The sequence below is a fragment of the Actinomadura sp. K4S16 genome (assembly GCF_008327685.1).
In the GTDB taxonomy this organism is placed as follows: domain Bacteria; phylum Actinomycetota; class Actinomycetes; order Streptosporangiales; family Streptosporangiaceae; genus Spirillospora.
In genome coordinates this window covers 55,863-111,507 of the sequence record NZ_BDDE01000018.1, presented here as the reverse complement: position 1 = coordinate 111,507, position 55,645 = coordinate 55,863, and the positions used below count along the sequence as shown (strand labels likewise).

The following is a 55,645-nucleotide window of genomic DNA, read 5'->3' as shown; positions in this document are numbered from 1 at the left end:
GGTCCGCGGCCTGGGTGGGGCTGGACGCGATGGAGGCCGCCGCGCTGCTCGGCACCGGTGTGCTGCTCGTCCGCCGCGATCCGCGCCACGGGCTGTGCGCCGCCGCCGCGGGGACGCTGCTGGCCGTCGACGCGTGGTTCGACGTGATGACCGCCACGCCCGGCGCGGAGCGGACGGCGGCGATCGCCTTGGCGGCGGGAGTGGAGCTGCCGCTGGCGGCCCTGTGCGCGGTCCTCGCGGCGCGGGCGTCCGCCTTCCGCGGGCCCGCGATCGACCACGAGATGAAGGACGGATGGCAAAGGGCTGTCGGGAGTACGCCAGACGGGTGAAACCAGACGAGCCGGACCTCTAGAGTGAATGCCACGTGGGGCCCTCTCGCGGGAGGGCCCTTTGCCCTGCCTGCACGATCAGAGGTCCCCCATCATGAACGACCACGAGGTGCACGAGGAGTGCCTGCGGCTCCTCCGGGACGGCCTCCCCGTCCCCGCTCCCGCCCGCTTCACCGAGGGCCAGGACTACCTTCCGCTCGGACTCGACAAGGACGGCGACATCGCCGTTGTCACGTTCCTTTACCAGTGGGCGGACCCCGCTTCCGCGTTCATCGAGGGCTGGACGTTCCATCGCCGCGACGGCGAGTGGATGGAGCTGGGCGGCGCGGGCGGCTCGGCCCCCGCCGAGCCGCTGGCCCGCCGCTCGTCCGGCGAGATGGGGCGCCACCTGCTCAAGTACGGGTCCGGCCGGACGGTGCGCAACGCCAACCGGCTGCTGCCGTGGGGCGCCAAGTGGGTCAACGAGGCGCGGCTGCGGGCCTCGGCCGAGGTCGCGCGGGTGCGGGTCGGCAAGCGGATCCTGGACGTCCCCGAGCACGGCCACGTCGTCGTGGTCTGGGGCGCCCGCCGCGGACCGGTCGTGGAGGCGCTCGCCGCCGACGACTCGGTGCTGGACGTCATGGACCTGGACCGTCCGTCCGTCCCGGCGGCTTCGCGGGCCTGATACTTGACCGTTCGTTCTTGAATCCCCTACCGTCGTCCGCATGGCACGGACGAAGGAGTTCGATCCGGACGCCGCGCTGCAGCGCGCGCTGGAACTGTTCTGGGAGCGCGGCTACGAGGCGACCTCCATGGCCGACCTCGTGGCCCATCTCGGCATCGCCCGGGCCAGCGTCTACGCGACGTTCGGCGGCAAGCGCGAGCTGTTCCTGAAGGCCCTCGAACGCTACCTCCGGGACACCGACCCGAAGATCGCCGAGGCGCTGTCGCAGCCCGGGCCGGTGCTGCCCGCGGTCCGGGAGCTGATCGAGCGCTACGCCGAGGAGTCGGCGCGCGGCCGGCCCCGGCGCGGCTGCCTCGTAGTGAACACGGCGGTCGAACTGGCCGCGCGCGACCCCGAGGCGGCGCGGCTCGTGGAGTCGAGCTGGACCTTCCTGGAGGCGTCGCTCACCACGGCGCTGACCCGCGCGCGGGCCCAGGGCGAGCTGCCCCCGGACCGGGACCCGCGCGCGCTGGCCCGGCTCCTGCTCGTCCTCTTCCAGGGCATGCGCGTCCTCGGCCGGGCCGCCCCCGACGACGACCGCCTGCGCGACGCGACCCGGCAGGCCGCGGCCCTCCTCGCCTGACCGCCCCTCGACGGCCGGCGCCGACCGGCACCGCCCCGCCTTCCGGCGGGGCTTCTTTCGGCCCTTATTCAAGACCGATCGATCCAATATTCAGGAGTGCAGACGATGCGATTCGACGGCAAGATCGTCCTCATCACCGGCGGCGCGCGCGGCATCGGCCGCGCCACCGCGCACGCCTTCGCCCGCGAGGGCGCGACCGTCGTCCTGGCCGGACGCGACGCGGCGGCGCTGGCCGAGGCCGTTAAGGAGATCGGCTCGGAGCGGGCCGACCACGTCGTCGCGGACGTGACCGACCCGGCCTCGGCCGCCGCGATGGTCGAGACGGTCGCGGGCCGCCACGGCGCCCTCCACGTCGCCGTCAACAACGCCGGGATCCTCGGCGCCGCCGGGCCCGTCGCCGACATCGACACCGCCGCCTGGGACGAGGTCCTGGCGGTGAACCTGACCGGCGTGTTCCTGTCGATGAAGCACGAGATCGCCCACATGCGCGCCCACGGCGGCGGAGCGGTCGTCAACGTCTCCTCCAACATCGGCGCGCACGGGCGCCGCCCCGGCCTCGCGGCTTACGCGGCGTCCAAGGCGGCGGTCAGCGTCCTCACCCGCACCGCGGCCCTCGACCACGTCGCCGACGGCGTCCGCGTCAACGCCGTCAGCCCGGGCGCCACGGACACCCCGATGTCGCTCCTGCCCGGCGAGACGCCCGCCGAGCGCGCGGAGCGGATGCGCGCCACGCCGTCCGGCCGCGTCGCCGACACCGCGGAGGTGGCCGAGACCATCCTGTGGCTGGCCTCGGACGCCGCGTCCCACGTGGTCGGCCACGACCTGGTCGTCGACGGAGGCGTCACCGCCTGAAGACGCTTTCCGGGCGGCTCACCGGGAATGCTCACTGCATGGCCCTCTCACCCGACCACGACTCCGGCCCTGAACGCTTCCGCCTCGCCGCCAGGGTCACCAGGAAGTACCTGATCGGGGCGCGGAGCCTGCACGACCACATCGCCTCGAAGCTGCTCGGGTCCGGCGCGTCCCGCGTCCTGGACATCGGCTGCGGGGAGGGCGCCCTCAGCGACGCCCTCCCCCACCCGCCGCCGTTCGGGCTCGTGGGGCTGGACGTGTCCGGCGAGCTCGTCTCCGCCCATCCGGCGCCGCGGGTGCGGGCCGACGCGCTGCGCCTGCCGTTCCGGGACGCGACGTTCGACGCCGCCGTCGCCGTGAACCTGCTCCCCCTGCTGGACGACCCGGAGCGGGCGCTCCGCGAGGCCCGCCGCGTCCTCGCCCCGGGCGGCCTCCTCCTGGCCACCGCGATCTGCCGGACGGACAGCCCCGAACTGGCGCCGGTGTGGCGCCCCGAGCCGACCCCGTTCGACGCCGAGGACGCCCCGACCCGCGTCGGCGAGGTCTTCGGCGAGGTCGAGGTGGAGCGCTGGGACGCCCCGCTGATCACCCTCCCCGACCAGGCCGCCGTCCGCGACTACCTGATCGCCCGCCAGGTCCCCCGCCCCCAGGCCACCGAGGCCGCCACCCACCTGAACACCCCACTCCCGGTCACGAAGCGCGGCTCCCTGGTCCTGGCCCGCCGCTGAACAGGCCTCGCAGCCCCACCGCAACCCCGCAACAACCTGAATGGCTGCGATCGCGTCCGAAGGCAGATTCGAGCGAAGCAAGAATCTGATCGCGCAGCGAGCCGCCAAGGCGAGCCGGAGCGATGCCAGCGATCGCCCGCGTTTTTCGACGATGGAGGGCCTTCAAGGCCCGAAGGAGGAGAAAAATGCAATGAACTAGAGCCAGCCCAAGTCTTTGGCGGTGCGGGCGGCGGTGTGGCGGTTGTCGGCGCCGAGTTTGGTGACGGCGGCGGACAGGTAGTTGCGGACGGTGCCCTCGGACAGGCCGAGGGTGCGGGCGATGCGGGAGACGGGGGCGCCGTCGGCGGCGGCGCGGAGGGTGTCGAGCTCGCGCGGGGTGAGGGGGCACTCCTCGGCGGCGAGGGCGTCGGCGGCGAGCTGGGGGTCGATGTAGCGGGCGCCCTCCGCGACCTGCCGGATGACCTGGGCGAGCCGGCGGCCCGGCGTGTCCTTGCCGAGGAAGCCGCGGACGCCGGCGGCCATCGCGCGGCGCAGGTTGCCGGGGCGGCCGTGCGCGGTCACGATCACCAGGCGGCAGCCGGGCAGCTCGCGGGACAGGCGCTCGGCGGCGGCGAGGCCGTCGAGGCCCGGCATGTCGATGTCGAGGACGGCGACGTCCGGTTTCAGGGCGAGCGCGCGCTCCACGGCCTCGTCGCCGCGCCCCACGTCGGCGGCGACCTCGATGCCGTCCTCGGTCTCCAGGAGCAGGACGAGCGCCTCCCTGATCAGGAGGTGGTCGTCGGCCAGCAGCACGCGGATCATGCGTCTCCCTTCGCGGGGACGGCGGCCGTCACCCGGAACGTCCCGTCGCCCGCGGGGCCCGCCCGGAAGACGCCGCCGGCGGCGGCGATCCGCTCGGCGAGCCCGGCCAGGCCGCTGCCGGCGTCCCCGGCGGCGCGGCGCGCGGCGCCGTCGTTGACGATCTCCAGCCGGACGCCGTCGCGGCCGGACCGGACGGTGATCTCGCACCAGGTGGCGCTGGAGTGCCGCAGGACGTTGGTGGCGGCCTCGCGGGCGACCCAGCCGAGCGGTTCGTGGACGTGGGCGGGCAGGTCCGGCGACACCTCGGGGCGCTCGCAGCGGATCCCGGCGGCGCGCAGCACGGCGGACATGCCGTCCAGCTCGGTGCGCAGGGACGTGGCGCGGTAGCCGCGGACGACCTCGCGCACGTCCCGCACCGCGTCCCGCGCCATCGTCTGGATCTCGGTGAGCTCCTTGCGGACGCGGCCGTCGTCGCGTTCGAGGAACCGTTCGGCGACCTCGGCGCGCAGCGCGACGGCCTGGAGGCTGTGGCCGAGGACGTCGTGCAGGTCGCGGGCGAAGCGGAGGCGCTCCTCCCCCACCGCGGACCGGGCCAGTTCCGCGCGCGCCTCCCTGAGCTCCTGCACCACGTGGAACAGCCAGACCGTGACGTACCCGGAGAAGGCACCGAGCGGCACGCCCGTCACCTCGTACAGGACGGTCAGCGCGGGGAGCCCGAGGAGGACGCCGTAGACGGGGGTCAGGACGGTCGCCGCCGCCGTCACGGCGATCGCCTCCCGCACCGGGAGGACGACGGCGATCAGCCCGGCCGGGACGAGGAGCGCGTTGCCCCAGCCCTGCCCGGTGCCGAGCAGCGGGGGCAGCGCCCAGCAGATCGCCGCGATCGCGGCGAGCCCGAGCCTGTGCGCGGGGGCGGTGCGGCGCATCAGGTTCTGCCAGAGGAGGCGGGCGTAGAGGGCGAAGGCGGCGCCGGCTCCGGCGAGGGCGAGGAGGAGGCGTCCGGCGTCCCGCCGGTCGACGGTCTCGTACCAGAGCGCCGGCAGGAGGAACCCCGCGAGCGTCAGCACCGTCATCCCCACGATGATCGCGGCGATGACGGTGGGGCGCGGGATCCTGGGCTGCACGCGCCCAGCGTATGCGGCCGTCAAGGGGCTGCGGGGGCTCAGGCCGCGCGGAGGCGGGCGGCGTCCCGCCCGGTGACCAGGCGGCCCTCGTCCAGGACGCCGACGCGGTCGGCGCGGCATGCCTCGTCCGGATCGCGGGTCGTGACCACCACCGCGACGCCGTCCGCGGCGAGCGCCCGCAGGACCGACCACACCTCGCGTGCCGCCGCGGTGTCGAGCCCGGCGGTGGGCTCGTCCAGGACGAGCACGTCCGACCGTCCGACCAGGGCCAGCGCCAGGTCGAGCAGGCGCCGCTGCCCCGCGGTCAGCCGCTCGAACGGCACGTCGGCGAGGCGGGTGAGCCGGGCCAGGCGCAGCGCCCGGTCGCGGGTGAGCGGGTCGAGGGTCCAGCGCCGCCAGGTGTCGACCACCTCGGCGACGGTCAGCCCGGGGAAGAGGCCGCCGTCGCGCCAGACGGCCCCGGCGCGGGCGGCGTCCCGGTCGGCGTAGGGGTCGGCGCCGCGGATCCGGACGGCGCCGCCGGTGGGGCGGCGCAGCCCCGCGAGGATCTCCAGAAGGGCCGTCTTGCCGGAGCCGTAGCGGCCCAGCAGCGCGTAGACCTCCCCCCGCGCCACGGTGAACGAGACGTTGCGGACGGCCTCGTTCAGGTCCAGGTCGCGTACCTCGATCACAGGTGCCTTCATGGCATCCATGCTGTCCGGCGGCCGGGCGGGCGTGCAGTCACGGACGTCAGGAAACGATCATGAAGATCGCAGGGATGACCCGTGACATATGTCAGGGGTCCACCGTGTCAGGGTTCGGCGATCGCCCACCCGGCGGGCGGGACGACGGCGCCGTCCGCGGTGAAGGCCGCGTCGCCGGCCGCGCACGTCCAGCCGGCGGCGGGCAGGCCGACCTTGGCGGGCTCTTCGCCCGTGTTGAGGACGACTCCCAGCCGCTCTTGGCCGTCCCCCACGGTGTAGGAGAAAGCCGTGTTGGTCAAGGTCTCCGCCGTGGTCTGCGCCCGGACGAGCCACGGGTGGCGCCGTCTCACGCCGATCAGGTCCTGGTAGAGGCGGTGGTGGACGTCGCCGTGACCGGGAACGTCGCCGGGATGCGGAGGGAACTCCGGGCGGATGGCGTCGTCCCCGCCTTCGCGCTCCTCCTTGACGCCTTCGAAGGCGAACTCGTCCCCCGCGTAGACGGACGGGACACCGCCGACGGTCATGAGGACCACGAGCGCGTGGGCTAGGTCGCGTCGGTCGGTCAGCCGCGTGGCGATGCGGGTCACGTCGTGGTTGCCGAGGAAGGTCTGCGGGGCGAAGGTGGCCAGCATTCCGTTGTGGCGGTCGAGGGCGTGCGCCAGTTCGAAGAAGTTCCGGTCGTTCAGTGAGCTCCAGATGGCCTTCCACAGCTCGTACTGGGTGACGGAGTCGAATCCGCTCTGCCGCACGAGGCTCGCGTAGTCGCCGTGGATGACCTCGCCGACGAACCAGGCGTCGGGGAAGCGCGCGCGCACGCGGTCTGTGACCGTATGCCAGAACTCCGGCGGAACGGCGTAGGCGGCGTCGAGGCGCCATCCGTCTATGCCGCGCTCCAGCCAGTGGGTCATGACCTCGGTGACGTAATCGGCGACCTCGGGTTCGGCGTGGTTCAGGGTCACGAGGCGGTCGTGCCCCTCGAACGTGCGCAGGTCGTCGTGGAACCACTTCCTGTACGGGGAGGCGTCGCCCTTGGCGGCGACATCGGCGAACGGCCCGAACCCGCGCCCGACGTGGTTGAAGACGCCGTCGAGCAGCACGCGCACTCCCTTCCGGGCCGCGTCGTCGATCAGGCGCCGCAGATCGTCCTCGCCGCCGAGCCGGGGATCGACCCGGAAGTGGTCGACGGTGTCGTAGCCGTGCGTCTCGGACGCGAACACTGGGCCGAGCGCGAGCCCGTTGCAGCCGAGCCCGACCAGATGGTCGAGCCAGTCGCCGATCCGCCCCAGCCGCGGTTCCGGGGCGGTCGCGGCCGCGCGTTCGGCACCGACGAAGCCGAGGGGGTAGGCGTGCCACCAGATGACATGATCGGGCCAGCGCATGCGCGTCTCCCTACCCGCTATCGCCTGCAAAAGTCCGGTGGGGCCTCGGCTCTGGGCGCCGGTTACGCGCGCACGAGGGTATCCGGGGTCAGCTCGTCCGGGCGCTTGATGCCGGACAGCGCCATGGTCAGTTCCAGTTCGGCCTGGAGGCAGCGCAGCACGTGCTGGACGCCGGCCTGGCCGCCCAGCGCCAGCCCGTACGCGTACGGGCGCGCCACCAGGACGGCCTTGGCGCCGAGGGCGAGCGCCTTGGCGATGTCCGCTCCGGTCCGGATCCCGCTGTCGAACAGGACCGTGGCCTGGTCGCGGACCGCGTCGACCACGCCGGGGAGCGCGTCCAGCGAGGCGACGGCGCCGTCCACCTGGCGCCCGCCGTGGTTGGAGACGATGACGGCGTCCATGCCGGCGTCCACGGCCTGGCGGGCGTCGTCGGGGTGCTGGATGCCCTTGAGCGCGATGGGACCGTCCCAGTGCTCGCGCAGGAAGACCAGGTCGTCCCAGGTCAGGGAGGGATTTCCGAAGTTGGCGACCCAGTGCAGGATCGCCATGTCGCGGTTGGCCTCCGTCACCGGCCCGCCGACGGCCTTCTGGAAGACCGGGTCGCTGAAGTAGTTCGCGACACCGATCCCGCGCAGGAACGGCAGGTACGCCTGGTCGAGGTCGCGCGGACGCCACGCCAGCGTGAAGGTGTCGAGGGTGACGACGAGGGCGGTGTAGCCGGCCGCCTTCGCCCGCTCCAGGAAGCTGACGGCGAGCTCCCGGTCCTTCGGCCAGTACAGCTGGTACCAGCGCGGCCCGTCCCCGTTCGCCTCCGCCACCTCCTCGATGCTGTAGGAGGCGGCGGTGCTCAGCACCATCGGCAGGCCCTCCGCCGCGGCCGCCCGCGCGACCGCCAGTTCGCCGTCCGGATGGAAGATCGACTGCACGCCGATGGGGCCGAGCAGGACCGGCGACGGCATCGGGGTGCCGAGCACGGTCACCGACAGGTCGCGCTCGGCGACGTCCCGCAGCATGCGCGGGACGATCCGCCACCGGTCGAACGCGGCCCGGTTCGCCCGCGCGGTCGCCTCGCTGCCCGCCGACCCGGCCACATAGCCGAACGCCCGCGCCGACAGCGACCGCTCGGCGAGGCCCTCCAGCCTCGTCAGGTCCGTGGGCAGCGCCGGCAGGACGTCCCCGAGCCCCTGCAGATAGATCGAGTTCTGGAAGTCGGCCAGCCCGCTCAACGAAACCTCCACCTGCTCGACGGACCTCCGCGCCGTGGGACTTCCGGGCGGGAGAACCGAAACGGTCCGTGCTCAATCTGCCAGGTCCGCGGAGGTGACGAAACGGGATCGATCCGCCGAGTTGCCCGGAACACCCGGTGGGGTGGGCGAAAGATGTCCCCGGGACCGGCCACAATGTGGGGCATGGCACGACGCGGATCCCAAGCCCCTCCTCCTCCGCCGGACTTCGAGGAGAACATCGTCGACGTCGACGTCTCCGACGAGATGCGCGGCAGCTTCCTCGAGTACGCCTACTCGGTGATCTACCAGCGGGCGCTTCCCGACGCGCGCGACGGGATGAAGCCCGTCCAGCGCCGGATCCTGTACTCGATGAACGAGATGGGGCTGCGCCCCGACCGCGGGCACGTCAAGTGCGCCCGCGTCGTCGGCGAGGTCATGGGCAAGCTGCACCCGCACGGCGACAGCGCCATCTACGACGCGATGGTGCGGATGGCGCAGCCCTGGGCGATGCGGATGCCGCTCGTGGACGGGCACGGCAACTTCGGCTCGCTCGGCGGCGACGACCTGCCCGCCGCCATGCGGTACACCGAGGCGCGGATGTCCCGCGAGGCGATGCTGATGGTCGCCTCGATCGACGAGGACACCGTCGACTTCCGCCCCAACTACGACGGGCAGGAGCAGGAGCCGGAGGTGCTGCCCGCCGCGTTCCCGAACCTGCTGGTCAACGGCGCGTCCGGCATCGCGGTCGGGATGGCCACGAACATGGCGCCGCACAACCTCGGCGAGGTCGTCGCCGCGGCCCGGCACCTGATCGACCACCCGGACGCCACGCTCGAGGAGCTGATGCGCTTCGTCCCCGGGCCCGACCTGCCCACCGGCGGCAAGATCGTCGGCCTGGACGGCATCCGCGACGCCTACGACCGCGGCCGGGGGACGTTCCGCACCCGCGCCACGGTCTCCATCGAGAACGTCACGCCGCGCCGCAAGGGCATCATCGTCAGCGAGCTGCCCTACGCCGTCGGCCCCGAGCGCGTGAAGGCCAAGATCAAGGAACTGGTCAACGCCAAGAAGATCCAGGGGATCGCCGACCTGAAGGACCTCACCGACCGCACCGTCGGGCTCCGCCTGGTCATCGAGATCAAGAACGGTTTCAACCCCGAGGCCGTCCTCGCCGACCTCTACCGGCTGACGCCGATGGAGGAGACGTTCGGCATCAACAACGTCGCCCTGGTCGACGGCCAGCCCCGTACGCTCGGCCTGCGCGACCTGCTCCAGGTCTACATCGACCACCGCATCGACGTCGTCCGCAGGCGCTCGCTCTTCCGGCGCAAGAAGCGCGAGGACCGCCTCCACCTCGTGGACGGCCTGCTCGTCGCCCTGCTGAACATCGACGAGGTCATCCAGGTCATCCGGCAGAGCGACGACGCCGCCCAGGCCAAGCAGCGCCTCATGCAGATCTTCGAGCTGTCGGAGATCCAGGCGCAGTACATCCTCGACACCCCGCTGCGCCGCCTCACCCGCTTCGACCGCCTGGAGCTGGAGAAGGAGAAGGAGCAGCTCGCCAAGGAGATCGCCAAGCTGACCGCCATCCTCGAGTCGGAGCGGAAGCTGCGCGGCGTCGTCTCCAAGGAGATGGGCGAGGTCGTCAAGGAGTTCGCCACCCCGCGCCGCACCATCCTGCTGGAGTCCTCGGGCCACACCGCCGCGGAGGCCGTGCCCCTTGAGGTGGCCGACGACCCGTGCACGGTGCTGCTCTCCACCACCGGCCTCCTGGCCCGCACGCACGACGCGTCGCCCCTGCCCGACAGCGGGCCCCGCGCCGCGCACGACGTCCTGACCTCGGTCGTGCCCGCCACGGCCCGCGGCCAGATCGGCGCGGTGACGTCCCTGGGCCGGATGATCCGCATCGACGTCCTCGACCTGCCGACGCTGCCGCCGTCCGCGACGCCGCCGTCCCTGGCGGGCGGGGCGCCGATCACCGAGTACGTCGATCTGGAGCCGGACGAGACGATCGTGGGCATCGCGTCCGTCGGCGAGGAGGGCGGCGGCCTTGCGCTGGGCACCGCCCAGGGCGTGGTCAAACGGGTGGTCCCCGACTTCCCCGCCAACCGCGACGAGTTCGAGGTCATCGGCCTCAAGGACGGCGACCGGGTGATCGGCGCCGTGCAGCTGCTGAGCGAAGAGCAGCACCTCGTCTTCATCACCACCGACGCCCAGCTCCTGCACTTCCCGGCGTCCCTCGTCCGTCCGCAGGGCCGGGCCGCCGGCGGCATGGCGGGCATCAAGCTCGGCGCGGGTGCGAGCGTCCTGTGGTTCGGCGCCCTCGACCCGGCCCGCGAGGCCCGCGTCATCACGATCTCGGGTTCGTCCTCGGCGCTGCCCGGCACCCAGACCGGCGCGATCAAGCTGGCCGACTTCGCCGACTTCCCGGCCAAGGGCCGCGCGACCGGCGGCGTCCGCGCCCACCGCTTCCTCAAGGGCGAGGACGTGCTGATCCAGGCGTGGGCGGCCCCGACACCGCTCCGCGCGGCGGCCGCCAACGGGAAGCCGGCGATGCTCAACGTCGCGCTGGGCCGCCGCGACGGCTCCGGCGAGAAGCTCGACAAGCCGCTGACCGCGATCAGCGGCCCGCTGGGCCCGCCGCCTCCCGAGGAGGACACCCCCGAAGAGTGACGCGAGAGGCCCCGGGCGGTCGCCCGGGGCCTCTGCGTTCCGCCGTCCGCCGTGCTGGCGGAAGGGACCGGCGGAAGGTCGGGACGTCAGTCGGCGCAGATCGCGAAGGCGCTGATGCCGACGTCGTTGAAGCCGGTCTGGCGGCCGAGCACGATCCACCCGCGGGCGTCGTCGGTCGGGAACGAGCCGACGAGGATGGCGCCGTTGCCGCGCGCCTCCCCGCCGCCGCCGAGGACGTGCTTGCCGGGCGGGCACCAGACGACACGGCGCTGGAAGTTGGGGACGTTGGCGTTCGCCAGGGTCACGAGCTGGTAGCCCGGCGGAACGGCGGCGGCCCGGTGCGCGGCCGGCCGAGAGGGGGACTGGGCGCTCTGGGCGCTGGCCACGCCGGCCGTGGCGAGGCCGGTCGCTGCGGCGGTCGCGGCCAGGGCCAGAGCGGTGGTCTTGATCGACGGCATTGCGCTCTCCTTCGACGGTGGTTCCCGCACCGCCGGCGCCCGATCGCCCCCGGAGACGCGGGGGGTGCTCGGGACGAGAGTGGCGGGGGAAACCGGTGAGGGGTTGAACACAACGAGTGTTCAACAAGTCACGCTCGGCTTCTAGAGCCTCGTCCACCTCATGTGATTACGGAGAGTGCACAATCTGGATTGCGGAAACGCGCCGCCCGCTCCACAGCGGCTCTCACCTGCAGTAGTTGGTTCATTACAGAGTGCACCTGTCCGAATGCGGCCAGTCACCCGTGCAGCCCCGCCCGGCCCGGCTTCGGACGTCAGGCCCCGAATGCGCCGGACCAGCAGCGAGACCTTGGCCCAACTCCGCCCACCCCAGAGCGAGATCAAACTCACGAAGCGGGGCACGCCCCGCGCGACTAAGCCCTCGGCGTCCCGATCTCGGTACTGGAACCCGCCTCGGGCGGCTGGGCCCTCATCGTCCTCGGCGCTCTGGCCCTGGCGGCGGCGCACCGTTCCGGCGCGGCGCACCGCGACGGCGTCCCCGCGCGTCCGCTCGCGGGTCCGAGGCCGTAGAGACCCGGTAGCGGCCGAGTCCACCGACCGCGGTGCCGGCGCCTGCGCGGACGTCCGCGGGGAAGGCCGCTCGGCGGGGCCGGTCAGGTCTCGATGTCGTCGGGGCCCCAGTGGGCCTCCATACGGATGATCTTGCCTTCGGCGTTGAAGGTCATGACGTCGATGGCGCGGATGCGCATGCCGGGGACGTCGACGGTGAAGGCCATGGCGGCGCGGTCGCCGTGGGAGCCGCGGATGGGCGCTTCGAGGGCGAGCTTGGCGCCGCTGGCGACGGCGTTGGTGTAGAACTCCTCGATGGCGGCGCGGCCGGCCATCGGGGGGTGGCCGACCGGGTCCTCGATGACGGCGTCGTCGGCGTAGAGGCCGCAAACGGTCGCGGCGTCGGCCGCGTTGAAGGCGTCGACGTAGGTCTGGAGCGCCTGCTTCATGTGGTCCTGGGAGGGCATGGGGGCAGCCTAGCAAGCGATCGCTTGGTTGTCGGTGGACCAGAATGGGGTCATGGCTATCGCATCGTTCATGGTCCCGCTCGGTTCCCCAGTACCCGCGTTCCGGCTCCCCTCCGTCGAGGGCGGGGTCGTCTCGGACGGCGACTTCCCCAATGCGGCGGCCCTCCTGGTGGTCTTCCTGTCCAACCACTGCCCCTACGTCAGGCGGATCGAGAACGGGATAGGCGCCCTCACCGCCGAGTACGCGGACAAGGGGCTGGCCACCGTCGCCGTGTGCAGCAACGACGTCTCGAACTATCCCGACGACGGCGCCGATCACCTGCGGGAGCAGGCGAAGAGGGCCGGGTTCCGGTTCCCCTACCTGATGGACGAGTCGCAGGAGACCGCCAAGTCGTTCAAGGCCGCATGCACGCCCGACTTCTTCCTCTACGACCGGGAGCGCGCGCTTGCCTACCGGGGCGAGTTCGACGGGGCGAGACCGCGCAACGACGTCGAGGCCGACGGGGCCTCGCTCAGGGCCGCACTGGACCTGGTTCTGGCCGGGAAGGACGTCCCCGAGCCGCACACGCCCAGCCTCGGCTGCGGCATCAAGTGGAAGCCCGGCAACGAACCCGTGTAATTACGCGGGGTGTAACCACACCGCCCGAATCACACCGTTTGAATCACACCGCAGGAGTTACGCCATCGTGGTCTGGCCCTCGCGGGGGCGCGGCGCAGGGGCACCCAGGCCGCGCTCGGCGCAGTCGGCCAGGGCTTCGAGGAGCTCGGCCGGGCCCTGGGAGGCGTCGTCGTAGTGCCAGAAGCGGATGATCTTCTCGCCCTCCGCGCCCGGGTTGAAGCGGCCGAGGGTGAAGCAGCCGGCGACGGCCATGCGGACGATGACGCGCTCGCTGTCGTCCAGCTGCCCCACGTAGGCGGCCGCGTCGATGAGGCCGATCGCGGCGCGGGCGTTGCGGCCGTCGTCGCAGGGATCGGGGCGGTTGATCCGCCATTGCGCGTACGGGCGCAGGTACTCCGCGATCATGCAGGTTCTGAGCACCGTCCCATGCTGGGGCCGCGCGAGCGTGCCGGAGCGGGCCTTGACCAGGCCCTTGCCGGACGCTGACCGAAGATCATCCGCTGAGGCCGTGCCGGAAGGCGTAGGTCACGGCCTGGGCCCGGTCCCGGAGGCCGGCCTTGGCGAACAGGTTGTTGATGTGCGTCTTGACGGTCGCCTCGGAGATGAACAGGTCGCCGGCGATCTCGGCGTTGGAGCGCCCCTGGGCGATGAGCGTGAGAACCTCCGCCTCGCGGCGGGTCAGGCCGTCCGGCAGCCGGCCGCCCGAGGCGCGGCGGGGGGCGTCCCCGACGGCCACGGCCTCGACCAGGCGGCGCTGGACGGCCGGGTCGAGCTGGGACCCTCCCTCGCGGACGGCTGCGACGGCGCGGGCGATCTCGTCGGCGCCGGCGTCCTTGGTGAGGTACCCGCGGGCCCCGGCGCGCAGCGCCGCGAAGATCGACTCGTCGTCGGCGTAGGTGGTGAGGACGACGATCCCGACCTCCGGGTGCGCCTCCTTGATGCGGCGGGTCGCCTCCACGCCGTCCATCCGCGGCATGCGCAGGTCCATGAGGACGACGTCGGGGCGCAGGTCGGCGACCAGCGCCACCGCCTGCTCGCCGTCGCCGCACGCCCCCGCGACCTCGATGCCGGGCAGCAGTTCCAGCAGCAGGACCAGTCCCTCGCGCACCACGGTCTGGTCGTCGACCACCAGGATCCTCGCCGTGTCGCTCACCGCTCGCACCTTCCGCTCAGGCCGGGACGCTGAGGGACACGCGGAATCCCCTGCCGTCCGGTCCGGTCACCAGCGTGCCATCGATCAACTCCGCACGCTCCCGCATCCCCACGAGGCCGTATCCGCCGCCGCCCAGTTCCTCGACGGTCTCCGTGCCGCCGGTGTCGGTCACTTCGAGTTCCACCTTGCCGGTGAGGTAGCGCAGGGCGACCCGTGCGCGCGCGCCGGGAGCGTGTTTGCGGACGTTGGTGAGCGCCTCCTGCGCGGTCCGGACGACCGCGAGCCCGGCCTGCGGCGGCAGTTCGCGCGGCACGCCCGTCACGTGCACGTCGCACGGGCGTCCGGTGCTGGCGTAGAACTCCTCGGCGAGCTCCTGGAGGACCTCTTTGGGCTCCGGTATCTCGCCGCGGAGCGTGGCCAGAGCGCGCCGGGTCTCCTCCAGGCCGGATCGGGCGAGGTTCCGCGCGCGCTCCACCCGGTCCAGGGCCTGGACGCGGTCGCCGTCCCGCGCGAGCAGCAGCCGCGCCCCCTCCAGATGGACGATCTGCGCCGACAGCGAGTGGGCCAGGATGTCGTGGATCTCCCGCGCGATGCGCGACCGCTCGGCGAGGACGGCGTTGGCCGCCTCGGCACGGCGGGTCGCCTCCTGCGCGGCCTTGCCCTGGCGGCTCGCCAGCGCGCCCAGGGTGATGCCCGCGACCGCCGCCATCAGACCGAGGTCCGCGCCGCTCGCGGCGTACGCCTGCCCCAGCCCGCCGATCGCGGCGACCGTCAGCGCGCCCACCGTGATGCCCCACGGCACCGGCAGCCACATCAGCAGCGCCCAGAGCCCGGCCATGGAGAAGAAGAACCCGTTGCCCGAGTCGGGAGCCAGCGCGTACAGCACCATCGCCGCCGCGATGGCCCCCAGCAGAAGGACGATGGCCAGGGACCGGTACCGTGCCCCGTACTCTCGTCCGAGCCAGATGCCGCTCCCCAGCAGGGCGAACATGATCACGTTGAGCACGACGACGGCCAGGCCGACGCCGTGCAGGGCAGGGGCGGGGTCGGCTCTGAGCAGCCCCCGGACGTAGGCGGTGAGGCCCCAGCTCAGCAGGATGCCGACGATCACCACACGGGCGGTACGGCCCCCCACGGTCTTCACGGCGTTCATGCCCCCTGACGGTAGGCACCCGGGCCCCCGCGCGGATCGGCGCCCGGCTGGACTTCGCGGTCTCCACCTCAGGATGGAGACCGCTCGCTCAGGTGTCGATGCGCTCCGCGTCGAGCTCGGTGGCCCCGGCGGTGATGAACGCGCGGCGCGGTGCGACCTCGCTGCCCATCAGCAGGTCGAACACCTTGCCCGCCTCCTCGGCGTCCTCGATGCGGACGCGCCGCAGCACCCGGTGGCGGGGGTCGAGCGTCGTCTCGGCCAGCTGGTCGGCGTCCATCTCACCGAGGCCCTTGTAGCGCTGGATCGGCTCCTTCCAGCGCTGGCCCTTGCGCTCCAGCTCGACGAGCCGCTGCCGCAGCTCGGCGTCGGAGTAGGTGTAGATGTACTTGTCCTGCCCCTTTCGGGGCTTGACCAGCTCGATGCGGTGCAGCGGCGGGACGGCGGAGAAGATCCGCCCGGCCTCCAGCATCGGCCGCATGTAGCGGTAGAAGAGGGTCAGCAGCAGCGTGCGGATGTGGGCGCCGTCGACGTCGGCGTCGGCGAGGATCACCACGCGGCCGTAGCGGGCGGCGTCGACGTCGAACGTCCGCCCCGAGCCGGCGCCGAGCACCTGGATGATCGCGGCGCACTCGGCGTTCTTCAGCATGTCGGCGACGGACGCCTTCTGCACGTTCAGGATCTTGCCGCGGATCGGCAGCAGCGCCTGGAACTCGGAGTCGCGGGCCAGCTTGGCGGTGCCGAGCGCCGAGTCGCCCTCGACGATGAACAGCTCGCTGCGGTCGTCGGCGGTGCGGCAGTCGACGAGCTTGGCCGGGAGGGCGGAGTTCTCCAGGGCGTTCTTGCGGCGCTGGTTGTCGCGCTGGGTGCGGGCGGCGATGCGGGTCTTGGCCGCGCCGGCGACCTTCTCCAGCACGGCGCGCAGCGGCTGCTTCTGGCCGCGCTGCGGGTTCTCGAAGATCGCGCGCAGCTCGCGCTGGACGACCTGGGAGACGATGCGCGTCGCCGCGGACGTGCCGAGGACCTCCTTGGTCTGGCCCTCGAACTGCGGCTCGGGCAGGCGGACCGTCACCACGGCGGTGAGGCCCTCCAGGACGTCCTCCTTGATGACGTCCTCGTCGCCGTTCTTCAGCAGCTTGGTCGCGCGGAGCTGCTCGTTGACGACCTTGAGCACGGCGCGGTCGAAGCCGCGCACGTGCGTGCCGCCCTTCGGGGTGGCGATCACGTTCACGAACGACTTGGTGATCGTGTCGTAGCCGGTGCCCCAGCGCAGCGCGATGTCGACCTCGAGGTCGCGCTCGACGTCGGTGGGCGTGAGGTGGCCCTGGTCGTCGAGGACGGGGACGGTCTCGGTGAAGTGGCCGCGCCCCTGGAGCCGCAGCACGTCGACGAGCGGGGCGTCCTTGGCGAGGTAGGAGCAGTACTCGCCGATGCCGCCGTCGAACCGGAACGTCTCGTCGACGACCTCCTCGCCGCGCTCGTCGCGGACGTCGATGGTCAGGCCCGGGATGAGGAACGCGGTCTGCCGCATCCGGTCGAGGACGAGGGACTGCTCGACCGTGGCGTCCTTCAGGAAGATCTGCATGTCGGGCCAGAAGCGGACACGGGTCCCCGTGGTCTTCTTGGCGACCTTGCGGGTCTGCCGGAGGCCGGACTTCTTCTTGAACCGGGCGTTCGGGCGGCCGTCGTCGGCGAACTCGCCGGGCAGGCCGCGCCGGAAGCTGATCGCGTGGGTGTGGCCGTCGCGGTCGACCTCGACGTCGAGCCGCGCGGACAGGGCGTTGACCACGGACGCGCCGACGCCGTGCAGGCCGCCGGACGCCGTGTAGGACACGCCGCCGAACTTGCCGCCCGCGTGCAGCCGCGTCATGACCAGCTCGACGCCGGGCAGGCCCGTCTTGGGCTCCAGGTCGACCGGGATGCCGCGGCCGTTGTCGCCCACCTCGAAGGAGCCGTCGGCGTGCATCGTCACGCTGATGTGCGTGCAGTAGCCCGCGAGGGCCTCGTCGACGCAGTTGTCGACGATCTCCCACAGGCAGTGCGCGAGGCCACGGCTGTCGGTCGACCCGACGTACATGCCGGGTCGCTTGCGCACGGCCTCCAGGCCCTCCAGCACCGACAGGTGCCGGGCGGAGTAGCCGTGCGGGTCTTCGGTTGTCGCTTCGGCGGTCGCGGCGGTCAACGTGCGTGTGCTCCTCGGGGGTAGGACGGTCGGCAGAAGGGTACCCCCGGACGCCGACAATCCACCGAAAGGCTCGCCGCCGCCGACGTTCCGCACGTCGTCGCGGCGGGGCCCGGACGGTCCGCCAGGCTACCCCTACTTCGACTATCAGACCCGAACGTCCACCTATAGGTGGGTGTGCGAGGGCCGGATTCCTCCCTACTGTCCTCGCATGGTGCACACGATCGAGGTCTCGGGCCTCCGCAAGCGCTACGGAGACGTCCAGGCCGTGGACGGGGTGACGTTCGCCGTCGAGGAGGGCGAGTTCTTCGGCATCCTCGGGCCGAACGGGGCGGGCAAGACCACCACACTGGAGATCATCGAGGGGCTGCGGCGGGCGGACGAGGGCGACCTCACCGTGCTCGGCCTGCCCCCGTGGCCGCGCAACTCCAAGCTGCTCCCCAGGATCGGCGTCCAGTTGCAGGCGTCGTCGTTCTTCGAGCGGCTGACCGCGCGCGAGCAGCTGCGGACGTTCGGCTCCCTCTACGGCGTCCCGGCGAAGAAGGCCGACGCGATGCTCGAACTGGTCGGCCTGGACGACAAGGCCGACACCCGCGTCGAGAAGCTCTCGGGCGGCCAGGCGCAGCGCCTGTCCATCGCGTGCGCGCTCGTGCACGACCCGGAGCTCGTGTTCCTGGACGAGCCCACCGCCGCGCTGGACCCGCAGGCGCGCCGCAACCTGTGGGACGTGCTCCGCTCGATCAACACCGACGGCCGCACCATCGTCCTGACCACGCACTACATGGACGAGGCGGAGATCCTCTGCGACCGCGTCGCCATCATGGACTCGGGCAGGATCCTGCGGCTCGGCCCGCCGGCGGTGCTGGTGCGCGGGCTGGCGGCCCCGGCCAGGATCAGCGTGGCCAGCGGAGTCCTCGCCGTCGAGGACGCGCGGCTCCTGCCGGGGGCGGACGAGGCCGACGACGACGGCGTCTCGCTGACCATCTCCACCCGCGACCCCTCCGCGGTGGTCGCCGCCATGGCGGCCAAGGACGCGCTCACCGGCGTCCAGATCCGCGGCGCCACCCTCGAGGACGTCTTTCTGGAGCTCACCGGACGGGAGTACAGGGCGTGAGCACGTTCGAGAGTTTCAAGAGCCTGTCCAGGGCGATGTTCCTGGGCTTCCGGCGCGACCGCACCGCGCTGTTCTTCACCGTGCTGTTCCCCCTGATGTTCCTGGTGGTCTTCGGCGGGATCTTCGGCCACCAGTCGACGTCCAAGGTGAAGGTCCTGGAGGTGGGGAAGGCGCCGGTCATCGACCAGGCGGTGGCGCAGGGGGCCGGCGAGCTCGGCAAGGTCATGAAGGTCGAGAAGGCCCCCGACCGCGCCGCCGCCCTCCGCAAGGTCGAGAAGGGCGACGCCGACGCCGTCGTGGAGCAGGCCGGGGGCGAACTGGTCGTCCACTACTCGGTGGCCGACCAGGTCAAGTCCGGGACGGTGCGCGGGCTGATGAACTCGATCGTCCAGTCGGCGAACCTCGCCGCGTCCGGCAAGCCGCCCGCCTACCGGGTGACCGACCGGCAGGTGGAGGACGACTCCCTCAAGGCCATCCAGTTCTTCACGCCGAGCCTCCTCGGCTGGGCGCTGGCGTCGGCGGGCGTCTTCGGGGCGTCCCAGACGCTCGTCACGTGGCGCACCAAGGGCATCCTGCGCCGCCTCCAGCTCTCCCCCGCGCCGATCCCCACCGTGTTCGCCGCGCGGGTGGCGGTCAGCCTCGCCGTGGCGCTCGTCCAGTTCGCGCTGTTCGTGCTCGTGGCGCAGCTGCCGATGTTCGGCCTGAAGCTCAGCGGGGCCTGGTGGATGGCGATCCCGATGGTGATCGCGGGCGTGCTCGCCTTCCTGTCGATCGGCATGGTGATCGGCGCGTGGGCCAAGACGCAGGAGACCGCGCAGGCGGTGACCCAGCTGATCGTGCTGCCGATGGCGTTCCTCGGCGGCTCGTTCTTCCCCCTGGACGCCTCCCCGGCCTGGATGAGGACGCTGTCCTACATCTTCCCGCTGCGCTATCTCAACGAGGGCATGCTCAATGTGATGGGCCGGGGGCTCGGGCCGGCCTCCGCACTGCCCCAGATCGCCGTTCTGCTGGGCGTCGCGGTCGTCGGTGCCTTGGTCGCGGTGCGGCTGTTCCGCTGGGATGCCGCCTAATGTGACCTCGGTCACTAATTGGGCCATTCTGCTGTGGGCGTACGAAGAACCAGGTTGGGAACGCCAGCGTCGGGTTAGATGTTGTCCTAAGTACCGACCCCGAGCATGAGGAAGGTGCCGTGACTGGAGCCCTTGCCCCAACCAAGCCGCTGACCGTCGCCGACCGATGCGACCGCTGCGGCGCTCAGGCCTACGTCCGTGCAGTCCTTGTAGGCGGCGGCGACCTTCTGTTCTGCGCCCACCACGGGCGCAAGTACGCAGAGGCCCTCCGCTCCAACGGGGCCGACATTCAGGACGAGACCGACCGGCTGAACGAAACCCCGGCCGTCGCTTCTGACGAGGAGCGGTAGCCCTCAAAATAGAGCGACCCTAGGCGGCGGCCACCGGAGACGGTGGCCGCCGTTCGCATTCCTCCCTCCGGCACATGCGGAGGACAATTGCGTTGAGTGCACGAGTGATTGCACATCGTAGCCATATAGGGACGGCGCGGTGATGCGCTTCGCCCTTCGACTTCTCACCTTGTGGTGACATTCCTCACGCGGTAGTGATAGGCGGCCGCACGCACGAACCCCTCCGCCTCGTACAGCGCCCTGGCGGGGGCGTTCCGCTCGACGACCACCAGATACGCCCGTTCGCATCCCTGCTCGCTCCCCCAGCCGAGAAGGGCCCGCAGGACGCGCCGGCCCAGACCCCGCCTGCGCGCTTCCGGCGCGACGGCCATGGCGTAGATGCCGAGCCACTCCCCCTGAGGGACGCCGCGCCCTACGGCGAGGCCGTCCGCGCATGCGTAGCCGGCGCTCACACCGGTCAGGATCTTCTCCGCCATCGGCAGCTGGTGGTCGTAGCGGCCGTCGACCGACCACCACAGATCGAGCCACTCAATGGACGGCGCGTCCGCGATGTCCACACCGTCCCGCTCGTAGGGGCCGCTCAACTCGGTCGCCATCGCGAGCGTCGGGTCGACCAGGTCGTATCCCCGCCCTTCGAGGACCCCGTCGAGCCCTGCGGGCCGCGCCTGGGCGTCCATCGAGAACACGGTCGGGAGCCCCAGCGCGGTGTAGAAGCCCTCCGCCCGCTCAATCGCTCGGTGCACGTCCCCGGGATCGTCCAAGGGCAGGACGGAGTTGGCCCGCTTGGTCACGCCGCCGGCGTGGCGCAGCAGCCAGCCGCCAATATCCTGGGCGGACGGCGCGGGCCACGCCTCGGCGACCAGTTCGCCCAACCGACTCTCCAGGGACCGCGCCATCTGTCACCGCTTTCGGGGGGAACGTGCACATCCTGCTGCCGCCGTCGGAGAAGAAGGCCACCGAGGGGGACGGCCCGCCCCTCGATCTCGCCTCGCTGAGCTTCCCGGAGCTGAACCCGACGCGCAAACGCGTTCTCGCGGCCCTGGCGAAGGCGTGCCGGCGGGCCGACGCCGCGGAGGTGCTCGGCCTTCCGCCCGGCCAGGCCGACGAGGCCGTCGCCCGCAACAAGGCCGTGCGCAAGGCGCCGACCCTGCCGGCGGCGCGGCTCTACACCGGCGTCCTCTACGACAACCTCGACCTGCCCGATCTGGACGCCGAGGCCGCCGCCCGGCAGATCATCGTGTTCTCGGGCCTGTGGGGCGCGCTGAGGCTCACCGACCGCGTCCCGCCCTACCGGCTCGCCATGGGGGTCTCGCTACCTCCTGCGGGAGGACTGGGGGCGTCGTGGCGCCCGGCGATGCGCAAGGCCCTCCGGCTCGGCGACGACCTGGTCGTGGACATGCGGTCCGGGCCGTACGCGTCGGCGTGGAAGGCGCCCGGACCGGCGGTCTCCGTACGGGTGTTCCGGGAGCGGCTCGTGGACGGCGTCGCCAAGCGGACCGTCGTCAGCCACATGGCCAAGGCCACCCGCGGGCGGATCGCCCATGACCTGATCAAGGCGGGCGCCTCTCCGCGCACCCCGGAGGAACTCGTGAAGGCCGTCGCCGGCCTCGGCCACACCGTCGAACTGAACGGCGCCGACCTCGACGTCGTCCTGCACGACTGACGACACGTCCTCGGCACGATTCCAAGCACGCGATAGGGCCCCGGCACTGCCGGGGCCCTATCGTCGACGGGTCTGTGTCGCGGCCGGTCAGTCCAGGTAGTCGCGCAGGACCTGGGAACGGGACGGGTGGCGCAGCTTCGACATGGTCTTGGACTCGATCTGCCGGATGCGCTCCCGGGTCACCCCGTACACCTTGCCGATCTCGTCCAGGGTCTTCGGCTGGCCGTCGGTGAGGCCGAACCGCATCGACACCACGCCCGCCTCGCGCTCGCTGAGCGTGTCGAGGACCGAGTGGAGCTGCTCCTGCAGCAGCGTGAAGCTGACCGCGTCGGCCGGGACGATGGCCTCGGAGTCCTCGATGAGGTCGCCGAACTCGCTGTCGCCGTCCTCACCGAGCGGCGTGTGCAGCGAGATGGGCTCGCGGCCGTACTTCTGGACCTCGACGACCTTCTCCGGGGTCATGTCGAGCTCCTTGGCCAGCTCCTCCGGGGTGGGCTCGCGGCCCAGGTCCTGGAGCATCTGCCGCTGCACGCGCGCCAGCTTGTTGATGACCTCGACCATGTGCACCGGGATGCGGATGGTGCGGGCCTGGTCGGCCATCGCGCGGGTGATCGCCTGCCGGATCCACCAGGTGGCGTACGTGGAGAACTTGTAGCCCTTGGTGTAGTCGAACTTCTCGACCGCGCGGATCAGGCCGAGGTTGCCCTCCTGGATCAGGTCCAGGAACAGCATGCCGCGCCCGGTGTAGCGCTTGGCCAGAGAGACCACCAGGCGGAGGTTGGCCTCCAGCAGGTGGTTCTTGGCGCGGCGGCCGTCCTCGGCGATCCACTCGAAGTCCTCGAGGTCCTCCTCGGACATCGAGGGACCGGAGGCGGCGAGGCGCTCCTCGGCGAACAGGCCGGCCTCGATCCGCTTGGCGAGCTCGACCTCCTGCTCGGCGTTCAGCAGCGGGACCTTGCCGATCTGCTTGAGGTAGTCCTTGACGGGGTCGGCGGTGGCGCCGGCGGCCGCGATCTGCTGCGCGGGCGCGTCCTCGTCGTCGTCGCCGAGGGTGAACCCCTCCTCCTCGGAGGGAGTGTCGCCCTTGCCTGCGGGAGCGGCCTTCGCCGCGGGCGCGGCGGGGGCGGGCTCCTCCTCGGTCTCGGGCTCCTCGACCTCGGCCGTGTCGTCCTCGACGAGTTCGACCTCGAGGTCGGTCAGGTCGGCGTCGAGATCGACGTCCACCTCGTCGTCGACCTCGGGCTCGTCGCCCTTGTCGGCGGGGGCGGCCTTGACGGGCTGGGCGGCGGCCTTCTTCGCCGGCGCGCCCTTCTTCGCCTTGGCGCCCTTGGCCGGCGCGGCCTTCTTCGGCGGCGCGGGCTTGGGAGCCGCCGGGCGCGGCGCGGCGACGGCCTCCTCCGGCGCGTCGTCGCCGACGACGGCCGTCACCGTGTCGGGCTGCTCCTTGGCGGCGGCGGCGGTCTTGGGCCTGCGTGCCGGCGGCGTCGCGCGTTTGCGCGGACGCTTGGGCGCCGCGGAGTCGGCAGCGCTCACCATGACGGTCACACCCTCCTTGCTGAGGCTCCGCAGAATGCTGGAGGCCTTCGACACGGGGATGTCGGCCTCCTCGAACGTACGTCGTACGTCGTCGGCTTCGAGGTAACCCTGGGACCGTCCACGCTCGATCAGTTGCGCGATGACGTGATCGTGCAGATCTGACGCTTTCGAGGTCGAGCTAGCAGGCGACACAAATACCTCTCGAACGAACGTGTGGCTTGGTTGACCCAAGTGCCCTGACGGGCTCGGCCTCACACTGGGTGGGACCACACACGGAGCGGACCTCCCGGTGCGGGACCGCAGCGTACCCGCTCTCTCTGGGTCAAGCATTCTGGCACTGCTGCGCATTCCGCCTTGGAGTCCTACCCGGTAACACTCCACCTTAGAGGGCGCGGGGCGGTCCTTCGAACGTGCCGGACCGTCTCGGCGCCGCCTTCGGCGGGGTTCACTCGGACTTGGGCGGGACGTGCAGGGCAAGCACGGTCACATCGTCTACCTGCTCATACCCGGCAAGCATCCGATCGACCAGGAAGTCGACGAGTCTCTCGGGATCTCCTACCACTTCAGGTGGGGCGTCCGCGGCCACGGCGACAAGCTCCTCCAGCCCGGCGTCCACCCCACGCCTACGGTTCTCCACAAGTCCATCGGAATAGAAGACCACAGTGTTGCCGGTCTCGATGGAAAAACTTGTCTGCTGTCGCTGGCTCGGCCAGCCGAGGGGCGTTCCGGGCTCCCTCGTGCTCACGCGCGCGGGCGTGTCGGGCGAGATCAGCAGGGCCGGCGGGTGGCCCGCGTTGCTGAGCTCCCCCTGCCCCGTCTCGGGGTCGATCACCGCGTAGACGACGGTGGTGAACTGCTCCTCGTCCTCGGTGGCGCTGAACAGCCGGTCGAGGCCGGCCAGGACGGCGGCGGGGCGCGGATCGTTCAGCGCGAGGGCGCGCAGGGCGTTGCGGACGCGGCCCATTCCGGCCGCGGCGAGCACTCCCTTGCCCATGACGTCGCCGCACGCCACGGCGAGCCGGTTGTCGGCGAGGCGGAAGACGTCGTACCAGTCGCCGCCCACCTGCACGTGGCGCGTCGCGGGGTTGTAGCGCGCGGCCAGCGCCATTCCCGGCAGCTGCGGCAGGTCGCTCGGCAGGAGGCTCCGCTGGAGCTCCTCGGCGGTCCGGTGCTCGCGCTCGAACAGCAGGGCCCGCTCCACGGCCAGCGCGCACTGGCCCGCGAGCGCCTCCAGGAAGACCCGCTCCTCCTCGGTGATCTCCCGGGGCCGGGTGAAGGAGAAGCGGAGCGCGCCGATCGGGGCGCCGGCCGCGAGCAGCGGCAGGCCCACCCAGGCGCGCTCCTCCGTGTGCTGGGCGAACAGGTCGCGCTCGCCGTGGCCCAGCTGCAGGCGCAGGCTGTCGGGATGCTCGGCCAGGAACGGCCGGCTCTCGCGCACCGCCACCGACATCACGGTCTGGTCGCTGACCTTGATCCCGTCGCGGGACGGCGGCGGCGTCTCGCTCTCCGCCCCCGGCTGGGACGGGGCCACGATGCTGAGCCGCAGCTTGTCGTCGTCCAGCAGCGCCACGGCGGAGTAGTCGGCGCCGATGGCGGACCGGCCGACCTCGGTGATGACCTGGACGACCTGGGAGACGGTCAGGGCCTCGGCGAGCATGGAGGTGGCCTGCTGGAGGCGCGCGGTGCGCAGCGCCGCCGCCGAAAGCTGCTCGGTCAGCCTGCCGCGCATCTCCTCGGCCTCGCGCTGGCCCGTGACGTCGGTGTTGGCGCCGACCCACTCGATCACCGCGTCGCCCTGCCAGATGGGCACGGCCCGGACGTCGAAGTGCCGGTAGGTGCCGCTCTTGGTGCGGATGCGGTAGTTGGTCTCGAAGACGCGGTTCTCCTCGACGCAGTCGCGCCAGTGCGCCTCGATGCGGGGACGGTCCTCGGGGTGCACGACCGACAGCCAGCCGCCGACCGCGTAGTCGTCCGGCGTCTGGCCGGTGATCGCGCGCCATTCGGGCGCGTCGTCGATCACGCCGCCGGCCGGTGCGGCGACCCACACCACCTGGGCGCTGGCCTCCACGAGCGAGCGGTAGCGCTGCTCCTTGCGGCGGATGACCTCCTCGGCCCTGCGCCGCTCGGTGACGTCCAGCGCGGTCAGGACGACGCCCGGCCGCTCGTCGCCGCCGCCCTTGGCGGGCAGCCACGTGCACGCCAGGATGCGCTCCTCGACGGCGGTGGCCACGCCGGACGGCTCGTCGGACGCCTCCTGCGGGCGGACCGGGACCACGACCTCGAGGCCGCTCACCGGGCGGTCCTCGGCGACCACCTTCCGAAGCGCCGACTCGAACGCCGCCGCCAGCGCCTCGGGCAGCGCCTCCGACGGCCGGCGCTGCTGGAGATCGCGCACGCGGACGCCCAGCAGCGACGCGAGCGCGTCGTTCGCCCGGCGGCACCTCAGATCACGGTCGAAGAACGCCAGCCCTTCGGGGGCTTCCTTCAGCAAGGTCGCGTACAGCGCGGCGTCGGACGCATCCATGGGCTGCCCCTCCACCCCTGAGACGCGGGGATGCGGAACGGACGTCTCGGTGCTCAAGGACAACACCTCCGCCCCAGAGGGTCCCGTACCGCGCGGCAATTATTCATCACTATGAGTGAATGGGAGCAGGTTAACGCTCCCGCCTCCATCACAACACCGGTAGGAGTCAGGTACTCATCATCCCGATGGTTCGCCGCGTACGGAACCCCTGCTGAACATCCTTGTCCCCTCGGCCCCGGACGAACTCGTCGGATTCGGACACCGTCCAGGAAGGGCCTGCGGGGCGGCCCGCTCAGGACGGCAAGAAGGAGATGTTACGGCGTTGATGCGTCACGGGGCGTCAACTCGCCCCGTTCGGCGAGTTCCGCCCTTCCGCCGACCCTGCTCGGCGGCCCTACTTGGAGGCCTTGGCCGCGGCCTTCATCTCCTGCTTGAAGGCCCGCACCTGGGCGAGGGACTCGGGTCCGGTGATGTCGGCCACGGACCGGTGCGACCCGTCCTCGCCGTACACGCCGGCGGCCTCGCGCCAGCCGTCCGGGCGGACGCCGTACTGCTTGCCCAGCAGGGCCAGAAAGATCTGCGCTTTCTGCTTGCCGAAACCCGGGAGGGCGTTCAGCCGCTTGTACAGCTCCTTGCCGCTGTCAACGCCCTTCCACACCTTCTCGGCGTCGCCGTCGTAATGGTCCACGAGGTACTGGCACAGCTGCTGGACGCGCTTGGCCATCGAACCGGGGTAGCGGTGGACGGCCGGTTTCTCCGCCAGGAGCGCCGCGAACCGCTCCGGGTCGTAGGCGGCGATCTCGTCTGCGTCCAGGGCGTCGGAGTCGAGCCGCTGCGAAATGGTGTACGGGCCTGAGAAAGCCCACTCCATCGGGATCTGCTGGTCGAGCAGCATGCCCACCAGCGCGGCCAGCGGGCTGCGTCCCAGCAGCTCGTCGGCCTCGGGACGCTGTGCGAGTTGAACCTTCGTGGCCATGGGCCCAGCTTAGAGCGCCGCCGCGCCCGTCCAGGGCGGTCCTGGAACCGTCTGCGCGGATCCGTTGGGGGCGCCCGGATCTGTCAGAAGTCTTACGGGGGCCGCCGAGCGGTGGCGGGCCCTGGCCGGTGGTGCTCGAATGGGGACGTGAGCGAGGAAGAGCGGACGGAAGGCAGTCCGGTGGGGCGGAGGGTCGTCCTGGGGATGCTCGGCCTCGGCGTGGCGGGGGTCGCCGTGGGGGCATCCGTCCAGGACAGGGTGAGCCGGACCCTGGCGCCGGTCGGGCCGATCGGGGACATCCTGCCGGCCGCCGGCGGATTCCGGTACTACTCGGTCACGTCCAGCGTGAAGCGGCAGAGCGCGGCGACGCATCGTGTGACCGTTTCGGGTCTTGTGGACAAGCCGCAATCGTTCGGGATGGCCGATCTGGCGCGGTTGCCGCAGACGGTGCTCGACAGGGACTTCCAGTGCGTGACGGGCTGGCGGGTACCGGACGTGCGGTGGGTCGGTGTGGCGCTCCCCGATCTGCTGGACGCGGTCGGAGTCTCTCCCAGGGCGAGGGCCGTGCGGTTCACGTCGTTCGACGGGGTCTACACCGAGTCGCTGACGCTGGAGCAGGCGCGCCGCCGGGACGTGCTGGTCGCGACCCAGATGGACGGCAAGCCCGTCACTCACGACCACGGCGGCCCCACACGGCTGTACGTGGCGCCCATGTACGGCTACAAGTCGCTGAAGTGGCTGGGCGGCATCGAGGTGACCGACCGGGTGAAGCCCGGCTACTGGGAGGAACTCGGGTACGACGTGGACGCCTGGGTCGGAAGGTCGAACGGACGCAGCGATGCGCCCACCTGAGCCGTCACCGGCGTGGATCGTCCGGTTCACCCGGGCCGAGCGGTCGATTCACCATGCCACCGCGCTGCTGATGCTGATCTGCCTGCTGACCGCCGGGCTGCTCTACCTGCCGCTGCTGTCCACGCTGGTGGGCCGCAGGGAGATGGTCAAGACGGTCCATGTCTGGTGCGGGTTCGCCCTGCCCGTGCCGATCGTGCTCGGTCTCGTGTCCCGGGCGTTCAGGGCCGACCTCCACCGGTTGAACAGGTTCGTGCCCGCGGACTGGCAGTGGCTCAGGCGCGGCGACCGCAGGGCCGTGCGGGGCGGGCGCGGGATCCTGCCGGTGGGCAAGTTCAACGCGGGCCAGAAGCTGAACGCGGCGTTCACGGCGGGCGCGATCCTCGTCATGCTCGGCACCGGCGAGATCATGACCTTCCCCGGGCCGTGGGGCGACCGGTGGCGTACGGGCTCCACCTTCGTCCACGACTGGCTCTTCCTGGCCGTCCTCGCGGTGACCGCCGGGCACCTGTGGGAGGCGCTGCGGGACCGCCAGGCCCTGACCGGGATGTTGACAGGGCGGGTGGACCCCGACTGGGCCGCACGGCACCACGTGGCCTGGGCCGACGCCGTGAGCGGCTCCCGAGGCGCCGGCGGGAGATCGTCCGCCGCCGGGCCGAGTGCGCAGGTGGAGGGGGAAGCGCCCGCTCCCCGCGGAACGCCCCATGATCCCCGCGGAACGCCCGGTGAACGGGATCCGGATTTTGCGAAACGACCCCCCGGCACGTCTTGACTCGCCCGGGACGCGCGCTGGAGTGTGGCATCGAGGCGGGGTTCTCGCCGAGGCTCCCGTGCCAGGGCCGGTTCGGTGCGTGCTCCGTCTCGCCGGCGGGGCCCCCCGCCGGCAACCCCGTGCGCGGAGGTGTGCGCTGATGCCTGCACTGGCCGATCACCGGAACGAGACACGTGACGCGCTCGCACGAAGGCTGTGCGACGAGTTCGCGTCCTTCCCCTCGGACGCGGTGCACCGGTGTGTAGCCGACGTCCAGGCGTGCATGGCCCATCTCGGCCTGGACGCCACGCCGGCCAGAGTCGAGCGGATGGCCCGGGAGCAGCTCACCGGGATCCTGAAGTCGCAGCCGCCCTCCGGGCGCGCGCCCGCCGGCGGCGCGGGCGGCGCCGACGGTTGACCGGCAGGTCGCCCATGCGGGCGGCGTGTGCGGCGGGTGGCGGCCCATTCCGGTCTTCGCCGGTGTCCCGGCCACCGTCCGCCCCGGATCTGAGACGCTAGAGGTGTGAGTCCCCGCAGCCGCAACCGCCCCTCGGGGGACCCGCCCCGGGACGGCCCGAAGCACCCGGACGAGGTCTCGGCGATTTTCGACGGCATGCTCCAGCACGCTCGCGAACTGCTGGCGGTGCGCAGCCCCCTGGACGCGGAGCTCATCATCAGCGAGATCCTCGGCTCCTGGTGGGGGCAGCGCGTCCCGGACGGCGACGTGGAGGAGGTCATCGGCGAGGCGCTGGTCGACCATGCGGCGGCCGCGGCCACGCCGGCCGCGCTGGCACTGCTCACCGGGATCGCCTACATGGGCACCCCGCGCCAGGCCGCCAAGGCGGAACGCGCGGCGCTGCAACTGATGGCCGACGGCGTCGCCAGACCCGGCTGGGCCGACCGTGTCGGGATGGTCGAGCCGGAGGCGTGCTTCGCCTCCAGGGACGTCTACGGCGACCAGGACTCCGTCATCTGCACCTACACCTACGGGGGCGCCGAGCGCCACGCCCTGATCATCCTGGTCGACCGCAACAGGGCCGGGGTGGTCCAGTCGCGCGGCGGCCCGTCCGCGCCCGCCGCGCGTGCGGGGCGGCCGCCGGCGAGCGGGATGGTCCGGGACGCGTGGGTCTCCTCGCGGGTCGACAGGCTTCTCGACCACTGCCGCCGCGAAGGCCGCGAGAACCCGCTGATGCGGTTCGAGGAGCTCGACCCGCGCGACACCAAGGCGTTGCTGCAAAGCGCCCTGGACCTCACCGACGAGACCGTCGATCCGCCGGTGAACGAGAGCTTCGGCTCCTACCACGCGTTCGTGCGCGCGCGGGTGGACATCCTCCCGCCGGGCGGCCGCCTGCCCCAGCCTCCGGTGTACGGGCGCGACAGGCGCGCCACGATCGCCACGCGGTTCCTCGCCTCGGACGAGGCGGCGGAGCTGTCGGACCTCGCCGCGGCGATCCGGTGCGTCGACCGGATCATCGACTACGGCTGCACGCACGACTTCGGGCGGCCCCTGCGCGTCAGCCCGGTCAAATGCGAGATGTTCCTGCTCGACTGGCTGCCGCGCAAGGTTCTGCTGTCCCCGTCGGAACAGGAGGCGGTCCCCCACGTGCTGGCGGCGTGGGTCCGCTGGGCGGGGCGGCGCACGGGGCTGCCGGAAGAGGGCATCAGGGCGACCCTGGACGCCCTCTGGGACGCCACCGCGCAGTTCTCCGCGGCCTACCGCGATCCGGCCGCCTTCGGCCTCGACCCCGGACTGGTCGCCCGGCTGCTGCCCGACGGCGATCTGGAGGCCCTCCCCCGCCGCGCGTTCGCCCTCCCGTTCCTGTCGGGCACGCACAGGCGGACGGGGCGGCACGGCTTCGTCGACCTGTCGGAACTCGACCCGGCCGACCCCGGCGACCGCCGCGTCCTGCTGGAGTTCGAGCATCCGGGCGGCGGCGAGGAGCACCTCGACGCGCACGCGCGCCTCGCGGCGATGCTGTGGGACGGCGAGCCGCCGAGCCTGTGGGACACCGCCCAGTCGCTGCTGGACGTCGGCTACGAACGGCATGAGATCCTGCACAAACTCATCGGCGTCCTCGACCGCTGCGGGGACGATCCGGAAGCCCTCCGGGAGGCGCTGCGTGTGCTTCGTCACGAACCGCCGCCCGACTGAACTCCTGGTTTGCGCGTCGCGCTCCCGGCGACAATCATCGGGTCCCGGGCGCGGTCTCGCGGGGGTCGGCACCGGCCCTTGGTCGTAGGGAGTGATCTTGTTGGAGTGGTCCGAGTTCGCCCGGCGGCTGGGACGCGAGCTGGCGGGGCTCGAACGGGACACGATCCTGATCGTGCGCGAACGCGATGAGAGCCGTCACTACGTCCAGGCCATGCGCGAGCCCGACCGGCTCTACGCCGAGGCCGTCAGCAACAACTTCCTCGAAGGGCCCCTCCTGCTCACCCTGGCCGACGAGGAGGTCATGAGCGAGGCCGGCTGGCGCCCGCCCGCCGAGCCCGCGCCGCGCAACTGGTGGACGGAGCTGCCGGAGGCGGGCGTCCCCGGCGGGATGCTGAGCGTGACCGAGCGCGACTTCGCACGGCTCGCCGACGTGATGGTCACGGCGCTCCGGGACGTCCAGGGCGTCCGGCGCCCGTCCGACCTCGTGTACGAGTCGTTCCACCGGCACGGGTCCGGCCTCATCGAACTGGTCGACTTCGGTATCGAGGTCGCCGACCCGTCGCGCGTCAGCAAGCGCCGCGCGTCCTCGGAGGGCGTCCACTTCGGCGCCGACGCCCTTCCCGCCGACCCGCTGCCCGCCGACCCGCTCCCGGCCGGCTCCCCGCCCGGCGGCGACTCCCTCGCGGGGACGCGGCTGCCGCTGCCGGAGCACGCGCTGCCCGGCATGGACGCGGAACTGCTCGAACCCCGCCTGGCCGAGGCCAAGGCCAACGGCGACAACACCGCCTACTTCCGGCTCCTGGAGAACGCCGACCTGGTCCTCCCCGCGACCGCCTCCGCCGTGGAGGACCCCGACCGCGCCGAGTTCCCCACCGTCACCATCGGCAGCGGCACCTACGTCACGGTGTTCACCTCGCCCGGGGCCCTGGCCCGCACCGGCGAGCGGCACCCGGGCCTGTACCGGCGCACCTCGTTCGCCCGCCTGGCGGCCGGCTGGCCCGATCCGGCATGGCGCCTGGCCATCAACTGGGGCCTGCCCAGCGAGGTCCTGCTCGACTCCTCCGTCATCGGCCGGTTGCAGGGCGGCCAGGGCGAGCCGCCCACGCCCGTGCAGGACGAGCCCAACCCGTACGGGACGGTCGACCCCAACGCGCTCGCCGGGCCGAACCCCGTGGTCGGTGGATCCGCCCCCTCGGTCAACGGTTCGGCGCACGGCTTCCCCGGGCCGGGCGTGCCGGCACCGGGTGAGGCGGCCCCGGGCGGAGCGGTGCCGGGCGAGGGCGCCCCGGCGGCGGACGTTCCGCGCGACGACTCCCACACGGCCGTCGACCCGTACACGGCCGCCGACCTTCGGGCGGCTCTCGAGGCCGGTGTCCCGCCGACGGCACCGGAACCGGAACCGGCGTCGCCTCTCGGCGCGCCGACCGGGAGCCCTCCCGACCGGCCCGCGCGCCAGGCGCCCCCTCCGGACGAGCGCCCCGCCGGGGTCCCGCTCCGGCCCCCGCACGGGACGCGTCTCTGGCGCGCGGCGGGCGAGGGCGACCAGGCCCCGGTCGCCGTCTACGACGCCATCGGCGGCGTCTGGACACCGGTGCGGGCCGACGCGGTTCCCTCTCCCTGGAGCGAGTGACGCGCCCTTCGGCTACCGTCGAGTACGGAATCCCGCCCCGCACGTGAAAGTGGATCCCCAGTGGACTGGAACGACTTCGCCAAACGGCTGACACTGGAGCTTTCACGGCTGCCGGTCACGTCGTTCCTCATCGTGCAAGGTCCGAGCGGGCTCCCCTACGTCCAGGCGATGCGCTCCGAGGGGACGCTCGACGCCGAGGCCGTCGGTAGCGCGTTCCTGCCCCGCCCGCTCGCGTCGCGGCAGGAGCGCAGGCTGAGGGCGCTCGGTTGGGAGCCGCCGGACGAGGAGGACCGCAAGAACTGGTGGGACCGCCTCACCTTCCGCGAGCGCGGCGGCCGTCGCGGCTCCTCGGAGCTGCTGGAGGCGTGCGCCCTGCTCGCGGGGCAGATGACGGGCGCGTTCCGCGACGTGTACGGCATCGAGTCGCCGCTCGAACTCGTCTACCAGGCGAGCAGGTCGGGCCCCGGAGGCGGGCCCTTGGCGCTGCCCGGGCTCGGCATCCCGCTCGCCGTGCCGGAGGACGAACGCGCCGCCCAGACCTCGGCGCGCCAGGAGCGCCCCTCCGGGTCCACTCTGGAGGCGGCCCTGGCCGAGGCCCGCGAGCGCGGCGACCAGCATGGCTACCTGGAACTGCTGGCGCGCGCGGTGCTGTACCTGCCCGCGCCCGGCGACCCGGAGGCCGCCGAGCACCAGTTCGCCACGGCGCAGTTCGGCGACGGCACGTTCGTCCTCGCGTTCACCTCGCCGGAGGCGATGGACCGCTCACTCCAGGGGCAGGCGGTCCACCACCGGCGGGCCTCGCTGGCGGAGCTGTCGCGGCGGTGGCCGCATCCGGAATGGCAGCTCGCCGTGAACCCCGGCCTGCCGAGCGCGTGCTACCTGGACGCGAACGCGCTCCTCGAGCCCGAGGAGCCCGGCGCGCCCACGCCGCCGGTCCCGACCGACGTCCACGTGGCCGGCCCGTCGCGCCGCGGCTCGCGCAAGCCCGCTTCCCGGGCCGGAGCCCGGGGCGCCCCGCCGGCCGCCTCGCCCGCCGAGCCGCCCGCAGCCGCGACCGGTTCCCCCACCGCCGCTCCGGCAGGCGCCCGGCAGGCGCCCAAACCGCCTCAGCGCCCGGAACCGGCGCGCCACCGGACCGAGGCACCCTCGGCCGCCCCCGCCCCCTCACGGGCGAGCACAGCGCCTCCGGGCGGCCCGCCCGCGCCGCCGGTCCACGCCCCCGCGCAGCGCCGACCGGCTCCCGCGCAGGCTCCTCCCGCTCCTCCGCCGCCGCGGCGCCCCGAGGCCCCGGCCGCCGGGCACGCCCCCGTGACCAGGGAGACGCCGGTCACCAGGGAAACTCCGGTCACCAGGGAGGCGGCGGTCGCGAGGGAGGCCTCGGTCACCCGGGAGGCTCCGGTCGTCCGGGAGGCGCCGGCGGCTCCGGAGACTCCGGCGGACCCGCGTGGGCGGCCCGGGCGGAAGCCGCCCGTCCCGCCGAACCCTGCTCGCGAGACGCCGAGCGACCCCCACGGCCTTCCCGCGGCGCCGCTCTACGGCCAGCGGGAGCGGGCACGGGCCGACACCCGGCAGCAGAACGTCCCGGCCGCCGCGCGTGCCGACACGCGGACCCGCGCGGAGAGGACGCCGAGCATCGTCGAACGCGGGGCCCGGTCCGCGCCTGAGGCCGGGCCGGCGACACGACCGCAGATGCCCGCCGACGCGTCCCAGGTCGTGGTGATGCAGAAGGCCGTGCGGCCCGAGCATGTGCAGCACTATCTGGAAGGCGGCTACGACCTGGTCGCCGGCTACGTCCACCGCTTCCAGGACGTCCAGGAGCTGAAGAGCCCCGCCGCGCTGATCCGGGCCCTGGGGCTGGTGTACGAGGGGTCGCCGTTCGCGCCCGCGGACGAGCAGATCTTCGTGATCCGGTGGCCGGCCGTGAAGCCCGCGCTGTTCCGCCGCCCGCTGGGCGGCATCGACGAGTGGAGCATGGGCATCATCCCGGGCGGCTGGGTGATCGAGAAGGCGCCGTTCCCGGGCTCGGGGTACGCGCCGGGCGACGGGCCCGCGATCCCCGAGTTCAAGATCGAGAGCCAGCGCCTGCCGCACGGGGCCGAGATGTACCGGCTCGACGCGCACGGCAGGGAGACCCTCGTGGCGGGATACGACGCCGATCTGCGCAGGTGGCTCGTGAAGCTGCCGGGAGGGCGCGGATGAGCGTCCGGCAGGGCTACTACGCGGGCTGGCGCGGCGCCGAGTACGAGGCGAGCCCGGACGGCGACAAGGTGCGCCTCTACGCCGCGCGGCAGGTGGAGGGGTTCCTCCAGGTCTCCCCGGACCGGTACGTCAAGGTGGTGCCCCTGACGGACGTCGACGGCCTCCGGTACGTGACCACCCAATGCACGTGGCGCGGCGAGCCGTTCGTGGTCCTCGGCGAGCACGAGGGCTGGTTGCGCGTGGAGTACAGCGGCGGCAAGGCGCCGGTGGCGGAGCGGCTCGGCCTGGAGCCGTTCGACCGGGGCGTGTACCAGGCATGGGCGTCCAAGCACGAGGTCGAGGACCTGCGCGAGGAGACCGTCTGAGCACGGGGATCGGTGGTGGGGCATGACGGTCATCGACATCAACGCCGACCTCGGCGAGGGGTTCGGCGTCTGGAAGCTGGGTGACGACTCGGCGCTGCTCGACGTCATCACGAGCGCGAACGTGGCGTGCGGGTTCCACGCGGGCGACCCGCTGATCATGCGCCGGGTGTGCGCGGCCGCCGTCGAGCGCGGGGTGACGATCGGCGCGCAGGTCTCCTACTGGGACCTCGCCGGGTTCGGCCGCCGCGAGATGGACGTGGCCGCGCCGGAGCTGACCGCCGAGGTGCTGTACCAGCTCGCGGCGCTGGACGGCATCGCGCGGGCGGAAGGCGGGCGGGTGGCCTACGTGAAGCCGCACGGGGCCCTCTACAACAGGGTCGCGCGCGACCCCGTCCAGGCGCGCGCGGTGGCCGACGCCGTGCGGGCGTACGACCCGTCGCTCCCCCTGCTCACGCTCCCTGCCTCCGCCGTGCACGACGTCGCCGACGGGCTCACCGTCGTCGCCGAGTGCTTCGCCGACCGCGCCTACACGCCGTCCGGCGCGCTCGTGTCGCGCCGCGAGCCGGGGGCGGTCGTCCACGACCCGGACGCGGTCGTGCGGCGGGCGGTGCAGATGGCGGTGGGCGGCAGCGTCGTCGCCGCGGACGGCACCGAGGTCCCGCTGAAGGCGCGTTCCATCTGCGTGCACGGCGACACCCCGGGCGCGGTCGACCTCGCCAAGGCCGTCCGGTCCGCACTGTCCGACGCGGGCGTCATCCTGGAGTCGTTCGCGTGAACGTGCGGCGGGCCGGCGAGACCGCCTTGCTCGTGGAGACGGGCGACCTGGCGACCGCCCACCGCCTGCACGCCGCCCTCAGGGGCGCGCCGCCGCCCGGCGTCGTGGACGTCGTCCCCGGGGAGCGGACCGTCCTGGTGGTCGCGGCCCCCTCCGCCGACCTGGGACGCCTGGCCGCCCTCATTCCGCGACTGCGCCTGGCCGACGGCGCGGCGGGCGACGCCGGGCCGGTGGAGATCCCCGTCGTCTACGACGGGGAGGACCTCGACGAGGTCGCCTCCCTGACCGGACTGTCGCGCGAGGAGGTCGTCCGGCGGCACTCCGCGGGCTCGTACACGGTCGCCTACCTCGGCTTCTCCCCCGGCTTCGGCTACCTGACGGGGCTGGATCCGGCGCTGCACGTGGCGCGGCGCGCGACGCCGCGGAAGGCGGTCCCGGCCGGTTCGGTCGCGGTGGCAGGCCCCTACGCGGCCGTGTACCCCTCCCGGTCGCCGGGCGGGTGGCGGCTGCTCGGGCGCAGCCGCCTGCCGCTGTGGGACGTGTCGCGCGATCCGCCGTCGCTGCTCCGGCCGGGGGCGCGGGTCCGGTTCGTCCCCGAGGAGATTTCTTGATCGAGGTCGTGCGGCCCGGGCCGCTCGCGACCGTCCAGGATCTCGGCAGGCCGGGCCGCGCGCATCTCGGCGTCCCCCGCTCCGGTGCCGCGGACCAGCGCGCGTTCCGGCTCGCCAACCGGCTGGTGGGCAATCCCGAGGGCGCGGCGGGCGTGGAGTTCACGTTCGGCGGGGCGGTCCTGCGGTTTCACGCGCGCGCCTGGATCGCGGTGACCGGCGCTCCGGTGCCGCTGCGGGTCGACGGCCGCGCTCACGGGATGAACGCGCCCTGCTTCGTGTCGGCCGGCGCCCTCGTCGAGCTCGGCACGCCCGGCTCCGGGCTCCGCAGCTACGTCGCCGTGCGAGGCGGCGTCGCCGTGGACGAGGTGCTGGGGAGCCGGTCGACCGACCTCCTGTCCGGCCTCGGGCCGTCGCCGCTCGCGCCGGGTGACCGCCTGCCGGTCGGTTCCGCCAAGGGCTTGGGACACATCAATGTGGACGTAGCGCCGACGGCGCCCTTGCCGGAGACACCGATCCTGCGCATCCTGCCCGGCCCGCGCGACGACTGGTTCACCCGCACCGCGTTGGCCACGCTCACGTCCATGCCCTACGAGGTGACGCCAGATAGCAATCGCGTAGGAGTACGGCTGAACGGCCCACCGCTCGAACGGGCGCGCTCGGGCGAACTCGGCAGCGAGGGCGTGGTCATCGGTTCTCTCCAGGTGCCGCCCAGCGGGCTGCCCATCATCTTCCTGGCCGACCATCCGACCACCGGCGGCTACCCCGTGGTCGCCGTGCTCGCCTCGGCCGCCGTGGCCGCGGCCGCGCAGCTGCGCCCCGGCCAGAGCCTCCGCTTCCGGCTGTAGCCGGCGGCCCGGTTGCTCAGGTCAGGGGCGCGGGGGCGGGCCGGTCCAGGTGGGAGATGTCGTTGAAGCCGCGGACCGCCGACAGGCCGCCGAGCCTGACCAGCCGGGAGATCGATCCGTTGTCCGCGCCGAGGAACGCGAACGGTCTGGCGCCGGCGGCGGCCGCGAGGGCCTGCGCGATCACACCGCCGTGGGTGAACACGGCGATCCGGCCGCCCGCGTGCGCCGCCGCGAGGCGGGCGAGGCTCTCCTCGACGCGTGCGGCGAAGACCTCGTTCCCCTCCGCCCCCGGGATCACGTCCCAGCGCTCTTCGGCGAACATCCGCTGCGCCACCGGATCGTTCTCGGCGACCTTCTTGCGGAAGAGCCCGCCCTCCCACTCGCCCAGATGCACCTCGCGCAGGCCCGGCTCGACCCGCGGCTCCAGCCCGAGGCGGCGGACGAGCGGCGCCGCCGTCTCCGCCGTGCGGCGCAGGGGCGTCACGTAGACGGCGTCCAGGCGCTCCCCGCCGTCCAGGTGGGCCGCGGCGAGCCGCTCGCCCACCCGCTCGGCCTGCTCCCGTCCCTCCGGCGCGAGATCGGGGTCGCCGTGGCCGTCCACAAGCGGGAACGGCCGGTCGGGGCGCGCCGGCGCGGAGGCGCCGTGCCTGATCAGAAGGACTTCGGTGGCACCGTCCGGCGCCCTGTACGGCGTCTGCCGGTACTCGCCCGGCTCATCCCGCTCCTCCACGCTGGGCACCCTAGACGACCGATTCAGGCCGTTATTCGGCGGGTTCGGTCATCACGGCCCGGGCGGGACGGCGGTCAGCCCAGCAGCGGAGCCAGGCGGTCGAGCTCTTCCTTGAGCGGCGCAGCGGGGATGTCCTCGAACGGGGTCACGGTCACCTCGCCGTCTGCGGCGTCCCAGACTCCGGCGACCCGCCCCTCGTACAGGACGACCGGGGAGATCCATCCCGCCGCGCGGCTCACCTTGCTCCTGTGGTCGGCCGGTACCAGGTAGGTCGTGCCCGTCCCCGCCCCCAGGACGTACTGGTCGAACCCGCCGAGCAGCCGGACGGACGCGGTGGGCGCGGTGTCGAGGAGTTCGTCCATGTGCTCCGCCTGCACGTACATGGGGACGCCTTCGACCTCGACGGTGGCCAGCCCCTCCTCGGCGGCGGCGAACCACGCCCTGACGTCCTTCTTCCGGCTCTGCTTGCGCATCAGCCAGTTGTCGAACATGTCAGGGGTCGCGGGCCCGTGGGCGCCCAGATAGGCGTGGATCACGGTACGGGCGGCGTCCTCCATGGAGGGCAGGCCCGTCCAGCCCGGAAGCCATCGCGCCGGAGACGTGAACGTGACCTTGTTGCCCTGGGGCGGTCCGTAGCAGAGGACGCCCCACCACGCGAGCGGCTTGAGCAGCGTGCCCCAGCCGGAGCCGAGCACCTCCGCGAGATGCGACGAACCCGTCTCGTCCACGATGGCCCGGGCGAGCTCCTCGCGAGTGAGGGCCGCCCCGCCCGACAGCGCGCCGGCGGCGGCCGCGGCGATCGCCTCCAGGTCGGCCGGGGTGGTGCCGAAGGCCCGCTGCCAGGTCCCCTTCTCCCAGTTGCGGAGGGACGAGCACAGCATGAGGTGGGCGCCGGCCTCGTCCGCGGGCAGCAGGTGCAGGGTGCCGCGCGCCGCCCACGTCTTGACGAGCGTCCGTTCCTCCAGCAGGGCCCGCGGCACCTGGCCGGCGACCGGCGTCCGCCGGCGCACCGCGACGGCGAACTCGGCGGCGGACGCCACCTGCGCCTGCACGCCCGCCAGCCTCCGCGCGATCTCCGGCGCGGACACGTCCTCCGGCCGTTCGACGAACTGCCGCCGCATCCGCCAGGCGAGGACCTGCTTCCACGTCACCGAGGCCATGCCCGATTAAACCGCGGCCCACCGACACCGCACCGACCCCGCACGCCGCGCCCGACGGACGGGGGCCTCCAGATCAGAGGAGGCGGTGGGTCAGCTCGCTGAAGGCGTCCCGGACGTCGTCGGTGGTGAGGAGCGTCAGGTCGGCGGCGGTCGCCGCGGAGCCGAGCCTCGCCGCCCGGAGCGCCCGGCGCGCGCACGCCTTCTCGTACATGGAGCGGGCGAAGCGGCCGTTGCCGAGTTCGTCGATCCGGCCCGTCCCGCATGCGCGCTGGAACACGAGGGCCAGGTCGTCCAGGGCGCTCTCCTCCCACTGGTCGCCGCCCTGCTCGGCCATGAGCTGGGCGATGCGGAGCAGTTCGTCGGGCCCGTAGGACGGGAAGTCCACGCGCACGTCGAAGCGGGAGGCGAGCCCGGGGTTGGAGGCCAGGAACCGGGTCATGTCGGCGTCGTAGCCGGCCAGGATGACGACCAGCCGGTCGCGGTCGTCCTCGGCCCGCTTGAGCAGGGTCTGCACCGCCTCGGCGCCGAACGCGTCGCCGCCCGAGTAGCCCGGGTTGCTCAGCGCGTACGCCTCGTCGATGAACAGCACGCCCCCGAGGGCGGAGTCGATGGCCTTGTTCGTCTTGAGCGCCGTCGCGCCGAGGTGCTCGCCGACGAGGTCGGCGCGCTGGGCCTCGACCACCTCCGGGCGGGCGAGCAGCCCGAACGCGGCGAAGACGCCGCCGAGGACCCGCGCGACCGTGGTCTTGCCCGTGCCCGGCGGGCCCGCGAACACGAAGTGGCGGGTCGGCGGGCGGGTGACCAGGCCCTGCTCCTGCCGCATCCGGGCCACCTGCAACTGGGCGGCGATCTCGCGGACCTGCCGCTTCACCGGCTCCAGCCCGATCATCGCGTCGAGGGAGGCGAGCGCCTCGTCCAGCGTCGGGGTCTCGGTGTAGCCGCGGAACCGCTCGGTGACCTCCGCGAAGGCGGTCTCCACGTCCTCGGCGCGCACGGTGACCAGGTCTTCGGCGGTGGGCCTGGCCGGCGCACCGGACGACGAGACGGCCTCGACCACGCGCACGTCCCGCGCGCGCGCCGCCGCCTCGGCCAGCGACCGGACGAACCTGCCGTTGCCCAGGTCGTCGATGATGCCGCGCCGCTCGACCTCCTCGAAGCGGGCGGCGAGCCGCCGCCGGGCCTCCGCGTCGAGCCGGTCTTCGCGCAGGGCGGTGTGGTAGTCGGCGATCTGCAGCAGCTCCGAGGGGCGGTAGGACGGGAAGTGCACGCGCGTGCCGAACCTGGAGGCCAGCCCAGGGTTGGAGTCGAGGAACTCCTCCATCTGGGTCTCGTATCCCGCCAGGATGACGACGAGGTTGTCGCGGTCGTCCTCGGCGCGCTTGAGCAGTGTCTGGACGGCCTCGTCGCCGAACCGGTCGGGTTGCCCTTCGGCGGAGTTGACCAGGCTGTACGCCTCGTCGATGAACAGGACACCGCCCAGGGCCGAGTCGACGAGCCGGTTGGTCTTGAGGGCGGTCGCGCCGAGGAACTCACCGACGAGGTCCGCGCGGTGGGCCTCGACCAGGGCGGGTTCGGGCAGCAGCCCGAACGCGTAGAAGATCTTGGCCAGCACCCGGGCGACGGTGGTCTTGCCCGTGCCGGGCGGCCCGACGAAGACGAAGTGCCGCATCGGCTTCTCGGTGGGCACCCCGGCAGCGGCGCGCATGTGCGCGGCCTCGATGGACGCGGCGATGGAGCGGACCTGCCGCTTGACCGGCTCCAGCCCGATCATGTTCTCCAGTTCGGCGAGCGCGTCCGCCACGGAGATGTCGGGCGACTCCGTGCGCCGCTCGGGCGGCGCCTGGCGCTCGGGGGCGCTGCCGGAGTCGGCGGCCTGCGCCGCGGCGCGCTGGTCGTGCACCGCCTGCGCGGTGGCGGCGGCTCCGGCCTCACCGGAGCCGCGCCGGTCCGGCCTGCTCGGCTTGTCCGGCCGCTCGCGCTTGTCCGTGCCCGAGGGGTTCTTGCGCGGCGCCGCCGTGGCGTCCCCTTTCGGGCTCGCCTGTTCCTGCACCCAGCCCGTCTCGTAGGCCTCCGCCGGGACGGTGCGCCTTGCCCGGTCCCACCGGTAGGCGAGGACGGCCAAGGCCGCGAGCCATCCAGGCGTGACACTGGCCTCAGGCAGCGGGTTCGCGCACGCCGCCGTGGCCACGCCCGCGGAGGCCAGCCCCAATAGCGTCGTGCGCCACGGCGCGTACCCGCGCAGGCGGAAGGCGACGAAGGCGACGGGCACGGCGAGCAGGCCGAGCAGCAGTTCCGGACTCAGATACGGCGGGTTTCCTTCGTCCGGGTAGAGCCCGCCCAGAGGCACCGACAGGGCGAGCCAGGCCAGGATGACCGTGACGACGGCCATGCCCGTGGGCGAGCGGAGCGTCAGGTGGACGACGACCAGCAGGATCACCGTGAACGCCGCCGCGCCGAGGATCGGGCCGTCCAGGAGGACCGCGGCCACCAGCACGAGCGCGACGAGCAGCACCGCCCCCAGGAACCTCAGTCCGGGAGTGATCTGGAAGTAGCGCCACCTCAGGCGCTCGAAAAGATCCCGCGCCGCGGCGTTCTTCGCCGGGCGGGAGCGAGACCTGCCGAACAAAGCCATCAAAGCGAGTAAAGCGCAGGACCGCCCGGAACGGGACTCCCCGCGCCCTGTTCGTTGACTTACACCGGCCCTGCCTGGTGCGGAACGGAGCCCGTGCCGCACTTGGCACCGGGACAATTGTCCTGTCCAGAAGTGGAAGTTCCACGCTGCGCCCGGAAGGGGCCGCCGCCTCCGGCCACGGGGAGTGGTGCGGCCCTACGATCGGTGACGCAGGTCGTCCGCCGTCCAAGGAGCCCCCTTGACCGACTCCACCGGTGCCTTCCCCGGGCTGGTCCCCTCCCCCGCCGCCGCCACGGGCGTCGCGCGTGCCGCGGGCTACGAGATCGAGGAGGAGCTGCGGGCCGCGCCGTCCGGAAGCGGCCGCCCCCTTGTCATCGCGGGGGTGGACGAGGTGGGGCGCGGCGCGTGGGCGGGCCCCGTCGTGGTGTGCGCGGCGGTCACCGACCTGAGCCCGCCCCCCGTCGTGCCGGGACGCGGGAAGAAGGCGATCGCGCTGACCGACTCCAAGCTCCTCACCGAGGCCCATCGCGAGTCGTTCGCCGGGATCCTTCCCGGCTGGCTTGCGGGGCACGCCATAGGCGCGGCCGGCCCTGAGGAGATCGACGAGGTGGGGATGACAGCCGCGCTGCGGCGCGCCGCCGTCCGCGCGTTGGAGTCGCTGCCCGTCCGGCCCGATGTGGTCATCCTCGACGGCAAGCACGACTTCCTCAGCCGCCCCTGGCGGGTCCGGTGCGAAGTCAAGGCGGACCAGAGGTCGGTCACGGTCGCGGCCGCGTCCGTGTTGGCGAAGGTCCACCGCGACCGGCTCATGGCGGAACTGGACGGCGAGTTCCCGGGTTACGGGTTCGCCGACAGTGCCGGGTACCCCTCGCCCGTCCATCAGAAGGCCCTGGAGGAGCACGGTCCCACGCCGCACCACCGGCTGTCGTGGTCCTACCTGGACGACCTCCCCCGCTGGCGCCACATGAAGAAGCACCGCGACCCGCTCGCCGGGGAAGGGCAGCTCAGCCTGCTGTGAGCCGGCTCCCCGCATGCGGGCGCATGAGTCATCTCCGGCGGCCGGGGTAGAGCGGCCGACACGGGAGGTGCATGCCATGGATGCCGTCGTCAGGAAGCTGCTGCGGGAGTCCGGCGAGACGTTCGCCGAAGAGGCCGGCATAACCCTGAAGGACCAGCCCGCTCCGCTGTTCAAGCTGCTCGTCCTCGCCAACCTGCTGAGCGCCAGGATCTCCTCCGACATCGCCCTCGCCGCCGCCCGCGAGCTGTTCGCGGCCGGGGGCGGCACGGCACGCGGCATGGGCAGGCTGACCTGGCAGGAGCGCGTCGACGCGCTCGGTCGGGGGCACTACGTCCGCTACGACGAGAGCACCGCGTCCCGCCTGGGCGACATGGCGGAGATCGTCGAGGACAGGTACAAGGGCGACCTGCGGCGCCTCGCCATCGAGGCCGGACGCGACACAGGGAAGGCGGCGGAGCTGCTGCGGGAGTTCCCCGGCATCGGCCCCACCGGGGTGGACATCTTCTGCCGCGAGGCGCAGGCCATCTGGCCGTGGCTCCGCCCCTACGTCGACGGCCAGGTGAAGAAGGGCGCCGAACGGCTCGGCCTGCCCGCCGACGGCGAGGAGCTCGCCTCCAAGGTGCCGGAGAAGGACATGGCGCGGCTCAGCGCGGCGCTGGTGAAGGTGGCCCGGGACAAGAAGCTCGCCGAGCACCTGAAGGCCGCGTAGGCGCCGGGCGCACGCGTCACGTCCAGACGGCGACCTCGTCCATCTGCTTGCGGGCGATGTCGGGCACCATCGCGTCGTCCGCGGGATAGCCGACGGGGATCACCACGTATGCGCGTTCCTCCTGCGGACGGTCGCAGACCTCGTTCAAGAAGCGCATGGGGCTGGGAGTGTGCGTGAGGGTCGCCAGGCCCGCCTGGTGGAGGCCTGCCAACAGGAACCCCACGGCGATGCCCACGGACTCCTTCACGTAGTACGGACGCGGAGTCTCCGGCCCCTTGTGCACCTCGAAGACGACGATGACGGCGGAGGCGTCCTCCAGGAACGGCTTGCGCCAGTCGGTGCCCAGCGGAGCGAGCGCGTCCAGCCACTCCCGCGAAGCGCGCCTTTCGTAGAACTCCCGCTCCTCCCGCTCGGCGGCGTCCCTGAGCAGCCGCTTGCGCTCCGGATCGGTGACCACCACGAACCGCCACGGCTGGAGGTTCGCCCCGCTGGGCGCCGTCGCCGCCGCCCGGATCGCGTGCTCGATGACGCCGCGGGGCACGGGACGTTCGGAGAAGTCGCGGACGGTGCGGCGCAACGCCATCGTGTCGGCGAACGCCCGGACCCGCTCGACCGACTCCTCGGGCGGAACGTCGAAACGGGGCGCGGGTACTACGGGGTACTGCCGCTGGGTGCTCATGCGACCGTTCCTACCGCCGGGGCCGAGCCCGGGACAATCGGCAGGATCAGCCAACGTTCCGGGCCCGTTCCGGCACTCCCCGCGCCGCGGGGCGCTCAGTCCTTGCCGCGCGAGGCGACCCACTCCAGGTTCCAGCCGTACGCCTGGTCGACCGTCATCTTGCCCCAGCGCGGACGGCCGGGCGGCGGAAGGACGAACCGGCCCTCGCGGCGGACGACCAGTTCCCCGTTCACGTTCTCGATGAGCGCCAGGACCGCGTCGCGGGAGGCGTCCATGCAGTCGTCCATCCGCATGTCGATCGGCGGCGCGCCCACCGGGAACAGCGTGGCGACGGCGTTCAGGCCGCGGAAGTCGTCGGCGCCGTCGTAGATCTCGGCGAACACCAGGATCCGCTTGAACTCGGCCGTGTGGTCGAGGTTGATGTGGAGGTTCTCCCCCGACTCGATCGCGCCGGTGCGGTCGTCCTTGTCGAGCTGGATGTAGGGCGGGCGGTCGAGGGCGCCCATGTCGCCGAGGGCGTGGATGATGCCCTTCCGGCCGTCCTTCAGCTCCCACAGGCAGCACAGGTCGAGGTCGAGGTCGACGCCGCGTCGGCGCTTGCCGAGGCGCCCCTTGGCGGCGCCCTCACGCGCGGTCCAGTTGAGGTTGACCCGCATGTGGCCGCCCCGCGCGCCGTGCTTGGTGAGCGACACCGACGGCGCGTTCTTCGTCAGGGAGACCGTTCCGCCCGCCTGGGGCTGTGGGGCCGCCCCCTGCGGAGGCGGCGGCGCGTACTGCCCGGGCGAGGGCGCGTACTGGCCGGGAGGCGGGGCGTACTGGTTCCTCGGCTGCGGCGAGTACTGCCCTGGAATCGGCGGCGGAGGCGCGTACTGCCCGGGCGGAGGCGGGTACTGGCCGGGCTGCGGGGCGTACTGCTGGCCGGGCGGAGGGGGCGGCGGCGTGTACTGGCCGGGAGGCGGCGGAACATACTGCCCGCCGGGGGGCGCGTACTGCTCCTGCGGCGCGGGCTGCGCCGGCGGGGGCGGGGCCTGCGGCTGCGGGGGCGCGGGCGGCGCCGCCTGGCCCGGGTCGTCGACGCTGATGCCGAAGTCGGTGGCCAGCCCGGCGAGCCCGGAGTCGTAGCCCTGGCCGATCGCACGGAACTTCCACGCGCCCTGCCTGCGGTAGAGCTCGCCGAGGACGAACGCCGTCTCGGTGGTGGCGCCCTGGCTCTCGAACCGGGCGACCTCCGTCCCGGCGGCGGCGTCCACCACCCGCACGTACAAACCCTGGAACTGGGAGAACGTCCCGCCGTCCGAGGACGCGGCAATGACGATCTTGTCGATGGCGGGCTCGACCCGGTTCAGGTCGACCGCCAGGACGTCGAGGACGGTCGGCCCCTGCCGCTTGCCCTCGTGCCGGACCGCGCCCGACCCGTGCACCGGCTGGTTGTAGAAGACGAAGTCGTCATCCGACCGCACACGGCCCGTCTCCGCGACCAGGAGCGCCGAGGCGTCCGCGTCAGGCACGCCGGGCCCGCTCTGCCACCCGAGTTCGACCCGCACCGAGGGAACCGGAACCGCCGTGTTGGCGCCCTTCTGCATCGACATAACGCTCCTCGTCATCGACCGTTGCCACCAACCTAGAGGCAGTCGCCCGGCCCCGCGACTGCCATGAGAGGAGGACGCACGGCGGCACCGGGGAGTTCCGCTCCCCGGCGGCGCGGCCTCACCCGGACGAGTCGGTGGGCGGCGCGCCGGGAAGCGGAGCGGGCTCGGGCGTGCGCAGGCCGTCCAGGACGATCCGCAGATTGCGGTCCCACTGCTGGTCGCCTGCCCGCAGGCCCACCGTCTGGTCGCCGGTGGAGACCGAGACCAGCAGGAACGCGACGTCCTGCCAGGTGACGTCCGCGCGCATGGCGCCGGCGCCCTGGGCCCGCTCCACGAGAAGCCGGATGCGCTCGCGCAGTTCCGCGCGCGCGGAGTCGATGCCGCCGCCCAGCGTGTGGTTGATGTCGCAGAGTTCGTTGCGCAGCCGGGTGTAGGAGGCCGCGAAGTCGCAGAAGCCCTGCCAGGGGTCGGTATCGGCGAGCCCCTCGTCGCCCTTGGCGACGATCTCGCCGAGCACCTCCGCGAGGACCGCCTCGAGCAGCGCCTCCAGCGTGCTGACGCGCCGGTAGAACGTCCCCACGCCCACTCCCGCGCGGCGCGCGATCTCGTGGGCCGTGACCTCGCCGCCGCTCTCGACGGCCGCCTCGCGCGCCGCCGCGACGAGACGTTCCACGTTGCGCCGGGCGTCGGCCCGCGGGCGGCGGCCCGTGCCGTCGTCCAGCAGGCGGTCCACGGCGCTCCTGGTACCGCTCATGAACCGGATTCTAACCACAACCGGACGCCTTCCGTCCGATTTAAGTGGACAGCTCGCGTCCGCTTGCGCTAGCTTCGCCGAAGCGGACGCGACTGGTCCGCTTTCGACGAAGGGACTGATCATGGCATCCGGACCCGGAGGCTCCCCCGCCATGAAGATCACCGCGCTCGCCGCGGGCTTCGTGCTGGCGAGTGTGGACGCCACGGTCATGCAGATCGCCGGGGCGACCGTCCAGGACCGCCTGCACGCCCCGCTGAGCCGCCTCACCTGGGCCGTCGACGGCTATGTGCTCACGTTCGCGGCCCTGCTGATGCTGGCCGGCGGGCTCGCCGGGCGGCTCGGCGCCCGGCGGGTCTACCTGTGGGGCATGGCGGTGTTCCTGACCGCCTCGCTGGGCGCCGCGCTCGCCCCGACGATCGAGGTCCTCATCGCGGCCCGGCTCGTCCAGGGCGCCGGCGCCGCGCTGTTCATGCCGAGCTCGCTGGCACTGCTGGTCGAGGCCTTCCCCGATCCGCGGCGCCGGGCCCGCGTGCTCGGCCTGTGGTCGGCGATCGTCTCGTCCTCCGTCGCCCTGGGGCCCACCGCCGGCGGCGTCGTGGTCGGCACGCTCGGCTGGCGCGCCATCTTCCTGATCAACGTGCCGCTCGCGCTCGCAGGCATGGCCCTGGCCCGCCGCTTCATCGCCCCCGTCCCCGGCCGCCCCGTCCCGCTCGCCGTCCCCGGGCACGCCGCACTGGTCGCGGGCCTCGGCGCGCTCAGCTTCGCGCTGATCGAGGGCCCGCACCGCGGCTGGACCTCTCCCCCGGTCCTCGCCGCGATCGCCGTGGCGCTGGGCACCGCCGCCCTCCTGCCTCTGCGGGAGCGCCGCGCCCGGAGCACCGTGATGCCGTGGCGGCTGTTCCGCGGCCCGCGCTTCGCCGGCGCGAACACCGTGGGCTTCCTGTTCAACGCCGCCTTCTTCGGGACGCTATTCCTGGTCGGCCTGTACTTCCAGCACGGCGGCGGCGCCGGTCCGGTCAAGGCGGGCCTGATGGTCCTCCCGCTGACCGTCTTCATCCCGCTCAGCAACCTGGCCTTCGCGCACCTGTCCGCGCGGGTCCCGACCGGCCTGCTGCTGATCGGTTCCCTCCTGCTCGCCGCCGCGTCCTCTCTCGCCCTGGCCACGATCGGCCCGTCCACCCCCTACTGGACGACCGCGGCCGCCCTGGCCGCGGCCGGCATCGCGGGCGGCGTCACCTCCCCCGCCATGACGGCCGTCATGGTCGACGCCGCGGGCCCCGGCAACGGCGGCGTGGCCGGCTCCGTCCTCAACACGGGCCGCCAGATAGGCACGCTCATCGGCATCGCGGCCATCGGCGCCGTCCTCGGCGCGTCCACCGACTGGACGACCGGCGCCACCGTCTCGTTCGCGCTGATCGGCGCCGCCTACCTCGCCGCCGCACTGGCCGCCTGGCGCCTCATCGCCCGTCCCGAGCGAACCGAACGGCGCGAACACCGCGCCGTCCCAGAACCGGCCGCCGCCTGCTCCCACACCCGGACCGCCTGAGGACCCGGCTGCTCAGGCCGACCACTACGGCCCACGGGGGCAACCCACAGCCTCACCCCCAGGAGACCCGGCATGTGGAATGAGACCGAGAGGGTCACAAGCGAATCAGGGGACTCGGGCGGTCCAGGCGGAGGTGGAGAACTTGTCGGTCACGTACTTCTGGGCGAGGCGCAGCTCGTCGTCCGTCACCCGGTCGTCGGAGAGGCCGTAGCGGCCGCGGAAGTGGGCGATCATGCGGTCGATGATCTCTTCGCGAGGCAGGCCCGTCTGGCGGCGGAGCGGGTCCACGCGCTTGTTCGCACTCGCGATGCCCTTGTCGGAGATCTTCTCCCGGCCGATGCGGAGCACCTTCAGCATCTTGTCCGCGTCGATGTCGTAGGCCATGGTCACGTGGTGCAGCACCGCGCCCGCGGCGAGCCGCTTCTGGGCGGCGCCGGCGATCTTGCCGTGGTCGGAGGTGATGTCGTTCAGCGGCTGGTACCAGGCCCTGATCCCGAGCTCGCCGAGCGCGCCCAGCACCCAGTCGTCGAGGAACGCGTAGCTCTCGGCGAAGGACATCCCCGCCACCAGGCTCTCCGGCGCGTAGAGCGAGTAGGTGATGGTGTTGCCGGGCTCGATGAACATCGCGCCGCCGCCGCTGATCCGGCGGACCACCTCCACGCCGTGGCGCGCGGCCTCCTCGGCGTCGACCTCGTTGCGCAGCGACTGGAAGCTGCCGATGACCACCGCCGGCGACGCCCACTCCCACACCCGCAGCGTGGGCGGGCGCCGTCCCGCGCCGACCTCCTCGGCGATGACCTGGTCGAGGGCCATGTGCAGGGCCGGCTCCTGCGGCGGCTCATGGATCAGCCGCCAGTCGTGCTCGCGCCAGTCGGACGCGCGCGTGACGGCCCGCCGCACCGCGATCCCCACGGCCTCGGCGGTGATGCCGAGCATCACCGTGTCACGCGGGAGGGCCGCCTGGACGCGGGCGCCGAGCGCCCGGGCGTCGAGCCCGGCCGGCAGCCCGTCCAGGGCCGCATTGATCGTTTCGAGGGCGCCGTCCGGCTCCAGGAAGAAGTCGCCGCTGATCCGCGGGCCGCGCAGCAGCCCGTCCACGACCTCGACGTCGGCGACGACCAGCTTCCCGCCGGGGACCTTGTACTCACCGTGCATCACGTAGGACTGAACCCCGCGGCCGCGCACGCGATTCCACCGCGTGCGGGCTGGGGTGCGGCGGCTCCGGCTAGGGTTCCGGGAACCGACCGCTGGAGGGGGCATGCCGAGACCGGGAACGCCGGTGCGCGGCTCGACCGGCGGCCGCCCGCTCATGGCGGCCCTCGACCTGTTCGGACGCCGCTGGACGCTGCGCATCATCTGGGAGCTCCAGGACGCGCCCCTCGGATTCCGTCCCCTCCAGCAGCGCTGCGACGCCATGTCGTCCAGCGTCCTGCGGCAGCGGCTCCTCGAACTGATCGACGCGGGCCTCGTCCACCAGACGCCCGAGAACCTGTACGCCCTGACCGGACTGGGCCGCGACGCCCGCGAGGCGCTCGGCCCCCTGTCGCGATGGTCCGACCGGTGGGCCGCCGCCCTGGAGGAACCCCCCGCGTGACGGGTGCCACCCCTTGTGCTTCTGTTTCAGAAGCGCCAGACTGCTTCTGAATTCGAAGCACATCGGAGGCCGCCATGCCGCGCATCGCACCGCTCGACCCCCCGTACACCCCCGACATCGCCGCCGCCCTCGCCAAGTGGATGCCGCCGGACGTCGCGCACGAGCCGCTGGTCCTGTTCCGCACCCTGCACCGGAACCCCGAACTGGCGTCGCGCATGCGCGTGCTCGGCGCCGGCCTGCTCGGCCACGGCCGCCTGCCCCTCCGGGACCGCGAGATCGTCATCGACCGCACCTGCGCACGCGCCGGCTGCGAATACGAGTGGGGCGTCCACACCGCGGCGTTCGCCGAGGCCGCCGGGCTCGACCCGGAGCAGATCGGGGCGACCGTGTCCGGCGACCCCGCCCCCTGGTCGCCGAAGGAGCGCCTCCTGATCAGCGCGGTCGACGAACTCCACGACTCGGCCCGCATAACGCGCCCGACATGGGACGCCCTCGCCGACCACTACGACGAGCCCCAACTACTCGAACTCCTGGCGCTAGCCGGCTGGTACCGCACCATCAGCCAACTCATCAACACCCTGGAACTCGACAACGAGCCCTGGGCCCCCCACTTCCCCACCTGAGGACCTCAACGAGCGGCCCGGCAACCACCCGGTGAGCCGGGCGAGGGCGCGGGCCGGGGACGCGGGTTGGGGGCACGGAGCGCGGGCCGGAAGCACGGAGCGCGGGTTGGGGGTGTGGGCGCGGGGCGCGGGTCGGGGTGTGGATGGCATCGTGGGGGGACAGCGTCTCAGGAGGGGGTCCGGGTGAGCAATCTCGACGTCAAGCCGAAGCCGGTCGAGTGCGGGGGCCGGGAGGAGGTTCCGGGAGGCCCGGTCCACGAGCTGCTGCCGCCGCGGCGGGTGCCGCTCGGCGAGAGCACGGTCGTCCGGCGGCTGCTGCCCAGCCTGGGGCGGCGGATGGTCGGCGCCTGGTGCTTCGTCGACCACTACGGACCGGACGACATCACCGACGAACCCGGCATGCAGGTGCCGCCCCACCCCCACATCGGGCTGCAGACGGTGAGCTGGCTGCACGGCGGTGAGGTGCTGCACCGCGACAGCCTCGGCAGCCTGCAGACCGTCCGGCCGAAGGAGCTCGGGCTGATGACGTCCGGACGGGCCATCGCGCATTCGGAGGAGTCGCCGCGCGGGCACGGCCCCGTCCTGCACGGCGCCCAGCTCTGGGTGGCGCTGCCCGATTCGGACAGGTACACGGACCCGGCGTTCGAGCACCACGCCGACCTGCCCGTCGTGGACGGTCCGGGGTTCAGCGCCACCGTGATCCTCGGGGAACTGGACGGCGCCGTGTCGCCCGGCACGGTCTTCACGCCCATCGTCGGGGCGGACATCGCCCTGGCGGACGGCGCCGACGTGGGCCTGCCGGTCGAACCGGACTTCGAGTACGCCGCGCTCACGATGTCCGGCGTCACGGAGGTCGACGGGATGCGCGTGGAGCCCGGATCGATGCTGTACCTGGGATCCGGCCGCCGCGAACTGCCGCTGAGGGCCGACGGCGCGAGCGGTCTCGTGCTGCTCGGCGGCGAGCCGTTCGAGGAGAAGCTCGTCATGTGGTGGAACTTCGTCGCCCGGACGGGAGAGGAGATCGCCCGCGCCCGCGAGGACTGGATGGGCGGCGACCGCTTCGGCACCGTGCGCGGCTACGACGGCGCGCCCATCCCGGCGCCCGCCATGCCCGCGACGCCCCTCAAGCCCCGAGGCCGGACGCGCTGAGCGGGCTCACCCCCGCCCGGCAGCCCGGGTGCCGGCGGCGCGCAGGGAGTCCAGGAGCGTGCTCAGCATCAGGACGCCGCCCGCGACGGCGAGGGCGTTGAGGACGATCGCGACCGCCGGGTACTCGGCGGTCGCGTAGCCGCCCGGACGGAGGAGCGCCACCGCGAGCTTCCAGCCGCCCCACGCGAAGAGGGAGCCCGACGCGGTGAACCCCAGGGCGGTCGGAAGCCAGGCGGGCAGGTCCGAGCGCGCGGAGGCGACGGCCAGGACGCTCCAGGCGCCGAGCACGGTCCAGAGCGCCGAATCGCCCAGCAGGAGCCGGGTGTTCAGGTCGAGGAGGTCGTGGTGCGCGGGGTCGAGGCCGAGTCCTCCACCCGCGGCCCACACGGCCCACACGGCGGTCGGCGCAGCGCTGAGGAGGGCGGCGGCGCGTGCACGGCGAACGGCGGTCCTCCTCCGGTCGGCGAGGCGTCCCAGGAAGGCGGCCGGCCACCTCTCCCTCATGTAGATGGGAAGGGCGATGGCGAGGCCGATGGCCATGCCGGTGAATCCGATGCCGATGAGAGCCATCTCCCAGGACGGTGCCACGTCGCCGCCGTCCCCGCCGGTGTCCTCCTTACCGGCGCCGAGGACGGAGCCGACCAGCGTGTAGGGCAGGAGCGGGATCAGGAAACCGCTGCTCACCCACGTGAAGAAGACCAGCGGCGCGGCCGGGATCCGCCACTTCCCGCCCCGGGCCAAGACGAGCCCCAGCACGATCCCGGTCGCGGACATGCCGACCGTCACCGCGTTGAGCACGATCCAGTCCGCGCCGCCGAAATCCGCCGGCACGTGGCCCAGCGCCGCCGCCGCTATCCACACGACCTTGACCACCAGGTACAGCGACAGCGACGCGGCTGCGCCGTACCCGCCGACCCGTCGGGCCGTGTCCCACCTCGTCCCGATCGCTCCGGACGCATCAGGCGATCCCGTCATGATCGGAGCCTGCCGTCCGCCGACCCGGCACCGGCTCCCCCGTGCGGGCCGTCCGCCTCCCCCGCTCGGCGGAGAAGGCCCTAGCGGTCGGCCGGGAGGAACTCGTCGAGCGCCGCCGCGACCAGGTCGGGACGTTCGAGGGTCTGCATGTGCGGAGTGCCGGGAAGCTCCTGGTAGGTCGAGCCCGGGATGCGCTCGGCGATGCCGGACATGATCTCCGGGGTCGTCGAGGCGTCCAGTTCGCCCGCGAGAACCAGGGTCGGGAAGTCCTTCCCGGTGATGCGGCCCTGCACGTCCACGCCCTTGAAGGCCCGCCAGGACGCGGCCCAGTCGGCGGAGTCGAAGCGCCGGATGTGCTCCCGCGCGTACCGGACGCCCCAGATGTCGGTGGCAAGCGCGGCGGGCGTGAACCAGCGCGTCAGGGTGGGGACGATCTGCGCCTCCATGCCGTCGGTCTCACCGGAGCGGGCGCGGTCCTCGAAGGCGTCGAAGGCGTGGTCGGTGGTGGCGAGCAGGGCAAGCGAGGCGACACGGTCGGGTGCGCGGACGGCGGCGGTCTGGGCGATCCCACCGCCCATCGACAGGCCGACGACGTGCGCCCGCTCCACGTCGAACGCGTCGAGGACGCCGAGCAGGTCATCGGCGAGGTCGTCCATGCCGAACGGGCGGGGCGCCCCGGCGGCCAGGCCGTGTCCGCGGAAGTCGTAGGCGAGCACCCGCCGGCCGTGCGCGAGCCGCTCCATGACGGGCTCCCACATGCGCCAGTCCACGCCCAGCGAGTGCGAAAGGATCACAGTCGGCCCGTGGTCGCCCTTCTGCGCGACGGCGGTCTCGTGGCCCGCCAGCGCGACGCGGTGCATCCGCGGCGGCTTCGGCACGCCCTGCTCCTCCAAGACCTCGTTGACGACGGCGAGCGCGTCCAGCGCGCGCGGAAAGCCGGCGTAGACCGAGATGTGCTCGCAGAGCGCGAGCAGCTCGGACGGCTCGACGCCCTGCCGCAGCGCTCCCCGCACGTGGCTCGCGAGTCGCCGCTCCGCCCCTCCCGCGGACGCGATGATGGCCACGGAGGCCAGCTCCCGCATCCGGCGGCTCAGTTCGGGGCGGGCCAGCGCACCGCCGAACGCGCCGTCCACGACCGCTTCGAACATCTGCGGGGAGGTCCGGAGCACCTCACCGAGCGCCTCCTCGGGCCGGCGCCCCATCAAGCCCTCGTACTCGCGCCGCCCCCGCTCACCACGGTCCATGTCGTCCTCCAAAAGTCGTTCTGTGGAACGCCCCCATCCTCGCCGCGCCATCCGTAAGACGTCCAAGACTTGATAGAGCTGATCGTCATATCCCAGCCCTATCACCGGCTTCGATCGGTCACGGTCCGACCGAGGCGAGGTCCGGACGGCGCGCGACGAAATCGATGAACGCGGCCAGCGCGGGGCTCGGGCGGCGCCCGGCGGGCCAGGCGAGGGACGGGGCCCAGGCCGGTTCGGGGTCCAGGCGGACGACGCCCACCGGCCGGCCCGGCTCCTCGGCCACGGACCGGGGGACGACGGCCGCGGCCAGGCCCACGCTCGCCATGGCGCGGGCCGTGCTGTACTCCCGTGTCTCGTACCGGATGCGCGCCGTCGCGCCGGCGGCCGCCAGGGCCGACAGGATGATCTCGCGGATCGCCGAGCCCGGCGCATAGCAGACCAGGTCGGCACCGTCGAGAGCGGCGACGGGCACCCGGTACCGGCTCGCGAGCGGCGCGGAGACCGAGGTGATGAGGACGAGCGGCTCCTCACCGAGCGGCAGGGAGTCGAGCCGCCGCCCTTCCTCCTGCGGCAGCCGGACGAGGGTCGCCGCGTCGAGATGCCCGCCGGCGAGGCCCGCGACCATCTCCTCGGTGTTCATCTCCCGCAGTTCCACGTCGACCGCCGGGAACTCCTCGGCGAACTCCACCAGCAGGCGCGCCAGCCGGGCCGTCAGGCCGCGCGCTCCGCCGAGGCGGATCCGGCCCCGCGTCCCCTCCGCCCAGCCGCGCATCTCGTCCTCGACCGCCGCGATGTCGGCCAGGATCCGCTCGGCGTGCTCCAGCAGCGCCGCCCCGGCCGGAGTCAGCTCCACCCGGTGGTTGTCGCGCTCGAACAGGGTGACGCCGAGCTGCCGCTCCAGCTTGCGGATCTGCTGGGACAGCGCGGGCTGCGCGATCCGCAGCGCCTCCGCCGCACGCGTGAAGTGCAGCTCGCGCGCCACCGCCCTGAAGTACTCCAGCTGCCGAGAAGCCATCATGCGAGCATCTTCTCACTCTGCTCTCGGTCATTAGCTGCACGTCTTACTCGCATACAAAGGCGAGCCCGCACCGCACGAACGGGGTTAACAGAGGGGTAACGGCGGGCTCACGACACTCCCGATCATGGATTCCGACGCAGGACGGCGTCGATGAGACGGGCGGTGCTCCTCGTCGGCGCGATGCTCGCCGCCGCCGCGATACTCATGGCCGGCTCCACGGCGTACGTCTACGAACCCCCTACCGTCCCTACGGTGACCGCGACGCCCCCGACTCCCAGGCGGCCCCCGACGACGCCCGCCTTCACCCGGTCCGAGCGCGAGGAACTCACCCGCGCGCTCCGCCGCCGGCTGGGCGACAGGGCCGACGACCTGGCGATATCGGTGCGCGACCTGTCCACCGGCCTCGCGTACTCCTACGGCGGGAGCCTGCGGACGGCGACGGCCAGCATCGTCAAAGTCGACCTCGTCATGGCGCTGCTCCTCCAGGCGCAGCGCGAGGAGCGCTCCCTCACGTCCGCCGAGAAAGCCCTGGCCGAACGTGCGATCACGGTCAGCGACAACGACGCCGCCAGCGCGCTGTGGCGCGCCATCGGCGGCGCGCACGGCCTGGCTTCCGCCAACAGGAAGCTGGGCCTGCGCGACACAGAACCGGGCGCGGGTGGCTCCTGGGGTTCGACGACGACGAACGCCGCCGACCAGATCCGCCTGCTGAGCGCCCTGACGTCCGCGGACAGCCCGCTCGGTTCCGCAGGCCGCCGCTACGTCCGCCGGCTCATGGGGGACGTGACGCCGGAACAGGCGTGGGGCGTCAGCGCGGCCGGAACCGGCGCCGAACTGAAGAACGGATGGCTGCCCCGCGAGAAGCACGGCGGCGCCTGGACGGTCAACAGCATCGGCATCGTCGAGGTCGGAGACCACACCTTCCTCCTCGCCGCCCTCTCCGAGCGCGGCGCGACCCTGCGCGGCGGCATCGAGGACGTCGAGCACGCCTGCAAAACCGTCGCAACGGCCCTCGCCCGCGCCTCCATCGAAACCTGAGCGGCCCGTTCACCTGCGATGTTCGCGGGATCCGCGCCGGGGCCGTCATACTCTCCGTCGAACAGGGCCCGTCCCCCGCGCTGAAGGAGTCGCCGGCATGCGCACTCGGCCGCTGTACGAC

The 55,645-nt window shown here is 72.8% G+C and carries 54 protein-coding genes (2 of these 54 only partly in view); 29 read left to right on the top strand and 25 right to left on the bottom strand.

From position 1 onward, the window contains the following. The 5 genes from K4S16_RS28625 to K4S16_RS28605 form a co-directional block, all read left to right on the top strand. A protein-coding gene (locus K4S16_RS28625) for a hypothetical protein (protein ID WP_149262159.1) crosses the window boundary here: on the top strand, window positions 1-329 show its 3' portion. Its footprint begins 223 nt before the window's first position; the window shows 329 of its 552 coding nt (coding positions 224-552); the start codon falls outside the window, past its left edge; the stop codon is at window positions 327-329. Window positions 330-423: 94 nt separating this feature from the next. Further along, window positions 424-993: a hypothetical protein gene (locus tag K4S16_RS28620; protein WP_149262158.1), complete on the top strand. Its 570-nt coding sequence runs from the start codon at window positions 424-426 to the stop codon at window positions 991-993. Between the two features lie 40 nt (window positions 994-1,033). Then, complete coding sequence (locus tag K4S16_RS28615) at window positions 1,034-1,615, top strand: TetR/AcrR family transcriptional regulator (RefSeq protein ID WP_149262157.1); 582 nt, start codon at window positions 1,034-1,036, stop codon at window positions 1,613-1,615. A gap of 105 nt (window positions 1,616-1,720) precedes the next feature. Then, window positions 1,721-2,467 (top strand): SDR family NAD(P)-dependent oxidoreductase, encoded by a 747-nt coding sequence (locus tag K4S16_RS28610; protein WP_149262410.1) that lies wholly within the window; start codon window positions 1,721-1,723, stop codon window positions 2,465-2,467. 38 nt (window positions 2,468-2,505) lie between these two features. Then, window positions 2,506-3,195 (top strand): class I SAM-dependent methyltransferase, encoded by a 690-nt coding sequence (locus K4S16_RS28605; protein WP_149262156.1) that lies wholly within the window; start codon window positions 2,506-2,508, stop codon window positions 3,193-3,195. A gap of 195 nt (window positions 3,196-3,390) precedes the next feature. Here the strand turns inward: K4S16_RS28605 and K4S16_RS28600 are convergent, their stop codons facing one another. The 5 genes from K4S16_RS28600 to K4S16_RS28580 all read right to left on the bottom strand — a co-directional run bounded on the left by K4S16_RS28600 (window position 3,391) and on the right by K4S16_RS28580 (window position 8,408). Next, window positions 3,391-3,996, bottom strand: coding sequence for a DNA-binding response regulator (locus tag K4S16_RS28600; protein ID WP_149262155.1), 606 nt, complete (start codon window positions 3,994-3,996; stop codon window positions 3,391-3,393). Next, the gene (locus K4S16_RS28595; protein WP_149262154.1) at window positions 3,993-5,120 is read right to left on the bottom strand and encodes a sensor histidine kinase; all 1,128 of its coding nucleotides are present in this window, start codon (window positions 5,118-5,120) and stop codon (window positions 3,993-3,995) included. Before K4S16_RS28595 ends, K4S16_RS28600 begins: the two co-directional genes overlap by 4 nt. A gap of 38 nt (window positions 5,121-5,158) precedes the next feature. Beyond that, window positions 5,159-5,803, bottom strand: coding sequence for an ATP-binding cassette domain-containing protein (locus K4S16_RS28590; protein WP_149262153.1), 645 nt, complete (start codon window positions 5,801-5,803; stop codon window positions 5,159-5,161). Window positions 5,804-5,910: 107 nt separating this feature from the next. Continuing rightward, on the bottom strand, window positions 5,911-7,182 hold the full coding sequence (locus K4S16_RS28585; protein ID WP_149262152.1) for an alpha-amylase family glycosyl hydrolase: 1,272 nt from the start codon (window positions 7,180-7,182) through the stop codon (window positions 5,911-5,913). 62 nt (window positions 7,183-7,244) lie between these two features. Continuing rightward, the gene (locus K4S16_RS28580) at window positions 7,245-8,408 is read right to left on the bottom strand and encodes a lactate 2-monooxygenase (protein ID WP_149262151.1); all 1,164 of its coding nucleotides are present in this window, start codon (window positions 8,406-8,408) and stop codon (window positions 7,245-7,247) included. 183 nt (window positions 8,409-8,591) lie between these two features. On the opposite strand from K4S16_RS28580, the gene K4S16_RS28575 reads away from it, so the two are divergent. Further along, entirely contained in the window at window positions 8,592-11,081 is a 2,490-nt protein-coding gene (locus K4S16_RS28575; RefSeq protein ID WP_149262150.1) for a DNA topoisomerase (ATP-hydrolyzing) subunit A, read from the top strand. Between the two features lie 86 nt (window positions 11,082-11,167). On the opposite strand, the gene K4S16_RS28570 is transcribed toward K4S16_RS28575, so the two are convergent. Together K4S16_RS28570 and K4S16_RS28565 are read right to left on the bottom strand one after the other, a co-directional pair. Then, window positions 11,168-11,539, bottom strand: coding sequence for a hypothetical protein (locus K4S16_RS28570; RefSeq protein WP_149262149.1), 372 nt, complete (start codon window positions 11,537-11,539; stop codon window positions 11,168-11,170). 650 nt (window positions 11,540-12,189) lie between these two features. Further along, entirely contained in the window at window positions 12,190-12,552 is a 363-nt protein-coding gene (locus K4S16_RS28565) for a nuclear transport factor 2 family protein (protein ID WP_149262148.1), read from the bottom strand. Window positions 12,553-12,604: 52 nt separating this feature from the next. Here K4S16_RS28565 and K4S16_RS28560 point away from each other — a divergent pair, with 52 nt between their 5' ends. Further along, complete coding sequence (locus K4S16_RS28560; protein WP_149262147.1) at window positions 12,605-13,171, top strand: thioredoxin family protein; 567 nt, start codon at window positions 12,605-12,607, stop codon at window positions 13,169-13,171. A gap of 57 nt (window positions 13,172-13,228) precedes the next feature. Here K4S16_RS28560 and K4S16_RS28555 read toward each other — a convergent pair whose 3' ends face one another. The 4 genes from K4S16_RS28555 to K4S16_RS28540 form a co-directional block, all read right to left on the bottom strand. After that, window positions 13,229-13,591 (bottom strand): hypothetical protein, encoded by a 363-nt coding sequence (locus K4S16_RS28555; protein WP_149262146.1) that lies wholly within the window; start codon window positions 13,589-13,591, stop codon window positions 13,229-13,231. A gap of 73 nt (window positions 13,592-13,664) precedes the next feature. Then, window positions 13,665-14,324: a response regulator transcription factor gene (locus tag K4S16_RS28550; RefSeq protein WP_149262145.1), complete on the bottom strand. Its 660-nt coding sequence runs from the start codon at window positions 14,322-14,324 to the stop codon at window positions 13,665-13,667. Window positions 14,325-14,340: 16 nt separating this feature from the next. After that, window positions 14,341-15,477, bottom strand: a complete 1,137-nt coding sequence (locus K4S16_RS28545; RefSeq protein WP_149262144.1) for a sensor histidine kinase — start codon at window positions 15,475-15,477, stop codon at window positions 14,341-14,343. 88 nt (window positions 15,478-15,565) lie between these two features. Then, window positions 15,566-17,656 (bottom strand): type IIA DNA topoisomerase subunit B, encoded by a 2,091-nt coding sequence (locus tag K4S16_RS28540; RefSeq protein WP_149262143.1) that lies wholly within the window; start codon window positions 17,654-17,656, stop codon window positions 15,566-15,568. Window positions 17,657-17,867: 211 nt separating this feature from the next. Between K4S16_RS28540 and K4S16_RS28535 the strand changes: the two genes are divergently transcribed. The 3 genes from K4S16_RS28535 (at window position 17,868) to K4S16_RS28525 (ending at window position 20,190) form a co-directional block, all read left to right on the top strand. Then, window positions 17,868-18,770, top strand: coding sequence for an ABC transporter ATP-binding protein (locus K4S16_RS28535; RefSeq protein WP_149262142.1), 903 nt, complete (start codon window positions 17,868-17,870; stop codon window positions 18,768-18,770). After that, entirely contained in the window at window positions 18,767-19,840 is a 1,074-nt protein-coding gene (locus K4S16_RS28530; protein WP_200842176.1) for an ABC transporter permease, read from the top strand. Before K4S16_RS28535 ends, K4S16_RS28530 begins: the two co-directional genes overlap by 4 nt. A 119-nt stretch (window positions 19,841-19,959) precedes the next feature. Next, window positions 19,960-20,190 (top strand): hypothetical protein, encoded by a 231-nt coding sequence (locus tag K4S16_RS28525; protein ID WP_149262141.1) that lies wholly within the window; start codon window positions 19,960-19,962, stop codon window positions 20,188-20,190. A 164-nt stretch (window positions 20,191-20,354) separates the two neighbouring features. Here K4S16_RS28525 and K4S16_RS28520 read toward each other — a convergent pair whose 3' ends face one another. After that, window positions 20,355-21,062: an N-acetyltransferase gene (locus K4S16_RS28520; protein ID WP_235037125.1), complete on the bottom strand. Its 708-nt coding sequence runs from the start codon at window positions 21,060-21,062 to the stop codon at window positions 20,355-20,357. A 47-nt stretch (window positions 21,063-21,109) separates the two neighbouring features. Here K4S16_RS28520 and K4S16_RS28515 point away from each other — a divergent pair, with 47 nt between their 5' ends. Next, on the top strand, window positions 21,110-21,853 hold the full coding sequence (locus K4S16_RS28515) for a YaaA family protein (protein WP_149262139.1): 744 nt from the start codon (window positions 21,110-21,112) through the stop codon (window positions 21,851-21,853). Window positions 21,854-21,940: 87 nt separating this feature from the next. Here the strand turns inward: K4S16_RS28515 and K4S16_RS28510 are convergent, their stop codons facing one another. The 3 genes from K4S16_RS28510 to K4S16_RS28500 all read right to left on the bottom strand — a co-directional run bounded on the left by K4S16_RS28510 (window position 21,941) and on the right by K4S16_RS28500 (window position 26,889). Continuing rightward, the gene (locus K4S16_RS28510; protein WP_149262138.1) at window positions 21,941-23,581 is read right to left on the bottom strand and encodes an RNA polymerase sigma factor; all 1,641 of its coding nucleotides are present in this window, start codon (window positions 23,579-23,581) and stop codon (window positions 21,941-21,943) included. Window positions 23,582-23,834: 253 nt separating this feature from the next. Further along, entirely contained in the window at window positions 23,835-25,913 is a 2,079-nt protein-coding gene (locus K4S16_RS28505) for a SpoIIE family protein phosphatase (protein ID WP_200842175.1), read from the bottom strand. 394 nt (window positions 25,914-26,307) lie between these two features. Beyond that, entirely contained in the window at window positions 26,308-26,889 is a 582-nt protein-coding gene (locus tag K4S16_RS28500; RefSeq protein WP_149262136.1) for an HhH-GPD-type base excision DNA repair protein, read from the bottom strand. Window positions 26,890-27,036: 147 nt separating this feature from the next. Between K4S16_RS28500 and K4S16_RS28495 the strand changes: the two genes are divergently transcribed. The 10 genes from K4S16_RS28495 (at window position 27,037) to K4S16_RS28445 (ending at window position 37,066) form a co-directional block, all read left to right on the top strand. After that, the gene (locus K4S16_RS28495; RefSeq protein ID WP_200842174.1) at window positions 27,037-27,741 is read left to right on the top strand and encodes a molybdopterin-dependent oxidoreductase; all 705 of its coding nucleotides are present in this window, start codon (window positions 27,037-27,039) and stop codon (window positions 27,739-27,741) included. After that, window positions 27,728-28,510, top strand: a complete 783-nt coding sequence (locus K4S16_RS28490; protein WP_149262135.1) for a cytochrome b/b6 domain-containing protein — start codon at window positions 27,728-27,730, stop codon at window positions 28,508-28,510. The genes K4S16_RS28495 and K4S16_RS28490 overlap by 14 nt, the downstream gene beginning before the upstream one ends. A gap of 139 nt (window positions 28,511-28,649) precedes the next feature. Beyond that, window positions 28,650-28,907, top strand: coding sequence for a hypothetical protein (locus K4S16_RS28485; RefSeq protein WP_149262134.1), 258 nt, complete (start codon window positions 28,650-28,652; stop codon window positions 28,905-28,907). 195 nt (window positions 28,908-29,102) lie between these two features. Next, complete coding sequence (locus K4S16_RS28480; RefSeq protein ID WP_200842195.1) at window positions 29,103-30,641, top strand: hypothetical protein; 1,539 nt, start codon at window positions 29,103-29,105, stop codon at window positions 30,639-30,641. 97 nt (window positions 30,642-30,738) lie between these two features. Then, the gene (locus K4S16_RS45940) at window positions 30,739-32,271 is read left to right on the top strand and encodes an SseB family protein (RefSeq protein ID WP_235037124.1); all 1,533 of its coding nucleotides are present in this window, start codon (window positions 30,739-30,741) and stop codon (window positions 32,269-32,271) included. Between the two features lie 60 nt (window positions 32,272-32,331). Then, entirely contained in the window at window positions 32,332-34,470 is a 2,139-nt protein-coding gene (locus tag K4S16_RS28465; protein WP_149262132.1) for an SseB family protein, read from the top strand. After that, complete coding sequence (locus K4S16_RS28460) at window positions 34,467-34,835, top strand: hypothetical protein (RefSeq protein ID WP_149262131.1); 369 nt, start codon at window positions 34,467-34,469, stop codon at window positions 34,833-34,835. Before K4S16_RS28465 ends, K4S16_RS28460 begins: the two co-directional genes overlap by 4 nt. A 22-nt stretch (window positions 34,836-34,857) precedes the next feature. Beyond that, window positions 34,858-35,610, top strand: coding sequence for a LamB/YcsF family protein (locus K4S16_RS28455; protein WP_149262130.1), 753 nt, complete (start codon window positions 34,858-34,860; stop codon window positions 35,608-35,610). After that, window positions 35,607-36,221, top strand: a complete 615-nt coding sequence (gene pxpB, locus K4S16_RS28450; protein WP_149262129.1) for a 5-oxoprolinase subunit PxpB — start codon at window positions 35,607-35,609, stop codon at window positions 36,219-36,221. Before K4S16_RS28455 ends, pxpB begins: the two co-directional genes overlap by 4 nt. Then, a complete protein-coding gene (locus tag K4S16_RS28445) occupies window positions 36,218-37,066 on the top strand; it encodes a biotin-dependent carboxyltransferase family protein (protein ID WP_149262128.1) in 849 nt (282 codons plus the stop codon). Before pxpB ends, K4S16_RS28445 begins: the two co-directional genes overlap by 4 nt. 16 nt (window positions 37,067-37,082) lie before the next feature. Here K4S16_RS28445 and K4S16_RS28440 read toward each other — a convergent pair whose 3' ends face one another. The 3 genes from K4S16_RS28440 to K4S16_RS28430 form a co-directional block, all read right to left on the bottom strand. Then, the gene (locus tag K4S16_RS28440; RefSeq protein WP_149262127.1) at window positions 37,083-37,796 is read right to left on the bottom strand and encodes a histidine phosphatase family protein; all 714 of its coding nucleotides are present in this window, start codon (window positions 37,794-37,796) and stop codon (window positions 37,083-37,085) included. 74 nt (window positions 37,797-37,870) lie between these two features. Continuing rightward, a complete protein-coding gene (locus K4S16_RS28435; RefSeq protein ID WP_149262126.1) occupies window positions 37,871-38,956 on the bottom strand; it encodes a winged helix DNA-binding domain-containing protein in 1,086 nt (361 codons plus the stop codon). Window positions 38,957-39,029: 73 nt separating this feature from the next. Beyond that, a complete protein-coding gene (locus K4S16_RS28430; RefSeq protein WP_149262125.1) occupies window positions 39,030-41,588 on the bottom strand; it encodes an AAA family ATPase in 2,559 nt (852 codons plus the stop codon). Window positions 41,589-41,856: 268 nt separating this feature from the next. On the opposite strand from K4S16_RS28430, the gene K4S16_RS28425 reads away from it, so the two are divergent. Further along, complete coding sequence (locus K4S16_RS28425) at window positions 41,857-42,606, top strand: ribonuclease HII (protein WP_149262407.1); 750 nt, start codon at window positions 41,857-41,859, stop codon at window positions 42,604-42,606. Window positions 42,607-42,682: 76 nt separating this feature from the next. Beyond that, on the top strand, window positions 42,683-43,315 hold the full coding sequence (locus K4S16_RS28420; protein WP_149262124.1) for an endonuclease: 633 nt from the start codon (window positions 42,683-42,685) through the stop codon (window positions 43,313-43,315). A 16-nt stretch (window positions 43,316-43,331) separates the two neighbouring features. Here the strand turns inward: K4S16_RS28420 and K4S16_RS28415 are convergent, their stop codons facing one another. From K4S16_RS28415 to K4S16_RS28405, 3 genes are all read right to left on the bottom strand, one after another. Next, complete coding sequence (locus tag K4S16_RS28415; protein WP_149262123.1) at window positions 43,332-43,994, bottom strand: nitroreductase family protein; 663 nt, start codon at window positions 43,992-43,994, stop codon at window positions 43,332-43,334. A gap of 95 nt (window positions 43,995-44,089) precedes the next feature. Beyond that, a complete protein-coding gene (locus K4S16_RS46555; RefSeq protein WP_149262122.1) occupies window positions 44,090-45,583 on the bottom strand; it encodes a TerD family protein in 1,494 nt (497 codons plus the stop codon). A gap of 118 nt (window positions 45,584-45,701) precedes the next feature. Continuing rightward, on the bottom strand, window positions 45,702-46,337 hold the full coding sequence (locus K4S16_RS28405) for a TetR/AcrR family transcriptional regulator (RefSeq protein WP_149262121.1): 636 nt from the start codon (window positions 46,335-46,337) through the stop codon (window positions 45,702-45,704). Between the two features lie 121 nt (window positions 46,338-46,458). Here K4S16_RS28405 and K4S16_RS28400 point away from each other — a divergent pair, with 121 nt between their 5' ends. Then, window positions 46,459-47,883 carry an MFS transporter gene (locus K4S16_RS28400; protein WP_149262120.1) on the top strand — a complete coding sequence of 475 codons (1,425 nt, stop codon included), beginning with the start codon at window positions 46,459-46,461 and terminating at the stop codon, window positions 47,881-47,883. A 105-nt stretch (window positions 47,884-47,988) separates the two neighbouring features. Here the strand turns inward: K4S16_RS28400 and K4S16_RS28395 are convergent, their stop codons facing one another. Beyond that, on the bottom strand, window positions 47,989-49,038 hold the full coding sequence (locus K4S16_RS28395) for a biotin/lipoate A/B protein ligase family protein (RefSeq protein WP_149262119.1): 1,050 nt from the start codon (window positions 49,036-49,038) through the stop codon (window positions 47,989-47,991). 103 nt (window positions 49,039-49,141) lie between these two features. Between K4S16_RS28395 and K4S16_RS28390 the strand changes: the two genes are divergently transcribed. The 3 genes from K4S16_RS28390 (at window position 49,142) to K4S16_RS28380 (ending at window position 51,249) form a co-directional block, all read left to right on the top strand. Continuing rightward, window positions 49,142-49,477 carry a helix-turn-helix domain-containing protein gene (locus tag K4S16_RS28390; RefSeq protein WP_235037123.1) on the top strand — a complete coding sequence of 112 codons (336 nt, stop codon included), beginning with the start codon at window positions 49,142-49,144 and terminating at the stop codon, window positions 49,475-49,477. A gap of 74 nt (window positions 49,478-49,551) precedes the next feature. Next, window positions 49,552-50,100, top strand: a complete 549-nt coding sequence (locus tag K4S16_RS28385; RefSeq protein ID WP_149262118.1) for a carboxymuconolactone decarboxylase family protein — start codon at window positions 49,552-49,554, stop codon at window positions 50,098-50,100. Window positions 50,101-50,283: 183 nt separating this feature from the next. Continuing rightward, window positions 50,284-51,249, top strand: a complete 966-nt coding sequence (locus K4S16_RS28380) for a pirin family protein (RefSeq protein ID WP_149262117.1) — start codon at window positions 50,284-50,286, stop codon at window positions 51,247-51,249. Between the two features lie 6 nt (window positions 51,250-51,255). Here K4S16_RS28380 and K4S16_RS28375 read toward each other — a convergent pair whose 3' ends face one another. The 3 genes from K4S16_RS28375 to K4S16_RS28365 all read right to left on the bottom strand — a co-directional run bounded on the left by K4S16_RS28375 (window position 51,256) and on the right by K4S16_RS28365 (window position 54,486). After that, window positions 51,256-52,224, bottom strand: a complete 969-nt coding sequence (locus K4S16_RS28375; protein ID WP_149262116.1) for a hypothetical protein — start codon at window positions 52,222-52,224, stop codon at window positions 51,256-51,258. Between the two features lie 80 nt (window positions 52,225-52,304). Then, a complete protein-coding gene (locus K4S16_RS28370) occupies window positions 52,305-53,468 on the bottom strand; it encodes an alpha/beta fold hydrolase (protein WP_160161064.1) in 1,164 nt (387 codons plus the stop codon). Window positions 53,469-53,586: 118 nt separating this feature from the next. Further along, the gene (locus tag K4S16_RS28365; RefSeq protein ID WP_149262114.1) at window positions 53,587-54,486 is read right to left on the bottom strand and encodes a LysR family transcriptional regulator; all 900 of its coding nucleotides are present in this window, start codon (window positions 54,484-54,486) and stop codon (window positions 53,587-53,589) included. Window positions 54,487-54,636: 150 nt separating this feature from the next. On the opposite strand from K4S16_RS28365, the gene K4S16_RS28360 reads away from it, so the two are divergent. Continuing rightward, on the top strand, window positions 54,637-55,524 hold the full coding sequence (locus K4S16_RS28360) for a serine hydrolase (RefSeq protein WP_149262113.1): 888 nt from the start codon (window positions 54,637-54,639) through the stop codon (window positions 55,522-55,524). Window positions 55,525-55,621: 97 nt separating this feature from the next. Next, window positions 55,622-55,645, top strand: partial view of a DoxX family protein gene (locus K4S16_RS28355; RefSeq protein WP_149262112.1) — the beginning only. It continues 669 nt past the right edge of the window; the window shows 24 of its 693 coding nt (coding positions 1-24); its start codon is at window positions 55,622-55,624; the stop codon falls past the right edge of the window.

Excerpts from the sequence above, each read along its gene's own strand:
- K4S16_RS28620 (WP_149262158.1), top strand. The coding sequence starts at position 424 with ATGAACGACCACGAGGTGCACGAGGAGTGCCTGCGGCTCCTCCGGGAC.
- K4S16_RS28615 (WP_149262157.1), top strand. The coding sequence starts at position 1,034 with ATGGCACGGACGAAGGAGTTCGATCCGGACGCCGCGCTGCAGCGCGCG.
- K4S16_RS28610 (WP_149262410.1), top strand. The coding sequence starts at position 1,721 with ATGCGATTCGACGGCAAGATCGTCCTCATCACCGGCGGCGCGCGCGGC.
- K4S16_RS28605 (WP_149262156.1), top strand. The coding sequence starts at position 2,506 with ATGGCCCTCTCACCCGACCACGACTCCGGCCCTGAACGCTTCCGCCTC.
- K4S16_RS28600 (WP_149262155.1), bottom strand. The coding sequence starts at position 3,996 with ATGATCCGCGTGCTGCTGGCCGACGACCACCTCCTGATCAGGGAGGCG.
- K4S16_RS28590 (WP_149262153.1), bottom strand. The coding sequence starts at position 5,803 with ATGAAGGCACCTGTGATCGAGGTACGCGACCTGGACCTGAACGAGGCC.
- K4S16_RS28585 (WP_149262152.1), bottom strand. The coding sequence starts at position 7,182 with ATGCGCTGGCCCGATCATGTCATCTGGTGGCACGCCTACCCCCTCGGC.
- K4S16_RS28575 (WP_149262150.1), top strand. The coding sequence starts at position 8,592 with ATGGCACGACGCGGATCCCAAGCCCCTCCTCCTCCGCCGGACTTCGAG.
- K4S16_RS28570 (WP_149262149.1), bottom strand. The coding sequence starts at position 11,539 with ATGCCGTCGATCAAGACCACCGCTCTGGCCCTGGCCGCGACCGCCGCA.
- K4S16_RS28565 (WP_149262148.1), bottom strand. The coding sequence starts at position 12,552 with ATGCCCTCCCAGGACCACATGAAGCAGGCGCTCCAGACCTACGTCGAC.
- K4S16_RS28560 (WP_149262147.1), top strand. The coding sequence starts at position 12,605 with ATGGCTATCGCATCGTTCATGGTCCCGCTCGGTTCCCCAGTACCCGCG.
- K4S16_RS28545 (WP_149262144.1), bottom strand. The coding sequence starts at position 15,477 with ATGAACGCCGTGAAGACCGTGGGGGGCCGTACCGCCCGTGTGGTGATC.
- K4S16_RS28535 (WP_149262142.1), top strand. The coding sequence starts at position 17,868 with ATGGTGCACACGATCGAGGTCTCGGGCCTCCGCAAGCGCTACGGAGAC.
- K4S16_RS28505 (WP_200842175.1), bottom strand. The coding sequence starts at position 25,913 with ATGGATGCGTCCGACGCCGCGCTGTACGCGACCTTGCTGAAGGAAGCC.
- K4S16_RS28500 (WP_149262136.1), bottom strand. The coding sequence starts at position 26,889 with ATGGCCACGAAGGTTCAACTCGCACAGCGTCCCGAGGCCGACGAGCTG.
- K4S16_RS28490 (WP_149262135.1), top strand. The coding sequence starts at position 27,728 with ATGCGCCCACCTGAGCCGTCACCGGCGTGGATCGTCCGGTTCACCCGG.
- K4S16_RS28485 (WP_149262134.1), top strand. The coding sequence starts at position 28,650 with ATGCCTGCACTGGCCGATCACCGGAACGAGACACGTGACGCGCTCGCA.
- K4S16_RS28480 (WP_200842195.1), top strand. The coding sequence starts at position 29,103 with ATGCTCCAGCACGCTCGCGAACTGCTGGCGGTGCGCAGCCCCCTGGAC.
- K4S16_RS28460 (WP_149262131.1), top strand. The coding sequence starts at position 34,467 with ATGAGCGTCCGGCAGGGCTACTACGCGGGCTGGCGCGGCGCCGAGTAC.
- K4S16_RS28455 (WP_149262130.1), top strand. The coding sequence starts at position 34,858 with ATGACGGTCATCGACATCAACGCCGACCTCGGCGAGGGGTTCGGCGTC.
- K4S16_RS28435 (WP_149262126.1), bottom strand. The coding sequence starts at position 38,956 with ATGGCCTCGGTGACGTGGAAGCAGGTCCTCGCCTGGCGGATGCGGCGG.
- K4S16_RS28430 (WP_149262125.1), bottom strand. The coding sequence starts at position 41,588 with ATGGCTTTGTTCGGCAGGTCTCGCTCCCGCCCGGCGAAGAACGCCGCG.
- K4S16_RS28420 (WP_149262124.1), top strand. The coding sequence starts at position 42,683 with ATGGATGCCGTCGTCAGGAAGCTGCTGCGGGAGTCCGGCGAGACGTTC.
- K4S16_RS28415 (WP_149262123.1), bottom strand. The coding sequence starts at position 43,994 with ATGAGCACCCAGCGGCAGTACCCCGTAGTACCCGCGCCCCGTTTCGAC.
- K4S16_RS46555 (WP_149262122.1), bottom strand. The coding sequence starts at position 45,583 with ATGTCGATGCAGAAGGGCGCCAACACGGCGGTTCCGGTTCCCTCGGTG.
- K4S16_RS28405 (WP_149262121.1), bottom strand. The coding sequence starts at position 46,337 with ATGAGCGGTACCAGGAGCGCCGTGGACCGCCTGCTGGACGACGGCACG.
- K4S16_RS28400 (WP_149262120.1), top strand. The coding sequence starts at position 46,459 with ATGGCATCCGGACCCGGAGGCTCCCCCGCCATGAAGATCACCGCGCTC.
- K4S16_RS28395 (WP_149262119.1), bottom strand. The coding sequence starts at position 49,038 with ATGCACGGTGAGTACAAGGTCCCCGGCGGGAAGCTGGTCGTCGCCGAC.
- K4S16_RS28390 (WP_235037123.1), top strand. The coding sequence starts at position 49,142 with ATGCCGAGACCGGGAACGCCGGTGCGCGGCTCGACCGGCGGCCGCCCG.
- K4S16_RS28385 (WP_149262118.1), top strand. The coding sequence starts at position 49,552 with ATGCCGCGCATCGCACCGCTCGACCCCCCGTACACCCCCGACATCGCC.
- K4S16_RS28375 (WP_149262116.1), bottom strand. The coding sequence starts at position 52,224 with ATGACGGGATCGCCTGATGCGTCCGGAGCGATCGGGACGAGGTGGGAC.
- K4S16_RS28370 (WP_160161064.1), bottom strand. The coding sequence starts at position 53,468 with ATGGACCGTGGTGAGCGGGGGCGGCGCGAGTACGAGGGCTTGATGGGG.
- K4S16_RS28365 (WP_149262114.1), bottom strand. The coding sequence starts at position 54,486 with ATGATGGCTTCTCGGCAGCTGGAGTACTTCAGGGCGGTGGCGCGCGAG.
- K4S16_RS28360 (WP_149262113.1), top strand. The coding sequence starts at position 54,637 with ATGAGACGGGCGGTGCTCCTCGTCGGCGCGATGCTCGCCGCCGCCGCG.